Origin of the sequence: Butyrivibrio sp. AE3004, assembly GCF_000703165.1 — a bacterium.
Classification (GTDB): domain Bacteria; phylum Bacillota; class Clostridia; order Lachnospirales; family Lachnospiraceae; genus Butyrivibrio.
This window is the reverse complement of sequence record NZ_JNLQ01000002.1, coordinates 227,450-280,355: the sequence shown is the minus strand read 5'-3', so window position 1 is coordinate 280,355 and position 52,906 is coordinate 227,450. Positions and strand designations below refer to the sequence as shown.

The 52,906-nt window shown below is 40.6% G+C and carries 77 protein-coding genes, 1 tRNA gene and 2 pseudogenes (2 of these 80 cut by a window edge); 8 read left to right on the top strand and 72 right to left on the bottom strand.

Annotation, left to right across the window (positions count from 1 at the left end):
* From BV60_RS0103985 to BV60_RS0103910, 15 genes are all read right to left on the bottom strand, one after another.
* Window positions 1-444 carry the 5' portion of a GNAT family N-acetyltransferase gene (locus BV60_RS0103985; protein ID WP_029319657.1) on the bottom strand. 180 nt of this gene lie to the left of the window's left edge, so only the first 444 of its 624 coding nucleotides appear in the window; its start codon is at window positions 442-444; the stop codon falls past the left edge of the window.
* Between the two features lie 21 nt (window positions 445-465).
* On the bottom strand, window positions 466-1,212 hold the full coding sequence (locus tag BV60_RS0103980; protein ID WP_029319655.1) for an EFR1 family ferrodoxin: 747 nt from the start codon (window positions 1,210-1,212) through the stop codon (window positions 466-468).
* A gap of 125 nt (window positions 1,213-1,337) precedes the next feature.
* A complete protein-coding gene (locus BV60_RS22600) occupies window positions 1,338-1,712 on the bottom strand; it encodes a DUF6796 family protein (RefSeq protein WP_029319653.1) in 375 nt (124 codons plus the stop codon).
* Between the two features lie 14 nt (window positions 1,713-1,726).
* Window positions 1,727-1,933, bottom strand: a complete 207-nt coding sequence (locus BV60_RS0103970; RefSeq protein ID WP_029319651.1) for a hypothetical protein — start codon at window positions 1,931-1,933, stop codon at window positions 1,727-1,729.
* Window positions 1,934-1,944: 11 nt separating this feature from the next.
* Window positions 1,945-2,694: a LytR/AlgR family response regulator transcription factor gene (locus BV60_RS0103965; protein WP_029319649.1), complete on the bottom strand. Its 750-nt coding sequence runs from the start codon at window positions 2,692-2,694 to the stop codon at window positions 1,945-1,947.
* Window positions 2,695-2,756: 62 nt separating this feature from the next.
* Window positions 2,757-3,092 carry a DUF3795 domain-containing protein gene (locus tag BV60_RS0103960; protein ID WP_026659169.1) on the bottom strand — a complete coding sequence of 112 codons (336 nt, stop codon included), beginning with the start codon at window positions 3,090-3,092 and terminating at the stop codon, window positions 2,757-2,759.
* Between the two features lie 50 nt (window positions 3,093-3,142).
* Window positions 3,143-3,301: a hypothetical protein gene (locus BV60_RS23060; protein ID WP_156035959.1), complete on the bottom strand. Its 159-nt coding sequence runs from the start codon at window positions 3,299-3,301 to the stop codon at window positions 3,143-3,145.
* 144 nt (window positions 3,302-3,445) lie between these two features.
* Window positions 3,446-4,069: a DUF998 domain-containing protein gene (locus BV60_RS21665; protein WP_029319647.1), complete on the bottom strand. Its 624-nt coding sequence runs from the start codon at window positions 4,067-4,069 to the stop codon at window positions 3,446-3,448.
* Window positions 4,066-5,382 (bottom strand): erythromycin esterase family protein, encoded by a 1,317-nt coding sequence (locus tag BV60_RS0103945; RefSeq protein WP_051656501.1) that lies wholly within the window; start codon window positions 5,380-5,382, stop codon window positions 4,066-4,068. Before BV60_RS0103945 ends, BV60_RS21665 begins: the two co-directional genes overlap by 4 nt.
* A gap of 16 nt (window positions 5,383-5,398) precedes the next feature.
* Window positions 5,399-5,713, bottom strand: a complete 315-nt coding sequence (locus BV60_RS0103940; RefSeq protein WP_197029524.1) for an alpha/beta fold hydrolase — start codon at window positions 5,711-5,713, stop codon at window positions 5,399-5,401.
* Window positions 5,694-6,086: a hypothetical protein gene (locus tag BV60_RS0103935; protein ID WP_029319643.1), complete on the bottom strand. Its 393-nt coding sequence runs from the start codon at window positions 6,084-6,086 to the stop codon at window positions 5,694-5,696. The genes BV60_RS0103940 and BV60_RS0103935 overlap by 20 nt, the downstream gene beginning before the upstream one ends.
* Before the next feature lie 45 nt (window positions 6,087-6,131).
* Window positions 6,132-6,530 (bottom strand): hypothetical protein, encoded by a 399-nt coding sequence (locus BV60_RS0103930; protein WP_029319641.1) that lies wholly within the window; start codon window positions 6,528-6,530, stop codon window positions 6,132-6,134.
* A 188-nt stretch (window positions 6,531-6,718) separates the two neighbouring features.
* Window positions 6,719-6,955: a hypothetical protein gene (locus BV60_RS24165; protein WP_029319639.1), complete on the bottom strand. Its 237-nt coding sequence runs from the start codon at window positions 6,953-6,955 to the stop codon at window positions 6,719-6,721.
* A gap of 599 nt (window positions 6,956-7,554) precedes the next feature.
* Window positions 7,555-8,277, bottom strand: a complete 723-nt coding sequence (locus BV60_RS0103915; RefSeq protein ID WP_029319637.1) for a DUF3267 domain-containing protein — start codon at window positions 8,275-8,277, stop codon at window positions 7,555-7,557.
* A complete protein-coding gene (locus BV60_RS0103910) occupies window positions 8,274-8,507 on the bottom strand; it encodes a GlsB/YeaQ/YmgE family stress response membrane protein (protein WP_029319635.1) in 234 nt (77 codons plus the stop codon). Before BV60_RS0103910 ends, BV60_RS0103915 begins: the two co-directional genes overlap by 4 nt.
* Window positions 8,508-8,708: 201 nt before the next feature.
* Between BV60_RS0103910 and BV60_RS0103905 the strand changes: the two genes are divergently transcribed.
* On the top strand, window positions 8,709-8,918 hold the full coding sequence (locus BV60_RS0103905) for a metallophosphoesterase (protein ID WP_081846758.1): 210 nt from the start codon (window positions 8,709-8,711) through the stop codon (window positions 8,916-8,918).
* Window positions 8,919-9,017: 99 nt separating this feature from the next.
* On the opposite strand, the gene BV60_RS0103900 is transcribed toward BV60_RS0103905, so the two are convergent.
* The 3 genes from BV60_RS0103900 to BV60_RS0103880 form a co-directional block, all read right to left on the bottom strand.
* Window positions 9,018-9,236, bottom strand: a complete 219-nt coding sequence (locus tag BV60_RS0103900; protein ID WP_029319631.1) for a hypothetical protein — start codon at window positions 9,234-9,236, stop codon at window positions 9,018-9,020.
* Between the two features lie 85 nt (window positions 9,237-9,321).
* Window positions 9,322-9,873, bottom strand: coding sequence for a DUF4298 domain-containing protein (locus tag BV60_RS23680; RefSeq protein ID WP_242840942.1), 552 nt, complete (start codon window positions 9,871-9,873; stop codon window positions 9,322-9,324).
* A gap of 666 nt (window positions 9,874-10,539) precedes the next feature.
* Entirely contained in the window at window positions 10,540-10,824 is a 285-nt protein-coding gene (locus tag BV60_RS0103880; RefSeq protein WP_197029523.1) for an IS1096 element passenger TnpR family protein, read from the bottom strand.
* 32 nt (window positions 10,825-10,856) lie between these two features.
* On the opposite strand from BV60_RS0103880, the gene BV60_RS23450 reads away from it, so the two are divergent.
* Window positions 10,857-11,027 carry a hypothetical protein gene (locus BV60_RS23450; protein WP_197029522.1) on the top strand — a complete coding sequence of 57 codons (171 nt, stop codon included), beginning with the start codon at window positions 10,857-10,859 and terminating at the stop codon, window positions 11,025-11,027.
* A 189-nt stretch (window positions 11,028-11,216) separates the two neighbouring features.
* Here BV60_RS23450 and BV60_RS0103870 read toward each other — a convergent pair whose 3' ends face one another.
* From BV60_RS0103870 to BV60_RS0103860, 3 genes are all read right to left on the bottom strand, one after another.
* Entirely contained in the window at window positions 11,217-12,434 is a 1,218-nt protein-coding gene (locus BV60_RS0103870) for an RNA-splicing ligase RtcB (protein ID WP_029319626.1), read from the bottom strand.
* Between the two features lie 67 nt (window positions 12,435-12,501).
* Window positions 12,502-13,971: a DUF2828 family protein gene (locus tag BV60_RS0103865; protein WP_029319623.1), complete on the bottom strand. Its 1,470-nt coding sequence runs from the start codon at window positions 13,969-13,971 to the stop codon at window positions 12,502-12,504.
* 243 nt (window positions 13,972-14,214) lie between these two features.
* Window positions 14,215-14,279 (bottom strand) — tRNA-His (locus tag BV60_RS0103860).
* A gap of 165 nt (window positions 14,280-14,444) precedes the next feature.
* Here BV60_RS0103860 and BV60_RS0103855 point away from each other — a divergent pair.
* Window positions 14,445-15,431, top strand: coding sequence for a WYL domain-containing protein (locus BV60_RS0103855; protein WP_029319622.1), 987 nt, complete (start codon window positions 14,445-14,447; stop codon window positions 15,429-15,431).
* A 205-nt stretch (window positions 15,432-15,636) separates the two neighbouring features.
* Here BV60_RS0103855 and BV60_RS0103850 read toward each other — a convergent pair whose 3' ends face one another.
* The 4 genes from BV60_RS0103850 to BV60_RS0103835 all read right to left on the bottom strand — a co-directional run bounded on the left by BV60_RS0103850 (window position 15,637) and on the right by BV60_RS0103835 (window position 17,820).
* Complete coding sequence (locus BV60_RS0103850) at window positions 15,637-16,113, bottom strand: hypothetical protein (protein WP_029319619.1); 477 nt, start codon at window positions 16,111-16,113, stop codon at window positions 15,637-15,639.
* A 224-nt stretch (window positions 16,114-16,337) separates the two neighbouring features.
* Window positions 16,338-16,895: an RNA 2'-phosphotransferase gene (locus BV60_RS0103845; RefSeq protein WP_029319617.1), complete on the bottom strand. Its 558-nt coding sequence runs from the start codon at window positions 16,893-16,895 to the stop codon at window positions 16,338-16,340.
* Between the two features lie 9 nt (window positions 16,896-16,904).
* Window positions 16,905-17,048 carry a hypothetical protein gene (locus BV60_RS23050; RefSeq protein WP_156035957.1) on the bottom strand — a complete coding sequence of 48 codons (144 nt, stop codon included), beginning with the start codon at window positions 17,046-17,048 and terminating at the stop codon, window positions 16,905-16,907.
* A gap of 160 nt (window positions 17,049-17,208) precedes the next feature.
* On the bottom strand, window positions 17,209-17,820 hold the full coding sequence (locus BV60_RS0103835) for a DNA-3-methyladenine glycosylase I (protein WP_029319615.1): 612 nt from the start codon (window positions 17,818-17,820) through the stop codon (window positions 17,209-17,211).
* Window positions 17,821-18,328: 508 nt separating this feature from the next.
* Here BV60_RS0103835 and BV60_RS23045 point away from each other — a divergent pair.
* On the top strand, window positions 18,329-18,493 hold the full coding sequence (locus BV60_RS23045; protein WP_022762837.1) for a hypothetical protein: 165 nt from the start codon (window positions 18,329-18,331) through the stop codon (window positions 18,491-18,493).
* 235 nt (window positions 18,494-18,728) lie between these two features.
* On the opposite strand, the gene BV60_RS0103825 is transcribed toward BV60_RS23045, so the two are convergent.
* From BV60_RS0103825 to BV60_RS0103805, 4 genes are all read right to left on the bottom strand, one after another.
* On the bottom strand, window positions 18,729-19,025 hold the full coding sequence (locus BV60_RS0103825; protein ID WP_242840941.1) for a hypothetical protein: 297 nt from the start codon (window positions 19,023-19,025) through the stop codon (window positions 18,729-18,731).
* Window positions 19,026-19,159: 134 nt separating this feature from the next.
* Window positions 19,160-19,816 (bottom strand): MATE family efflux transporter, encoded by a 657-nt coding sequence (locus BV60_RS20850; RefSeq protein ID WP_242840940.1) that lies wholly within the window; start codon window positions 19,814-19,816, stop codon window positions 19,160-19,162.
* Between the two features lie 178 nt (window positions 19,817-19,994).
* The gene (locus tag BV60_RS0103810) at window positions 19,995-20,228 is read right to left on the bottom strand and encodes a hypothetical protein (protein ID WP_029319611.1); all 234 of its coding nucleotides are present in this window, start codon (window positions 20,226-20,228) and stop codon (window positions 19,995-19,997) included.
* 68 nt (window positions 20,229-20,296) lie between these two features.
* Window positions 20,297-20,875, bottom strand: coding sequence for a GNAT family N-acetyltransferase (locus BV60_RS0103805; RefSeq protein WP_029319609.1), 579 nt, complete (start codon window positions 20,873-20,875; stop codon window positions 20,297-20,299).
* A 309-nt stretch (window positions 20,876-21,184) separates the two neighbouring features.
* On the opposite strand from BV60_RS0103805, the gene BV60_RS0103800 reads away from it, so the two are divergent.
* A complete protein-coding gene (locus BV60_RS0103800; RefSeq protein WP_051656500.1) occupies window positions 21,185-22,093 on the top strand; it encodes a tyrosine-type recombinase/integrase in 909 nt (302 codons plus the stop codon).
* A complete protein-coding gene (locus tag BV60_RS0103795; RefSeq protein WP_029319605.1) occupies window positions 22,086-23,237 on the top strand; it encodes an IS91 family transposase in 1,152 nt (383 codons plus the stop codon). The genes BV60_RS0103800 and BV60_RS0103795 overlap by 8 nt, the downstream gene beginning before the upstream one ends.
* A 300-nt stretch (window positions 23,238-23,537) precedes the next feature.
* Here the strand turns inward: BV60_RS0103795 and BV60_RS0103790 are convergent, their stop codons facing one another.
* From BV60_RS0103790 to BV60_RS23025, 22 genes and pseudogenes are all read right to left on the bottom strand, one after another.
* Entirely contained in the window at window positions 23,538-24,011 is a 474-nt protein-coding gene (locus BV60_RS0103790) for a GNAT family N-acetyltransferase (RefSeq protein ID WP_029319603.1), read from the bottom strand.
* Between the two features lie 80 nt (window positions 24,012-24,091).
* A complete protein-coding gene (locus BV60_RS23675; RefSeq protein WP_242840939.1) occupies window positions 24,092-25,045 on the bottom strand; it encodes a GNAT family N-acetyltransferase in 954 nt (317 codons plus the stop codon).
* A gap of 29 nt (window positions 25,046-25,074) precedes the next feature.
* Window positions 25,075-25,524, bottom strand: coding sequence for a GNAT family N-acetyltransferase (locus BV60_RS0103775; RefSeq protein WP_026523156.1), 450 nt, complete (start codon window positions 25,522-25,524; stop codon window positions 25,075-25,077).
* A gap of 4 nt (window positions 25,525-25,528) precedes the next feature.
* Window positions 25,529-25,771 (bottom strand): annotated as a pseudogene (locus BV60_RS0103770) (GNAT family N-acetyltransferase); the annotation flags it as partial.
* A 567-nt stretch (window positions 25,772-26,338) separates the two neighbouring features.
* The gene (locus BV60_RS0103755; RefSeq protein WP_026665624.1) at window positions 26,339-27,664 is read right to left on the bottom strand and encodes an ATP-grasp domain-containing protein; all 1,326 of its coding nucleotides are present in this window, start codon (window positions 27,662-27,664) and stop codon (window positions 26,339-26,341) included.
* A gap of 17 nt (window positions 27,665-27,681) precedes the next feature.
* Window positions 27,682-28,152: pseudogene (locus tag BV60_RS20845) on the bottom strand (sugar O-acetyltransferase); the annotation flags it as partial.
* A 92-nt stretch (window positions 28,153-28,244) separates the two neighbouring features.
* Window positions 28,245-28,955, bottom strand: coding sequence for a hypothetical protein (locus tag BV60_RS0103745; protein ID WP_029319589.1), 711 nt, complete (start codon window positions 28,953-28,955; stop codon window positions 28,245-28,247).
* Window positions 28,956-29,045: 90 nt separating this feature from the next.
* A complete protein-coding gene (locus BV60_RS20840; protein WP_242840937.1) occupies window positions 29,046-29,699 on the bottom strand; it encodes an AAA family ATPase in 654 nt (217 codons plus the stop codon).
* A 63-nt stretch (window positions 29,700-29,762) separates the two neighbouring features.
* Entirely contained in the window at window positions 29,763-31,166 is a 1,404-nt protein-coding gene (locus tag BV60_RS0103735; protein ID WP_051656498.1) for an AAA family ATPase, read from the bottom strand.
* Window positions 31,167-31,320: 154 nt separating this feature from the next.
* Window positions 31,321-31,497 carry a hypothetical protein gene (locus BV60_RS23035; protein ID WP_156035953.1) on the bottom strand — a complete coding sequence of 59 codons (177 nt, stop codon included), beginning with the start codon at window positions 31,495-31,497 and terminating at the stop codon, window positions 31,321-31,323.
* The gene (locus BV60_RS23030) at window positions 31,494-31,649 is read right to left on the bottom strand and encodes a DUF6462 family protein (protein WP_242841008.1); all 156 of its coding nucleotides are present in this window, start codon (window positions 31,647-31,649) and stop codon (window positions 31,494-31,496) included. Before BV60_RS23030 ends, BV60_RS23035 begins: the two co-directional genes overlap by 4 nt.
* A gap of 297 nt (window positions 31,650-31,946) precedes the next feature.
* Window positions 31,947-32,927: a hypothetical protein gene (locus BV60_RS23445; protein ID WP_029319585.1), complete on the bottom strand. Its 981-nt coding sequence runs from the start codon at window positions 32,925-32,927 to the stop codon at window positions 31,947-31,949.
* A 10-nt stretch (window positions 32,928-32,937) separates the two neighbouring features.
* A complete protein-coding gene (locus BV60_RS0103710; protein WP_029319584.1) occupies window positions 32,938-33,387 on the bottom strand; it encodes a DUF4869 domain-containing protein in 450 nt (149 codons plus the stop codon).
* 115 nt (window positions 33,388-33,502) lie between these two features.
* The gene (locus BV60_RS0103705; RefSeq protein WP_029319583.1) at window positions 33,503-33,760 is read right to left on the bottom strand and encodes a DUF6462 family protein; all 258 of its coding nucleotides are present in this window, start codon (window positions 33,758-33,760) and stop codon (window positions 33,503-33,505) included.
* Between the two features lie 35 nt (window positions 33,761-33,795).
* Window positions 33,796-33,987: a hypothetical protein gene (locus BV60_RS0103700; protein WP_029319582.1), complete on the bottom strand. Its 192-nt coding sequence runs from the start codon at window positions 33,985-33,987 to the stop codon at window positions 33,796-33,798.
* A 211-nt stretch (window positions 33,988-34,198) separates the two neighbouring features.
* A complete protein-coding gene (locus BV60_RS0103690) occupies window positions 34,199-34,456 on the bottom strand; it encodes a DUF6462 family protein (protein ID WP_029319581.1) in 258 nt (85 codons plus the stop codon).
* A gap of 51 nt (window positions 34,457-34,507) precedes the next feature.
* On the bottom strand, window positions 34,508-35,056 hold the full coding sequence (locus BV60_RS0103685) for a hypothetical protein (protein ID WP_029319580.1): 549 nt from the start codon (window positions 35,054-35,056) through the stop codon (window positions 34,508-34,510).
* A 134-nt stretch (window positions 35,057-35,190) separates the two neighbouring features.
* Window positions 35,191-35,514 carry a helix-turn-helix domain-containing protein gene (locus BV60_RS0103680; RefSeq protein ID WP_051656497.1) on the bottom strand — a complete coding sequence of 108 codons (324 nt, stop codon included), beginning with the start codon at window positions 35,512-35,514 and terminating at the stop codon, window positions 35,191-35,193.
* 151 nt (window positions 35,515-35,665) lie between these two features.
* Window positions 35,666-35,932 carry a hypothetical protein gene (locus BV60_RS0103675; protein WP_029319576.1) on the bottom strand — a complete coding sequence of 89 codons (267 nt, stop codon included), beginning with the start codon at window positions 35,930-35,932 and terminating at the stop codon, window positions 35,666-35,668.
* Window positions 35,933-36,203: 271 nt separating this feature from the next.
* Entirely contained in the window at window positions 36,204-37,451 is a 1,248-nt protein-coding gene (locus BV60_RS0103670) for a hypothetical protein (RefSeq protein WP_029319575.1), read from the bottom strand.
* A gap of 18 nt (window positions 37,452-37,469) precedes the next feature.
* Window positions 37,470-37,853 carry a DUF5688 family protein gene (locus BV60_RS0103665; RefSeq protein WP_197029521.1) on the bottom strand — a complete coding sequence of 128 codons (384 nt, stop codon included), beginning with the start codon at window positions 37,851-37,853 and terminating at the stop codon, window positions 37,470-37,472.
* A complete protein-coding gene (locus BV60_RS23025; protein WP_197029520.1) occupies window positions 37,819-37,968 on the bottom strand; it encodes a hypothetical protein in 150 nt (49 codons plus the stop codon). Before BV60_RS23025 ends, BV60_RS0103665 begins: the two co-directional genes overlap by 35 nt.
* 135 nt (window positions 37,969-38,103) lie before the next feature.
* On the opposite strand from BV60_RS23025, the gene BV60_RS24480 reads away from it, so the two are divergent.
* The gene (locus tag BV60_RS24480) at window positions 38,104-38,370 is read left to right on the top strand and encodes a tyrosine-type recombinase/integrase (protein ID WP_442856311.1); all 267 of its coding nucleotides are present in this window, start codon (window positions 38,104-38,106) and stop codon (window positions 38,368-38,370) included.
* Here the strand turns inward: BV60_RS24480 and budA are convergent.
* From budA to acgA, 6 genes are all read right to left on the bottom strand, one after another.
* Window positions 38,273-39,010 (bottom strand): acetolactate decarboxylase, encoded by a 738-nt coding sequence (gene budA, locus BV60_RS0103655; protein WP_051656496.1) that lies wholly within the window; start codon window positions 39,008-39,010, stop codon window positions 38,273-38,275. The two genes, BV60_RS24480 and budA, sit on opposite strands and share 98 nt — an antisense overlap.
* A gap of 40 nt (window positions 39,011-39,050) precedes the next feature.
* A complete protein-coding gene (locus BV60_RS0103650; protein ID WP_029319570.1) occupies window positions 39,051-40,184 on the bottom strand; it encodes a M20/M25/M40 family metallo-hydrolase in 1,134 nt (377 codons plus the stop codon).
* Between the two features lie 158 nt (window positions 40,185-40,342).
* Window positions 40,343-40,552 carry a hypothetical protein gene (locus tag BV60_RS0103645; RefSeq protein WP_029319568.1) on the bottom strand — a complete coding sequence of 70 codons (210 nt, stop codon included), beginning with the start codon at window positions 40,550-40,552 and terminating at the stop codon, window positions 40,343-40,345.
* Window positions 40,553-40,780: 228 nt separating this feature from the next.
* Window positions 40,781-41,350, bottom strand: a complete 570-nt coding sequence (locus BV60_RS0103640) for a nitroreductase family protein (protein ID WP_242840936.1) — start codon at window positions 41,348-41,350, stop codon at window positions 40,781-40,783.
* A complete protein-coding gene (gene acgM, locus BV60_RS0103635; RefSeq protein ID WP_029319564.1) occupies window positions 41,350-42,411 on the bottom strand; it encodes a radical SAM/SPASM domain protein, ACGX system in 1,062 nt (353 codons plus the stop codon). The genes BV60_RS0103640 and acgM overlap by 1 nt, the downstream gene beginning before the upstream one ends.
* Window positions 42,412-42,512: 101 nt before the next feature.
* Window positions 42,513-42,728, bottom strand: coding sequence for an ACGX-repeat peptide (acgA, locus tag BV60_RS0103630; protein WP_029319562.1), 216 nt, complete (start codon window positions 42,726-42,728; stop codon window positions 42,513-42,515).
* Between the two features lie 206 nt (window positions 42,729-42,934).
* Between acgA and BV60_RS0103625 the strand changes: the two genes are divergently transcribed.
* Entirely contained in the window at window positions 42,935-43,258 is a 324-nt protein-coding gene (locus BV60_RS0103625; protein WP_029319560.1) for a winged helix-turn-helix transcriptional regulator, read from the top strand.
* A 77-nt stretch (window positions 43,259-43,335) separates the two neighbouring features.
* Here BV60_RS0103625 and BV60_RS0103620 read toward each other — a convergent pair whose 3' ends face one another.
* The 15 genes from BV60_RS0103620 to BV60_RS0103550 all read right to left on the bottom strand — a co-directional run.
* Window positions 43,336-44,259: a radical SAM mobile pair protein B gene (locus BV60_RS0103620; protein WP_029319558.1), complete on the bottom strand. Its 924-nt coding sequence runs from the start codon at window positions 44,257-44,259 to the stop codon at window positions 43,336-43,338.
* Window positions 44,235-44,933 (bottom strand): radical SAM mobile pair protein A, encoded by a 699-nt coding sequence (locus tag BV60_RS0103615; protein ID WP_022762011.1) that lies wholly within the window; start codon window positions 44,931-44,933, stop codon window positions 44,235-44,237. The genes BV60_RS0103620 and BV60_RS0103615 overlap by 25 nt, the downstream gene beginning before the upstream one ends.
* Window positions 44,930-45,367 (bottom strand): radical SAM mobile pair system MarR family transcriptional regulator, encoded by a 438-nt coding sequence (locus tag BV60_RS0103610; RefSeq protein WP_013282512.1) that lies wholly within the window; start codon window positions 45,365-45,367, stop codon window positions 44,930-44,932. The genes BV60_RS0103615 and BV60_RS0103610 overlap by 4 nt, the downstream gene beginning before the upstream one ends.
* Window positions 45,368-45,481: 114 nt before the next feature.
* The gene (locus tag BV60_RS0103605; RefSeq protein ID WP_035777062.1) at window positions 45,482-46,003 is read right to left on the bottom strand and encodes a DUF4256 domain-containing protein; all 522 of its coding nucleotides are present in this window, start codon (window positions 46,001-46,003) and stop codon (window positions 45,482-45,484) included.
* A gap of 46 nt (window positions 46,004-46,049) precedes the next feature.
* Entirely contained in the window at window positions 46,050-46,832 is a 783-nt protein-coding gene (locus tag BV60_RS0103600) for a PhzF family phenazine biosynthesis protein (RefSeq protein ID WP_029319554.1), read from the bottom strand.
* A 32-nt stretch (window positions 46,833-46,864) separates the two neighbouring features.
* Entirely contained in the window at window positions 46,865-47,278 is a 414-nt protein-coding gene (locus BV60_RS0103595) for an EamA family transporter (RefSeq protein ID WP_027871118.1), read from the bottom strand.
* A 138-nt stretch (window positions 47,279-47,416) separates the two neighbouring features.
* Window positions 47,417-47,626: a hypothetical protein gene (locus BV60_RS0103590; protein WP_029319550.1), complete on the bottom strand. Its 210-nt coding sequence runs from the start codon at window positions 47,624-47,626 to the stop codon at window positions 47,417-47,419.
* A 24-nt stretch (window positions 47,627-47,650) separates the two neighbouring features.
* The gene (locus tag BV60_RS0103585) at window positions 47,651-48,076 is read right to left on the bottom strand and encodes a DUF523 domain-containing protein (RefSeq protein WP_026491391.1); all 426 of its coding nucleotides are present in this window, start codon (window positions 48,074-48,076) and stop codon (window positions 47,651-47,653) included.
* Between the two features lie 15 nt (window positions 48,077-48,091).
* Entirely contained in the window at window positions 48,092-48,895 is an 804-nt protein-coding gene (locus BV60_RS0103580) for an alpha/beta fold hydrolase (RefSeq protein ID WP_026496674.1), read from the bottom strand.
* 29 nt (window positions 48,896-48,924) lie between these two features.
* The gene (locus BV60_RS0103575) at window positions 48,925-49,272 is read right to left on the bottom strand and encodes a hypothetical protein (RefSeq protein WP_026491393.1); all 348 of its coding nucleotides are present in this window, start codon (window positions 49,270-49,272) and stop codon (window positions 48,925-48,927) included.
* Between the two features lie 14 nt (window positions 49,273-49,286).
* Window positions 49,287-49,619, bottom strand: a complete 333-nt coding sequence (locus BV60_RS0103570) for a DUF3784 domain-containing protein (RefSeq protein WP_026491394.1) — start codon at window positions 49,617-49,619, stop codon at window positions 49,287-49,289.
* 575 nt (window positions 49,620-50,194) lie between these two features.
* Window positions 50,195-51,682, bottom strand: coding sequence for a hypothetical protein (locus BV60_RS21655; RefSeq protein ID WP_029319546.1), 1,488 nt, complete (start codon window positions 51,680-51,682; stop codon window positions 50,195-50,197).
* A gap of 45 nt (window positions 51,683-51,727) precedes the next feature.
* The gene (locus BV60_RS0103560) at window positions 51,728-52,204 is read right to left on the bottom strand and encodes a hypothetical protein (protein ID WP_029319545.1); all 477 of its coding nucleotides are present in this window, start codon (window positions 52,202-52,204) and stop codon (window positions 51,728-51,730) included.
* Window positions 52,201-52,767 carry an NUDIX hydrolase gene (locus tag BV60_RS0103555; protein WP_029319544.1) on the bottom strand — a complete coding sequence of 189 codons (567 nt, stop codon included), beginning with the start codon at window positions 52,765-52,767 and terminating at the stop codon, window positions 52,201-52,203. The genes BV60_RS0103560 and BV60_RS0103555 overlap by 4 nt, the downstream gene beginning before the upstream one ends.
* Window positions 52,754-52,906 carry the 3' portion of a hypothetical protein gene (locus tag BV60_RS0103550; RefSeq protein ID WP_029319543.1) on the bottom strand. The gene runs 219 nt beyond the window's last position, so only the last 153 of its 372 coding nucleotides appear in the window; its start codon lies beyond the right edge, outside the window; the stop codon is at window positions 52,754-52,756. The genes BV60_RS0103555 and BV60_RS0103550 overlap by 14 nt, the downstream gene beginning before the upstream one ends.

The window sequence follows — 52,906 nt, the reverse complement described above, 5'->3', positions numbered from 1 at the left end:
TGGAAGATCATGGTATCTGATCCCAAACTTGCTTGCATAGTCAAATCCGCAATGGCTGTAGAATCCGATATTCCCTTCAAAAAGAACTGCTCCAAATCCCATCTCTGCAGCTTTTTCCAGAGAATAATCAAGAATTGCCTTTCCATAGCCTTTTCTCTTAAGTTCAGGTGTAATTCCAATGGGGCCCATGGTAAGCACATCAATAGTTCTTCCATCATCAGCCTCAATGACAGTTTTCATGAACATGTTCTGTCCGATCAGTTTCCCATCCTGCTCCATAACAAAGTCAAGTTCAGGAATAAATGCTGGATCATCTCTGAGCACATGAATTACATAGTGCTCACTGCACCCGGGACGATACACGTTCCAAAATGATTCCCTTACTAAATTTTCGACTTCTCTATAATCTTTCTTTTCTTCTAATCTAATTGTGTAATTACTCATATTTTTCTCCATTTTTCATCGTTAAGAAATTAAAAGCTCACCAATTTCTATATGTGGATTCCTATATCTGGCAGAACTTTTCTCTCTATTATGGTGGATAGCATTATTAGGGCAGTTCTGGATACATGCTCCGCAGCTTATACAGCTCTTTGAAAAGAGTGGACGACCATTTTCAATATGTATATTTCCCATTGGACAAAGTCTTGAACATGTGCCACATCCCGTACACGCATCGTTCACGGTAACTTCTTCTGTAATACCAATTCCTATAGGAAACTCATACTTTTTCTTATGACTACTTGAAATAAGTTTGCTTAAAAACGAATTCCTCTTTACATACTTTTTCTTTTCAACTATATCGCCCACAATCTGGTCAATTGCGTCCTGCTGCTTTTTGCTATCGCCTTCCTGTTTTTTCATGTCAGCAAAAGTAATGCAGTTCTCGCCCATTAAAACAGAATTAATATAGTCGAACTTTCTTCCATTTGCCAGAGTAATCTTGTTTACCTCGTTGCAAACAGATCCGGCAAAACATCCGTAAGTTGCTATGGCGAAGAGATAGTTGCATTCCGCCTTCAGTTTCTGCAAAAAATCCTCAATATATGGTGGTATGCAAAGCCCGTAAACCGGAAATACTATACCCACAACATCATCTTTTATCTCATAGATTCCCTGTTTGATCAGCTTGGGAATAGATAAACACTCTCCTCCCAAGCACTTGGCCACATACAAGCAATTTCCAGTTGAGCTTAAATACAAGGTTTTCATTCAATATCCTCCAAATGTGTTAAACAATAGACTGTATAGTTACTATACCCTTTGGAGAAAAGAAAACATGGATTACACTGATTATTTTGCTTTTTACACTGATTTAGGTCTGGTTTTCACTGATTTCATTCCACTGTCCATTCAGTCCATTCGATATGGTTATACTGCATCACATCATCTGATTTTTTCATTCCAAGCTTCTCGTAAAAAGGTACAGCGTTTTCATTTGCAATAAGATAAACAGCTATGTCTTTTTCTCCACCAGCGAGATTATGCGCTGTCTTCATTAGTCTTGAAGCTATCGGTACTGCAAACATCGCCAGAATATCAGACAGTACAAACCTCCAATGTGCCATGTTTTCCCATTCGCTGTCAATCACTCCCATTTTTCCAAGTTTCTTATTTTTCGTCCCTTTTAAATCCAGCAAAAGATCAGCCGTTGCACAAAGCAGTCCTCCTATTATGCCTATAATTCCAAGCACTGGTGTTATAAAAATCATTTTTCATTTCCCTCTTAATCAATAATTTTTTTTGGCCATTTGCAGATGCCTACCTCAAGTGCCCTTTCTTCTTTAAGATGAAAATCTGCATATTTACAATACCAGCAGCCTTTCAAGCTTGGAATTGCATCCTCTCTTGGAGTGTATGCAGGGCAGATATCTTCTGGCCACACACTTCCGTCTCTCTTAGGAATATCATAATTGTTTGCTTTATTATCCATTGCATTGCCTTTCAAAATCTAAAGTCCATATAACTATCCATGACTTCAGAATATCTGCTCTTTGTAACAGGTATCTGTTCCCCACCTCGAAGCGTAATATCTATCTTAGTCAATTTATCAATTGCTGCTATGTTCACAGCTATAGATTCATGGCATCTTACAAAATCTTTTCCAGAATGATTTTCTGAAAGATATTCTGCAAATCCTATTCTCAGGGTTGGGGTTGATATGATCTCACCATTATCCATATGGTATGAAACCACATGATTGCGATATTCTATATAAAGAATGTCGCTAAGCCGCAGTGTCTGCATGCCACCCTTGATCTTTATGCAAACGCTTTTATCACTCTCAATATCCACGCGAGAAATAGCCAGATCAAGAGTTGAAAAGAACTTTTCTTTTTCAATCGGCTTCAAAATATAATTTATAGGATTTACATCAAAAGACTCCAGCGCATATGAGCTCTCAGAAGTTGCAAAAATGATCTGGGCATCCGGCTGATTCCACCTAAGTTCCCTTGCAGCCTGTATTCCTGTAACCATTGGCATAACAATATCCAGAATGTAAATATGCGGTCTATAATGCTCACACTCCTCTATGAGTGTGTCCGGATGATCAAATATCCTGACCTGAGCTTTTATAGAGTTTTTCTTCAAATAATCCTGAAGAAGAATATGTACCTTTTCCCGATCAGACTTGTCATCGTCACATATAGCTATACGTAATTCAGAATTCTCAATAAAGTCCTTGTTTTCCATAAATCCCCCTGGCATAGCGTGAATATCTTTTACTACAACACATTATATCAAAGTCCTGAGCTTTATTTACCCTCAAGTCTGCGCTTGGCATCAGGATTATTACTGATTATTTCAGAAAGCCTGGAACATGATGTCATTTCAGTGCAGTCTCCGCAAGTAACAACCTTTCTGCCCAATGCACATTGCCTAATTTTGCACAAAGACTGGCAAAAAGGCGTCTTCACTCCTGTAAGCCTGCAGCCTACGCAATTTATCATTTCGGGGGTTATCTCTACTCCATTTAGCTCAGACCATTCTTTAGAAACCTTTACTCTAAGCTCGTTGTCATCATTAACCGTTGCTTTACGCGCGTCACACTGTTCACAATCAAGTCCGCAGAATGCGATATAATCCGTCATGGCCAATCTCCTTTTCCTAATATGTTTTTCTCTTCCTGTTTTACGCTGATTCACCCCCAAAATACTACTTTATATGTGGGGATGCAAACCGGCTTAAGAGGCAATACACCTGAATGTCTCTCAACCGTGTATCCCTGCTCTATCAAGGAATCTGCCCGTCTGTCCATTTCTCTTTCGCTATTACATATAATTTCATGTTTTCTATTCATTTTCTTACTCCTTTCAATAACCATACCAAAGCTTTACTTGATGCCACTCCCCTTTCACACCCTAATCTATCACAATAAAAAACAGCCCCTATCAGTTACACTGATAAAGGTCTGTTTTACACTTACTTTATTATATTTTGCAGATCAGTCAAAACTCTTACCGAATTTTCCAAGCAACAAGAATGTTCCCAACACTGCGTTAAATGTTACTGCCGAAAAGGTACTGAATCTCTCAAACAACCCGAATACTGCCTTTGGCATGATTCCTGTTCCGACAGACCCAAGGAGCATCGCAGCAAGGCACACGCAGGCCCATATAAAAAGAGATTTCATCCCCTCTTTTTTAGCTCCGATTATTGAGAGGATAAGCGCTGTCAGAGAAAAGATCACCACTAAAGCAGTTACTATAAGGTGCATTATGTTCTGGGGGTGACTACTGTCAGCATCTGCCACCCATGGAAAAAGCTTGTATCCTACATCCGAAATCCATTCCATAGCAGCAAAGAAATATATTCCCAGCCTCAAAATCTTAGTCTTAAGATTCTGAGATGCCACGCAGACGGCCATGATAGAAACAAGTCCACATGGTCCATACAAGGCACTCAGCTGCCCTGCAATCTCTGCAGATGGAGCTCCAACAGCACTTAGATCACTTACCGCCATGCTAAGCCAGTCATACCCCGGATAAGCAAGGGGCGAAAACATAACCATCGCAGTATATGAAAGCAGACTGATAATTCCACATATACCAAGTTTTGATAATTTCATAGTGTATCTCCTGTTTTGGGCCTCGATTTTGTTGGATGCGCCTTTGATACGAATATCATAGCATCATATGTTTCTGATGGATTTCTCCATTGTCTGTAAGCATATGGGATAGCTCTCATGATTACACCATTTAGTCCGCCTATTGGACGCTCATCCAAGTTCCCCAGTAGTATATAGCCATTTACTAAAGTCGCAATGCTTGAATCATCCGGAACCTTTGAAAAATCAAGTAAACACACGTCATTCCCATTCTTGTATGCTGCTTTTGCCAAAGGATCGTGTGAGTAAGCTGTGAAAGTAGTACGCCGTTTCTCATTTTGAGGCACATTGCAGGTTGTTTTGTAGAAATCCGTTCCAATACTAAAGTAAGCATCACTACCAACCTCATCAGCAAGTATGTTCCCCATGACCTTATCTTTTCCGCCAACGTACGTTCCAAATTGTTCCATATGCCCGTTATGCCCACAGATAAAGATCATATTATTGCCAAGCTGCTCTTCTTGATCCAAGATCCACATTGCGTTCTCTGCCATTAAAATATCACGCATACCAGTTGATCCAGTGGGGTCATTTTCATACGCACCAAAGAGCTTACTGTTTTGTATCAGCACATCAGCATAATGCGCTGCCACCTGATCATTGTTTTCTAACAAAAGATCTCGCTGCTCTGAGAAAATCTTTTCTCTGTCTTCTCTGCCAAACTCATCTGAATAATCTTCTCCATCCATCAGCTTTTCAAGCTTGGTGGTACTGATCCCAGACTTTGTGAGCGCTTCAATGACGTATCTAAACTCATACTCATAATCCTGCATATCGAATCCATAAAACCGCAGGTCCTGACCTTCTTTTGCTTTCTCGTTGTAGGATCTCATCCAGGATATGAGATCTGCCATCTCATCTGTTCTGTAAATTGTGAACCCAAGAGTTTCAGTAGCTTCTTCCAGAGTTCCCTCACCACCGTGGATATAGCGATTAATAGCTTCGCAGCATCCGGTGTCTGCCTCAAGGGCAAATGCTCTTATTCCTTTATTTTCTACCATATCCTGAAATACAAGTTTCTTCAGTTCCTGAAACTCCTTGTTACCATGAGTTGCTTCACCAAGCGCAACAATACGCGTGCTTTCAGGAACATCTATTTCAGGAAATTCATCACCCGTGATCTTCTCAGCATACCTGGCAAATTCATCTACATCAGCACATTTCCCCGTACTAAAACCTCCAAAATGGGCAAATATCAGGCCGGTGATGACTATCGCCAGTAATACGGTGATCACAATGATCTTTCCAATAGGTTTCTTTTTTCTCTTTTCCATTTTTACCAATATCCTCTCAATTATTCTCTTTGTTTATAAGCTTATTCAGGATTTCTCTTGTTTTTTCTTTATCCTCATAAATTGGGCTATGAGCGCACCCTTCAAAGAGAAAGAATTCTTTTTCCGGGGCTAAAATGGCCTCATAGTATTCTTTTTGAAGCGCAGTACAACATGTCATATCATTTTCTCCTGCAAAGAAATAAATTGGTATTTCAATACCTGGAACCGCGGCAAAAGCATTAAACAGTCGTGATTCATTATGTACAGCAAACTTTCCGGAAGCCACTTTCCCTCTCCAGATATTGATACGCTCAAGCGGAGTATATGCCATTATCCGAAGACTTGGAAAAAATATACCTGTCAGTTGTCATGCTGTCGGGGGCAATACTACTGTCAAATGACAATCCAGTACCTCTGTAGTCGAAGTAACATACTGTGAAATAGTCAGGCAATACAGAAGGGTAAAAGCTCTCCATTAGATATTGAGGAATACCCGGGCCACCTCCACAGACAAGAAGAACTGGATTATCTGTATTATTGGACAGTAATATCACTCCCAACTGAGCACCATCAGCTTCCAGAAATGTCTTTTCACTGAGGGCGTAATCTTTCGGGAGCTTTCCAGAACTCGGAGGGAGGATCAAGAATATAGTCAACACTATTAAAACTATAGGAATCATTATCCATATCATTACTTTTTTCACCTATATTCTCCTGTAGTCATATCTTAGATTTCATTCTCCATCAGTTCAACCTCCAACTCTATTTACTATAACATGACCTCTTGCCCTTTTTCCTATAACTGTAAGTGTATATGTTCCTTCTGCCTCAATGCCAACCTGAAACTTCGCAGACTCAATCCTATTTCCCTGATAGATTGGCTTATCATCATCCTTTTGGATAAGCAAAGACAAATCCCCGGATTCAACATCAACCGTCACTTCAAGAGCCTCCCCCTCTTTCATCTCCAGTTCATGAGAATAAGACGTATTAAGAATTTCAAAGGTCATATCAAAATGATCTTTATCTCGGGTCATATTTCCATTAAAAGCCGCTCCTTGTGCACATGCGCAAAGCAGCTTCGAAACAATCAACACTGCAACAGTTGTTAAAACATATCGCTTTATCTCATATTTTTGTTTTCTCATAATATTGTTTTATCACTAAATAAAAACAGCTCCCTCTCATTCACTGAAAAGGAGCTGTTTTACACTGATTTATCAAATATTTAAAGGATCGATCATAAATAAGTCGTCACGATTACAGTAAAAGAGAATTCGTCTGACTCCACGGATCTTAAACCTCGCTTCTGCGCATCCTTCAGGATAGAGCTTAACTATTTGAATATTGCTTTTTGATGACTTACTGAACCATTTCCCTCCAAGAGCTTTTCTCCGCTCATTGTAAGGATATTATCCAGATGCCTTGCCCAATCTTCCATGTCTTCTAGGAGCAGATATGCTGCTTTATACAAGATCTTATGCTCCTGAAATGTTCTTATATTGCCTCTTCTTCTCGCTAACATCACATAGTACATATTGATCCATGTTGGCACTCCATTTTTCCTAGGCATGACACTTGCCCCTCCTCAATTATAAAAACGTTATGTATATGGTTCAAAACAAAATTCATAACGTTATGTATAACCACAATTCTCCGTTGTCACAATATCGTTTATATGCTAAGATTCTTCCATCAAAAAACATTAAGGAGGAAATCCGGGTATGGATACAACAATGATTGCAGTAATTGCTGTTCTTTTGTGTTGTTGCGGGGGACTGACACTCAAAAGAAAAAACGATTCAAAGAAGCAGGATGAAAAAACTGAATAATCATCTGTCTTCGTTTTAACGTATAACAGGAGCCTTACCGGCTCCTGTTTATTTTATGTATCTTCATACTCCTCTTATAATTTAGTAAGCTTTATAGTCCGCTTATTGACTGACTTTTCCGCACTTTTTTGTTACAGCAAGATCAGGATCAACTATACCGGCTGCTATGTCTTCAAGCTCCCTACGCTCGGCATATGTCCATATAACATCGTAATATTAGTGATATATTCTCTCTATCTGCGATAAAATACCTTCTAGATATAGACACAAAAAAAACCGGGACAACTTGGCCCTTGATGGTCCAGTCTCCCGGTTAATTCGTTTCAACTCTACGGAACGATCATTTCTCAAACACCACACATCCTGCCTGTGTAGGGTGATCATATATGTACTTTTCTTTTGCCTCAGATTTATATTTCACAAGTTCATATGTAAGAAGGATATCTCCACCGGCGCTTATGATCATTAGAATTCCCATATTCAAAAGAAACCTTGAGCCAACCATTATTCCAACCACTGACGGAACTATTCCCAATACTATCAGCGGCATCATTGCTCCCCAAATATATGCCTTCTTGGTCAACACAGTTTTGCATGTGCAATACGGCGTCATGTATTCTTTCATGAATCCAAACTCTATATCCTTAATACCACCTTTTGCAAATAATCCCCAGGTAATGCCATGAATGCCTTCATGCACAGCTATCAATATAACAAAGATTCCCCAGAACAACAAATGCACTAAAGGAGTACTTGATTTCATACTCGAAACTATGGTGTTTTGCGGATTCACCAGAGAAAATAGCACGTATCCCAATATAAATGCAGGAACTCCTATAAAACCAGCGATCAGATTTGCCTTTACTATCCCTACTGTACGTTCAACTTTTCTGAATCCTTTCCCCTGCAAATCAGCACTTATATCATCCAAGCGCTCCATCCGGCGTTCTTCAGCAGGAGTCAGCTTTCTCTGTTTCTCCTTTTTGAACTCATTCTTCATATCCATGTGATACAATACCCCACCTATTACTCTATTTTCAAAACTGTCCCTGATTGTTTTCAAAACAGCTTTCTTCCGATCCATATGCAGATACATGCACCGATTGTCGAAATGACCAGGTTGCCAATGAGTCCGCTTGCTGACAATCCTGCAAGGCCGAACACAAAGCCTCCGACACATCCGCCAACGATACCAAGAACAATGTTCTTTACCATTCCGGATTTTTCATTCATGATGTTGCTTGCTACACAGCCTTCAATCGCTCCAAGTATAAGTCCTCTTAATAATCCCATTTTAATTCTCCTCTCAAAAATGCTTTTGACATATTTAACAATGATACCACGCTTTTATCAAAACGCATGACAAACTTTATTATTTTTCTCTATTGATGCTATTATTATATTTGGAGCCGGATACAGAATACACATCCAGCATTGCGACATTATTATATCTATTTTCCGTTTGTTGTAATTTATAAAAAAAGACGTGATTCCATGGCAACATATGCTATCTCAGATCTTCATGGCCAATATGATCTTTTTCAAAAGCTCCTGGATGTTATCCACTTTTCAGATGATGACTTTATGTATGTGCTGGGAGATGCCATAGACAGAGGTCCGGACGGAATAAAGATATTACACACCATGATAATGAGTATGGTGTCATATACATACGGCTTGATGATATGCATGAAACGGATCTGAATTTCGCTTCGCTTTGAAAAAAAGCTGTGGTAACCATAAGTTATCACAGCTTGCCATCCCTGAAAAAAACTACCTTTTCCACACTTATACTCACATCATTTACTCATTTATATATATCTTGAAAAATTTCATCATCAACGGAATATACGTTGCGAGAAAAGTCAGACTTGCAACCGCACATACTCTCTTTCGATTACATGGCTTAACAAGCATCCCCAACATTATTCCAAGGGAGATCAAGCAAAACTTAAGTACTGCAATGATTTTCCAATCACTTGATCTTACATAACGATTTGCTGCATCAAAAAGTTTACTCATAAACCCTCCTCAGTCATTTCCCTCATCAAGTGCCTACATCACCATAATCAGCGTATCCTCACTCCAACTGCTCCATTTTTCGCTTTCAATCCTCACTCCGTGCGTTTATCCATGCCATCATTTCCTTATTGCGCTCAAGCAAGTTATAGATTCCGTCCTCTGATAAAACACCACGCTTCAGCCTCTCAGGGAAACCCCTTTTCTCATCCATGGCGAAATCATCCTTCCACTGCTGGCTTGTATAATACTCCTCAAGTCTTCTGATATCGGACTGAAATTCCCTATACTCTTCTATTTTCGCTTCCAAAGAATCAAGCCTTGCAGTCGCTTTATCCAGTAGAGCTTCCATCTGATATATATGCTGTGGTATGTTCTCACCGGCAAGCCTTCTTTGGAATTTATTCTTGCTCCCGTTGTACTTTTTCTCAACCTCGTAATCAGGCACCCATATCTGAGCCTCATCTATCTTATCCAAAACAAACGCCAGTGCCTCTTCATTACTTATCCCTTCATTGACCTGCTTCTTGTAAGCCTGATACATCCACTCCGCTATCTTTGATTTCTGTTTATTCTTAAGCTGGCCATAGCTTTTGTTCATCTGAAGGAGCTTTCCATTTACCATTTTGCATTTACTCATATGTCTGTTCCCATCTCATCGCATCTTATCTTATGAAATATTATACTCGCATTCCAGCACCACAAGCACCTATTTTAGGCAGATCACGATTTCACCGAATCTTCACACTTTCCCCACAGAATTTTAGTTTGGCTTAAGTAAGATTAGTTATCATAAGAACATCAAGAGGAGCACAAAACCTCTTGGAAGTCTACACTCCGTTCCGGTCGTTGCTAAGCACACGTCCCCCGGACGTGTAGCAACCCTCATAAGAACACTTTTCTTCATAAAACACAAGCTGCCAGAAACATGACAATCTGGCAGCTAACCCTCAAAAAACTCAGCTGCAGAAATGCAGCTTTTATATATTAATCACAGGGGGCTTACAATCACCGTAATGATACTGACAATGATCCCCAAAGCACTTCTGATTTTCATATTCATGGCCGCCTCCTATTCCAGATCCCCATCACGTTTACAGAACTCATAAAACTCACAGGTAACACAAAAATGTCTGCAGTACTTGTTATTCTTATACATGCACTTCTTTATCCAATAGATCAGTCTGCTCATACGCACCACCTCACTTGCCACTCGGTTTACCTTACATTCTTATTATGCCAGCCAAAGAGTCCAATAAAAATGACAGCAAAAAACCGGAGCAGTTATCTACTCCGGTCATCATTGCTATAACATATTTTCAGGCTTGCTCATCCTTCCTGTCCATCCAAGGCTCCTTGCCCAGGACTTAATCTCTGCCTTTTCTTCCGGATTGTCCCCGGCAAGTGTTTCAAGCATTTCATAAAAACCACTTATCCCGCCTACATCATCAAGCACATATGAGCCGTCTGCTGCCACGCATTTCGGGTGCTGCTTCACATCAACATATGCAAGCTCGCTGCGAAGATCTTCCTCCACAGCCTGATCCCCATTAAAAAATCTGTAGCGCTCAAGGCCATCATTTTCATTCATGATATCGATCACGAAAGGATCTCGTGCTTGAAATGCGTGGTGAAAATGGATTTGAAACTGTAGTTCCTGAAACATTAGCGTCTGGCAAATCATTAGCAAACAGCATTATGAGTAATATTGATTTTAAAAATGTCTTTTCAGATTTTCAAAATATGGCTGTAACAACTATAGGCAATGGAAAAATCAAAATATCTAAGCAATAGTTTCTTATGAAGAACCCAATTATACCCCATCGCGCATCTTAGCATAGGCACAATGGGGTATAATAACGTTTCTCTAATCATTATTACGTTTTTATATAATAACCACTCATTCTTCACCGTATGGCAATGCAAGCCACCGCCCTACGATAACTATTTCTACTACATGATAATAATGAATCTCTACATAAATCAATTTGGCGCCTTAAAATTATATATTGGTTTCATCACATCAATTATCTCCACAGACTCCTTTATTACATCTATGATGTCATCCAGCGACTTATAAGCCATAGGTGCCTCATCAATTGTCGCCTCACAGACAGATGATGTGAATACTCCTTTCATAGCCTTTTGATATTCCTCCATAGAAAGGTTGTTCTTGGCTGCAGTTCTTGACATTATCCTTCCTGCACCATGTGGTGCTGAATAATTCCATTCGGGATTTCCCTTTCCGATTGCAAGTACAGATCCGTCTCTCATATTTATGGGAATAAGAACCCTCTCACCCTCGTGAGCGGCAATAGCGCCTTTTCTTAAGATCATCTCATCAGTATCGATATAGTTATGAATTGTATGAAAAGCCTCGCCTCCTGCGAGTCCTGATTTCTCAAGTAAAATCTCCGCCATCTTTTCGCGATTTTTCTTTGCAAATCTCTGACATACCTCCACATCATGAAGGTAATCCTCAAGGTATTTTCCTGATAAGTAGCAAAGATCCTCGGGCATTGTCATAGGCCCCTCGTGGAATTTTTTATTATATAGTTCTTTAAGCGCTGACTGAATCTCTTTTCTTCTACCCTGCTCCTTGTATACTCTTATGAGCTCGTCTCTCGCCTCAAAGTACTCTCCAATACCCTTATCGATATCAACTGCAAGTGTCTGATAGAGCTCAGCAACTTGCTTCCCGAGATTTCTGGATCCTGAGTGAATTACAAGGTACTGCGTACCATCAGCCGCTCTGTCCACCTCGATAAAGTGATTACCTCCGCCAAGAGTTCCCAGTGATCTCTCCAAGCGCTTTGTTTCCTTTAACTGTCTGTAGCAGCGAAGCTCTGTAAGGTCAAATCTCTCAACTCTTCCCTCCCATACATCCCTTCCGGAAGGAATCGTAAAAGCGGCCATATCAAGCTTCTCAAGGTCGATGTTCTGTTTCCCCAGATTAACTGTGTACATGCCACAGCCGATGTCCACACCCACGACGTTAGGCACTGCCTTATCTGTGATAGTCATGGTAGTTCCGATAGTGCAGCCCTTCCCGGCATGAACGTCGGGCATAATTCTGATCTTAGAGCCTTCCGTCATAGGGTAGTCGCACATTCTTCTTATCTGCTCGATTGCCTCGTCCTCTACCACCTTGGCGTAGCAAAGGGCTGTATTTACTTTTCCTTTTATCTCTATTATATTCATGATTTAGTCCTTTTCTCAGAACCGGGAATCTTACTTTCTCCCGGTTAATCACTATTTTTCAGTTATATTATGAGGCAATCCTTTCGTAGCGCGTAGCCATAAGAACACTCATCATAAATTTGTAAGGCTCTAAGTTTCCCTCTTTTATCATTGAAAAAATCTGAGGACTACAGCCTGATACAAGCGCCACACCTTGATCATTCATTTTTACAGGTTGCTGGATATTACGGCTGTTCACGTTCCAGAAAACTATCTGAGGAAGCTTGAAACCATATCTTGCATATTCTGCCTTGGCATGCTCGAAGTTTGTAGCTTCCGCATTACCTGAGCAGTAATCGAACTCCATGTCGGATATTATGTAGAGCTTCTCAGGCATGTCAGCCTGAGTAAGCCTATTAGCCACAGCTGTTCTGAGGATGAGCATGAAGGTCTTTTCAATATTCGTGTTGCTACACTCATTGAATCCCATGCAGTAACGCACTTTCTCCACAATATCTCTACCCTTGATTTCGACGAGTCTGGGCCTCTCTGAGAATGTTATGAAGTGATTCCTGAACGAACCGGTATTTCTCTCTGCAAAGTAGATGCCAAGTGACTGAGCAACTGCTGCAGGAAGTGTACCTCGCCCCCAGTACATTGACCCTGAACCATCAACCACTACAAGAGAATTCTCTGAACCAGCAAAGTTAGGAAGCGCATTCCAGGTTGCGTTCATGGCACGTCTCTCATCCTCTGTGAACTGAGCTCTGCCTATTACAGGAGCTATCACATCGTAAGGAGTAAGAGTACCTGTGTGCATCACTGTTGGATCTGTTTCTGCCTTTTTTATAAAAGACTGATATCTCTCCTGATCTTTTCTAATAAATGCCTGTCTGTATTTGTACAGAGCCTTTGAAGGCTGCTTTTCATAATCAAAAGAATAGTCTTTTTCACGGAGATTATTCTCTATAATCTTGATCTGTGCTCTTAGGGCTGAGAGATTCTTTCGATACCCAGCGTCAGTCATTTTCATAGCTCCGGCAATCTTCTTGGCATTTCTTACAGCATCTTTATTGCTTGTATTTACAGAAGGAAGCCATTTTGCTAAAAGAGATACGTTTGCATTCTCACCGTTCTCTACAAGCTCGTCCATGTCAGTACGCAAAGTTTTCTCTATATATGCCATGACCTCTTTTTCTACAGGTGTGTCAAGTAGGGCCATAAGGTCATCATATCTGCCGTATTCAGCCACATTCTCGATATTCTTCTTAACAGATTCTGTCTCAGCAGTTGCAAGGTACTTAAGGATAACCTTGAATACTCTTCTTTCGCCCAGACCGCCTCTGATGTCTCTTGAAAAAAAGAGCATCTTCATGGCAAGATCTGCATCTTCAGCGTACGCCCTTGTGAATCTGGTTATGATATCTTCCTCAGATGCATTTCTGAGTGCACCTATTGTGGCAAAGAGATCGAGGCAGTCAGACTTTGTTGATACATAAGTTATAGCGCCATTCTCTGTATATGTTTTATTCGCTTCTTTTTTTAAGAACTCTAACATTTATATCCTCTCCTTCAGCAAGGTGCCTCGGGCATCAGCCCGGTTTCATGATTTACAGTCATAATTTTTTCTGTTTTATCGCCCATAGAACTGTAGCTTCCATGAGCCTTACAAGATACATTTTTTTACGCGCCGCGGGCTCTTACCCCGCAATGCCTAAGTCATGCCACAGATAACTTTTCAACACGTCCCAAATAGTTGCTGTTCGTATCTTTTCTTTCAAGACACATACACCCAAACGGGCTGGAGCGGGATTCGAACCCACGATTTCCAGAATCATAATCTGGTGCTTAACCACTTAGCCATCCTGTATTGATTGCTGTCTGTGTCTTCGTTGTAATTTAATCATAGCTCCATGCATTGGAGATATAAAGATGCAGATTGACCTTGAACTACAACCCCAATATAATATGATATATAGCTTTTATACAGCTATCAATATTCTTTTTACAACCCCAAACAAGAGGTGTACTATGACAGAAAAATATAAAATCTATCTTTCTGAAGATACAAAATCAAGACTTATAAATGATGCAGAACTATTTGAATTCACAAAGAAGGATGAAACCGTTAACCTTAATGCGTTCCTAAAGGCACTTATTGTGAATTACTTCGATCAATACAGACATGACAGCGAAGCACTTCTATCTAACATCATGCAGGATCTTACAGATCTCACATCTATAACAGACAAGGATGCAGCAGTTCTGGCAGATAAGATTGTAAGTACATATATTAAAGCTGATCGACTTCATAACAGCAAAAACACTGCTCTTACCCTGACCGTCAGTGGATCTTCCTACGACATCCTGAAGATAATTGAAAATAATATGCTAAAGGATACCTCTCTTTCCCAATACCTTAAAGACATGTTTAATGCTTACCTATCCATTCCAAGAAGCGAAAGAGAAGCAATTATTTTCAAAGACAGTTACGAAGATATAACCAGAGCATTAAAAGAGCATCGTATCCTGTCTTTTACAAACACTACCTCCGGAGATGACAAAGCATATTACGTAGAACCTTATATCATTGCGCCTTCTAAAGAGGAACAGTGCAATTATTTATTATGTGTCGACAGAAGCACCCGCAAACCCAGAACATTCAGAATTTCAAGACTCCGTAGTGTTTTTGTAACCCATGATGCTTTTCCGATAAATCCTGACATACAAAAAGAGCTCCAGGAAAAGGCTATCCGGAGCCCTCATTCTGTATCGCTGACAGTCAAAGCCATTGTACGTCTAAATCAATATGGAGTTCGTAAGTTTAAAGCCATTACAAAAAACAGACCTATTGTCTCAAAAATAGAAGGTTATCTCTATTACTTTGACTGGCCTGAACTACAACTCGAAGAGTATTTCAAACGATTTGGAAGAGACGCAATAGTAATAGAGCCTGAGTCACTTAAAGAAAGCATACGCAAATTCTACTATTATGGATTAAGAGAATATAGTAAATAGTAAAAACTACTTTTCAAAATGTAATTATCCACCATTTATCTGCGCTTAAATAAGTCATGAATCACATATTTTATGGAAAAAGAATACCCTGACCATCTGATCAGGGCATCTTTGGTTATATCATATTAAGGAAAGGCGATGAGCACCAATAAGCTCATCGCATTTCTCTTCTGTCCTATATTACAATGCATCTTTGCTTTCTCTCTTAATCTTCCTTAACCATATCCATCAGCTTATCTACTTCCTCGTGCTCCTCCGACTTCCGTTTTGCTTCCTGAGCCATCTTATCCTTCATAACAGCCTGCATGATAAGCCCCTGATCCTTGGCACTAAACATACCTATGCTCATGAGAAGATCATCAATGTTATCTCTGTTTACAAGCAAGCTCCCACCTTTTGATAACTTTACCCTGATACAGTTGCGTTCATCTGAACAATTTCCCAGCTCCAAAGTATTGTTATTATAATTGCAAACAAAAACCGCTCTCTTGTATGAGATAAATCCATTTTTATCTGCCATATCAAAGTATTCACATGGCCGCTTATCCTGTACATAATCCTGTGCCCTGCTATTAAATATCTCCAAAAATGTAGATCTGGAAGCCTTATTATCCTCAGGTTTCAAACTATGTGTATAAATATGATTCTGATTATCCGTATCCTTTATTCCTTCTATATTCATCCGCTTACCTCCGACACAAAAACAGTAACAAAAAGCCAGACCCTGGTGGATCCGCTCCTTCACCACCAATGTCTGGCAATCCCTTGCTATTTTGTTTATCGGATATAGTTTCATAATAGTTTACAGAAATCAGAGCATATTTTAGTTATTACAATCAATCCTTCACTAATACCGCAGGTTCCTCAGGAAGCCATGTGATCTTGTCAAACCAGGCATCCTCATCTTTATAAACATGTATAAAATCTATGATACATTTTCTCCAGATACTTTGCAGGCACTGCCTTTGTAAGCCATACTCCATTCTCAGACAAAAAGAATTCTATCCCATCCTTATCCATTACTCCGCTCTTCACCATATAGATCACAGGCTTGCCATGCCTTTTCCCGACATTCACAGCTGTGTCATAGTCCTTGGACAAATGAACATAAAGTCTGGACTTGGGGATCAGTCCCTGTTCATCGATTGATTTTTCATATTTCTCAGCACTTCCATGATAAAGGATATCCGGAGGCGTGACCTTTTTCAGCTCCACATCTACAGGTATGGAGTGCCCCTGATTCGCTCTGATAAGAGTATGGTCTTCATTAAAAGAATATCTCTGCTTATTATCAGTAGCTACTATCTCTTCCAGTATTTCCATATTTATCGGCGAAGTCTTTGAAATTCCTGCAATCAATTCATCAACGTTTGCCCATCCATGCTCATCCAAAGATATGCCTATTGTTTCTGGTTTATGCCTCAATATGAGACTGATAAACTTGCTAACTTCTGTATTTTTCATTCTCAATCTTCACTTCTTTCTCTTATCATCAAGCAGAAAACCTGCCAGCAATATCACCGGTACAGCCAGCACAGACAAAAGTGCCATGGCTCCGTACTCAATACCGGACTTGCCATTGTTTTCATTATCATTTCTTTTATCCTTATTATCCATGCTGCCTCCTTTCAAATACAATACTGTATTTTCACTATAACCGAATCGATTGCGTCTGCAAATCTTCCAGCCTTAATAATCCATCAGAACACATTTACATTCCTTGCAGATATATCCAACATTCCGAGGTTTTATCCATACCCAAGTGTAGACTGCTTTCTTAATATACTTCCTTATCCCTGCGCTTTTTAACTGTCGGGTTCTCTTCATTTATCTTTGCAAAACATGGGCATGTCACATCATGGTCATTGATGATCCCGCATGCCTGAAGATGTGAGTAGATCGTAACCTCACCAACATATTTGAAACCACGCTTTTTCAGATCCTTGCTTATAAGTTTTGACAAACCATTGCTCACCGGAATTCTCCCGCCAAGCTTACTGTGTCCGTTATATAGAATGACCTTATTATCTGAAAATCCCCACATATAATTGCAAAAGCTCCCAAACTCTTCCCGGACTTTCTGAAAACACTTTGCATTATTTATGACAGCCGCAATCTTCCTTGGAGATTTTATCATGTCCTCAGTATTAAGGATCCTCTTTATATCTGCATCATCGTATCCGGCTATCTTATCATAATCAAATCCGTCAAAACAGCTTCTGAAGATTTCACGCTTTTTAAGCATCAGGTCCCAGGACAATCCACATTGCATGCACTCCAGCATTAGATGCTCGAACATCTTTTTATCGTCATGTACCGGTATGCCCCATTCATTATCATGGTAGATCTTATTCCGTTCATTAAAATCAGCCCAGCCACAATAGCCCATTTAAAAACCTCTTCATCGTATGCCCACGCTATACCATACGCTCCATTTTCTTCTCCAAACAAATTGTTAGCAATATTATACCTTATAACCCCGATAAAAAGGCAAAAGAATAACCTGGTCAACTCTGTATTGATCAGGCCATTCATGCACATATTGTATATTTAGGAGGAGTTAAATAAAAATCTCTTATTATCGTTTTGTTTTACTACATCCTCTGAAAGCTCGGGCTTTCTCGGGAGGCTCCCATACAGAAACCGGAGGCTTGTCTCGTTCCCTGTATGATTGTCTTTCTAATACATATATCGGCTCCGAAGATTATGCACCTAACCCTTTTTGAAAATGTATTATTTTTTCAAAACTTCCCTTAAAAAAAAATAAAAATAAACATTGTAAAACGCCCTAAAGAAAATCAGGACCCCCATCGATATATTTTCTGTAAGCGAGAAAGAACATTCAAATGGCCAATGAGAATGAAAGAAAATAAGAAGATTAAACGGAGGTTTCTCTTATGTATATGTACGAATTATTTCTTTCAACAGATGTAGAAGGCAAGAAGATCCACTTTATCCAGACCAACCATAAGGTTGATAACCTTGAAAAATGGCTTGGAAAGCTTGTAAAAGATAATACAATTACTGAAGACGTAGCTAACGCAGTTACTTTCGTTTGGTAATAACATATACTGTCACCCCGGAGGATCCTTTAAACAGGATTCTCTTTTATGTAATCCTTAAGGTGAATTTTAGGTGAGCATTATATATTATATCCATCGAGAGGCGAAAGCCTTTTGGAAAATCTTTTATAGAATGCTTTTTTCATTACAAGCTTCACTACCCTACTACCCAGAGGATGGATCATTTCATTCGGATATGCATTATGACAAACAAAAACAACTATTTGTAAATAGCTCAAAAATCAAAATCATCAAAATCGTCAGCATCAAAACCGGCATCTTCGAGGGCTTCGCGTCTCTCATCCGGATCCATCATCTCCAGATCATCCTTGGAAAGGCCAGCCATTTCAAGCTCGTCCTCGAGTTCATCTTCCTCCTCATCAAAATCGGATGATTCATCATCCTCTTTGAAAACAGTATCGTTTATAAAAGCCCATTCACCGGCATCTATATGCCCGTCATTATTCAGATCAAATGGAGTATTTCCAAACATATCATCAAAAGGTCCCTTCATAACAAACTCCTTTCCCATCAGTGATGATCATTTATGAATGTCTTCCGCATAATTACCATCCTGGTACTTGTTTGCCTTCGGTATTCTTCCGCACTCCATAAAGCCAAGGCTCTCATAAAGAAGATAGAAACCATAAGGATTTGCCACAGTGATTATGTAATAGTATTCATCCACTTCTTACTTCTAAACATAAATATAGTAATAACCAGCCTGAACAGCTCTTCCTGTGACAAAATAAAATATGTCCACACAATAGGCAGCTTAAGCACCAGTCCAGCATACAAACCAAGTGGAGCTCCAACAAGCCAGGTTCCCAACATGTCTATTATCATAATATACTTGGTACGTCCTCCGCTTCTAATAATCCCACCGCCAAGGATCATATTCATAACTTTCACCGGAGCAAGGATTGCAAAAGCCAAAAGAAGCTGCCCACCAATTCCCCTGACATCTAAGTCCACCTTAAAAAATCCGATATACAGACTCCTTAAAATAACCAAAAGAGTCGACAATATCACCGCACCAGCAAAGCCATATAGACATAGCTGTTGGGATTCACTATAAGCTTTGTCATATTCCTTCTCACCAAGTCTTTTTCCTATAAGGATTCCTGCCGCCTGTGCAAGTCCGGAAAGCGCCCCGATAAGAAGCCCCTGAATAGGCCCGGTAAGAGACATTCCTGCCAGCTCATTGGTCCCCATATGACCATAGATATATGTGTTTACATTCTGTCCCACAGTCCATAGAAATTCATTTAGAACAATCGGCATGAGCATAACAATATACTGCCATATCTCTTCCTTATTCATTCTAAGACCAAACTTAAACGAACAGTTTTTGCATAGAAAAAGACCATTAAAGCCAGATTCACTACCTGAGAAAATAAGCTCGCTATTGCTGCGCCCTTAACCCCCAATGCCGGCATTCCAATAAATCCAAATATAAGAACAAAATTAAGGACTGTATTTACCACTGACGCTGCGGCACTTACGTATAAAGGATGGAGAATATGTGGAACCATATCATTTTTCCTTTTCTATCCACAATAAGGTGAATGATAGTTGCAGCCATAAAGGAATAATCCATACAGATTACAAATATTCCCACTATGCTATACCATTTCAAAGTCATTCCTTCATAGAACACGCCCGCAATAGCCAGAGTAGTTGCTATAAACACAAATATATCTATGATTTTTGAAACTTTACGTAGTGTTTCCATATCTTTTTATATTGCTCCTCCGTAGCACATTATATGGAAGATAATCAAATCAGCAAACCTGAATTTGTCTAACCATTTATGCCTTGCATGTTCATATAATCTTCTCTAAGCATACCGTAGATATTATAGTCGCAATAAACGGAAACCATTTTTCCTTGACGAACGGTTCCTTCTTTTATAAAACCACATTTTTCCATAACCTTATTTGAAGCAGCATTTCTCACATCCACCCGTCCATTCAATCGGTCAATTTCTGTGTTCTCAAATACAAACCGTAACACTTCCTTCAAAGCTTCTGTAGTAATTCCCATGCTCCAGTACTCAGGATTAATCCTGTATGCTATATCGCCCATTCTGGCATTTTGAATATCAAATACTGCGATCATACCTACCACTTTATTGGTTTCTTTCAATACAATTCCCCAGTCAAGATCAAGAGAAGGTTTTCTTTTTACCCAAGGACGTGGATCAATAAACATGAGTTCAGGATTTTTCTCGCCCTTGCTTGCTTTTCTTCCCCAATATGTATAAATTTCATCTCTTCCCAACCACTCTTTTAAATCATCCACATCGTTTTCGTTAAGCATACGAATAATCAGTCTGTCTGTTTCAAGAATTGGCTTGTCTATTGCATAATCATTTAACATAGTCTCCTCCGTCTACTAATCCCGATTCGTCTTTCTAAGTTATCCTGAAATTGAACTAAGTCGCTGCGCGACGGCCTGCCAAGGCTGTGGCGCAGCGTTTTCTTTTACTTAAAAAGCAGTAGATAGTGAAGCTATGATGATGTATGTTTAAGTTACCACACAAAAACCTATCATTACCAAAAGCCACTACTACTGCTATGAAGAGAATATCACCTACAAACAAGCCTTACAAGTATATTCACAGAATTCGTTACCCTCCGTAACCAGTAGTAACCACATTTTTACTACTACATTTACGGAGGTTTTATTATGGACGAATCATTAAAAAGACAGATTCATGAAGAGTGCAGGATCAGGAATCGGTCTGAGGGCACTTGTAAGCAATACACATATCATATAGGTAAATTTCTGGAATGGACCGGAAACAAACCTTTCAATGAACTTACGCTTTATGATGCGCGGGAATATATCATAAAAAAGCGAAATGATGGTGTCACGCCGGAAAGCTGTAATGGCATTAATTCTGCGCTTGTTTTCTTCTACAGATACATTCTTCACATCACCTGGGACCTTGATATAGTTCCCCGAATGAAGAGAAACTGGACGTTACCACAGGTTGCTTCCAGAGATGATATTGAAAAACTGATTGATACTTCTACAAATATCAGAAACAAAGCAATCATCGCTCTTACCTATTCCTCAGGCCTCAGAGTCGGTGAGGTTTGTAAGCTTGCTCCCTCAGATATTTACATGTCTACCATGCAGGTTCATGTAAGAAATTCAAAGAATCATGGTGATCACTGGACCATTCTGTCTGAAAGAGCTTTGGAACTTCTAAAACAGTATTGGTATTCCTGTCCTGAACCACGGGATACTCTATTTGTTACCCTTAGGAGACCTCATCGTCCCTTAAAGCCCGGCGCTATACAGATAATGCTCAAAAAAGTCGGAGCCGAAGCTGGTATCAAAATCCATCCCCACGTTCTTCGCCATTCCTTCGCAACACATCTTATTGAAGATGACACTAAGCGTGAGTATGTACAGTCCATGCTTGGACATAGGTCTCCCAATTCCACAGCAGTATACATAAATGTTACAAACAAATCTTTGATGGGTATAAAGAGTCCCCTGGACAGAAAAAAGAAATCCCAACGCAAGGGCTCTTCTACCAGCAAAAAGTCTTCAAAAAAGAAGTCTGAGGGCATGAAGGATGAGTAATGTAACTATACAGGATGTTTTTGAACAGTTTCTTCCCACTATTGCTGACAGATCTTTTTCTGATGTGCAGCTAAATGCCATACGATGTATCAGGAATTGCCGGACTGCTGAAATGGGAGCACATGTCAGTGAGTGTGAATCCTGCCATTCAACTTACATCCACTATAATTCATGCAAGAACCGCCATTGTCCGATGTGTCAGGGCATGAACATAGATGAATGGATTGATCTACGCCGTGAGGATGTGCTGGATGCCCCATATTTTCACACAGTCTTTTCCATTCCAAGCCAACTTTATGCACTTGTGTATTCCAATCAGAAACTCCTATACGATGCTCTTTACCATGCAGCTAACAAAACACTCTCAGAATTATCAAAGGATCCCCAGCACTTTGGAGCCAGGATTGGTTACATCTGTGTTCTTCATACCTGGGGTTCCATGCTTAATTACCACCCACATCTGCATGTAATTGTTCTTGGCGGCGGGCTGGATAAAAACAATCACTGGAAAGACAAAGGCCATAAGTTTTTTCTTCCTGTAAAAGTCATGTCCCCTGTATTCAGGCGTTACTACTTAAGCGAGTTGAAGTTGTTACATGACACAGGAAAACTCAAATATACCGGCCAATCATCCTATCTTAAAAACGATTATGAATTCAAGGAACTGATGAATAAGCTGTATGAAACGGACTGGGTTGTCTATTCAAAGAGGACATTTGCCGGCGCACAGGAAGTTTTCCAGTATCTTGGAAAATATACTCATCGCATTGCCATCAGCAATCGTCGAATTGTAGACATGGACGAAGAAACAGTTACTTTCAACGCCAAGGATTATAAAACCGATGGTAAATACCATCCCATGACTATCTCAGGAGAGATCTTCTTATCAAGGTTCCTTCTTCATGTATTACCACCAGGTTTTGTAAAGATCAGATACTATGGGATTCTTGCCTGCCGCTGCAAGAAAGATAACATAACCCTTTGCAGGAACCTTATTGGCTGCCAGCAGTATATATCAAGGGTTAGAAATAAGAGCGTCGCAGAGAAACTTAAAATCCTATATAACCGTGATATCTGCACCTGCGCCAAATGCGGTTCTCCCCTTATTAGTTACACTGTAAGAGGCAGATACATGCTTTGTTAAAAGAATCAACTGAATACTTCTACCAGGCCTTTTCACAAAGGCTTATTTTGCGTGAAAAAAACCAAACTCAAAGCTTTCATTTATGTAGCTATCCATAAGCAGGTCTCATAGATCGTTCAAAAATCGAGTGTAAGGTAATGGATTGAATTTCCACAGCTGACACCCGGACGCGACTTAGTTCAATTTGATAAAAAACGGCGTGAAGCCCGAACAAAAGGGCAGGTTACTAATATAAATGTGATCTGCTTTTTTGTTCGGGCTTACACCGTTTGTTTACGAAAGAAGATAAAGCGATATCACTTACAACTTCAAACGCATATCTAAGTATTTCTGAGTCCGGTCTTCAAAGCCAACTTTTTTATAGACCGGATAACCTTCATCTGTTGCCATTAAGTCTATTCGGCATAATTTGTTTTCTTTCGCGAACTCTATCATGTTCTTCATCAGCTGTGTGCAGATACCCTTTCCACGGTATTCATTCTCTGTATATACACTGAGCACTTCTCCATCAAGTCCATTGGGTAAAAACGGGTTCGCCGGCTTCTCAATGATCAGCAGATATGCCGCTGCCACCAACCGGCCTTCTGCCCTTGCAATAAATGCGATCAGTTCTTTTCCAAGTCTTCTGTCAAAATATCCCGGAAGTTGTTCCTCCATACATTGCCGCTCATATTCACTGATAGTTCCAAAATCGTCTATCATATATGCAATTCTCAAACGAACCAACTCAGATATGTCATCTTTACCGGCCATGTCAAAAATAACATTGCTCATTAGTCATACTCCTCACAGTAGTACATAATATTAAAATATAAAGTGCTAACATCTCAGCCCGGCAAATTGAAATTGTGAAATTACACTCCTGGTTTTTGATTCAGTACGCGTTCAAGCGCCACCCATCCCAGGTATTTCGGATGATCTCCGGTCAGCGCCGTCAGCTTTTCTATTGCCAGATAGTCGTCAATTCGGACCACGTCCCACGCATGGATCACACGACCGTCCCCGAAACTAATGCCGCAATGTCCCCAGTTGACTGGGCCGTTTTCGCTTTGACACAGGCAGTCATAGAATACGAAAGCACCTCGCTCCGGAACTCCGCCTCGCAGCGCGTCCTTGTACATCTCGCAGGATTCCTTTGCAGAATCTCCACCAAATATTTCGATATGATTGCTGATTTCAAGTGCATCCTCGATAAATGCAAGACACCAGCCTGCATATTCCGTGCTGCCAAGTTTGCATTCAGCCCAACGAATCATATTCTCTGTCAGTTTCATCTCCGAGTATCTGTCGCAGTCTATTACAGGACAGATCATCTGAAGGTCATATGGTTCCTTTTCAGCAAGTTCTTTTATAGGAATGCTTGCCAGGCTACTTCCCATTGCTCTGTAAAATGCAATCGTCTCCTCAGAAGAACAGGCAGATATGTACAGAGCCTGTGCACCAGCTTTTCTTGCTTCCGCTTTTCCCAATTCAAATAATCGTCTGCCAACACCTTGGCCTCTGTATTCAGAAGATACCTGCATCATATCAAGAATCATGTAAGGACCGTTTAGTTTCTTTAATAGCCCAACAAAGCCAACAACTTTATCATTTTCTAATGCGATGTATGTAATATAGTCATCACTGCTTATTTGCTTTGCCACAGAACGCTTTTGGCTTAAGTCCCAATCTTCGGTATATTTGCATTCTATTAATACATATTCTCCGTCTATTCTTCGATATACTTTATTTACATTCTGTTTTCTGTTATATGAATCTAATGATTCTAAACAGAAATTTGTCTCTGATAATAATTCGATTTTTATCATTTAGTTACCACCGCCATTTATCTCTTTCATCACTCACATTTCTTAATATAATAAATGAATTCATTATCCCGACTCACTTCCACATATCCCAGCTTGGTATAAAAGGCGTTTGTTCTGACATTCCAAATGGGTGTATCTAATACAAATTCCTTTACATTTGAAAACATTGTCTCAATTTCCTGCATCATGTAGACTCCATAGCCTTTGCGATAATGCTCCGGGCTTACAAAGATCCTTCCGATGTTCAACTTGTCTTTTTCCAAAAATAGAATCGCACCGCCAACAATAAGACCATTGTCCGTGAGCTTATACAAGTGATTTGATCTGGCCATCTTTGTGTGATAAGAAACAGACATATATCCAGGTGGCCCACCAGCTGAAGGTGCTCCAACCTGAACATCGCTATCAAAAGCTCTTTTAGATATTCCATTAAGTGTCAGAGCATCAGAAGTGCTTGCTTTTACAAATTGTAGGCTCATATCTTTACCCTCTTCTTTTCATCATCAGATAGCAGTTAATCCCATTTTTATAAAAATCAGTTAGTTCTCCAACACACTTATATCCCAGATTTTCATATAATTTCTTTGCTCTCGGGTTAAAATCATCTACAGTCAAAAAGTATTTTGCTGAAGGAGAATCAGAAGCATTATCTTCAAAATACTTCATCAGCTGTTTACCGATACCATAACTCCTGTATTCTTCCTTTACTGCAACAATATGAAGATAAGGGCAGCTTCCAAAAACACCATACCTCTGCCTTTTATGACTGTCACAAACTTCGTCATTGGGCTACTCTCTTCTCTGTAGTGAATTCCAAAAAAAAGTTCCTTCTTTGGGCATGCTATAGATTCTTGTCTCCCGAGCATTGAAACAGGCAGTGTTTTCATCAAAAACATATTCCAGAGATCCACGGTTATCAACACGCGAATGGAGCCTATATATTTTTACTTTTCCAAATATTTCTTTTATCATCATATCCGCCTCAATATAAATCTGTATACTTTAACACTTCCATCCATTTCTTCAGACTGGATATCAAAGCCACATCTTTCTGTATAGAATTTTACATTTTGACTTTTGTCCACAGGAGTTACTAGTGTAAATGTCTTCCAAGGAATACAGAGGTACAATTAGCCCAAACGCCGACATGGCCGCAGCCCCCAGGAAGTGTCCGATAATCACCCCATCCACAGCGGTGTTCAGAATGACCGTGAAAAATCCAAAGAAACTGTATCGCACGCTGCGGTGGAACATTTTCGATAATACATGATTGCCATTCAGCTCTGAAGCCATTTATTCCTCCCGGATTTCACCTTTGATTGCGCGCATATCGCTCCTAAGCTTCTTCTGTTCTTCACCTGCCATGACAAATTCGCAGTATTCCGCAGAACCGACAGAAGATACGGCAGTCTGCACCCTCATGACCGATACAATACAGCTATACTTTTCGCACAGTCTGCAGATTTCTTCTCTATCCAGGAGCCTTGTCTTGAAATCAATAGCAAAACTGCGCTGATTGTCCTTAGCGTCGCCAATCTGTCCTGTCGCAAGTTCGCCGTAAAGACTGATTATATCTTTTCCCTCGATGGCGGCAGAAATATCTGACATCAATGTATAGCGTGGATTGATCTCAATGATGTACCATTTTCCCTGAGAAAAGATCAGGTCTGCCTGTGCAAAACCATTCAGTCCGTATAGATCTGACATCCTAATCATTTCTGCTTTTAAATGCGGGATGTGGTACTTCTCATCTGTCACAGGTCCTTCCTTAACAATGTCAAGACCTTCTGCGGTCGCATCTCCATCCACGGAAAAAATCACCGGCTCCGTAACATGATAATGCCCCTCTGCTCCGTATATTTCAATCCCGAAAATCTCCCCATCAATCTGTTCTTCGACAAGTATGTCCGAGTCAAGTTTCCATTCATCAAGCACCTTTACGGCATCATCAAAATTATGTGAGACAGTGAATCCAACCGCCCCCGAGAATACTGTCGGCTTGATAACGACCGGAAAACGGAGTTTCCTTATCTCACGGAAAATAAACTCCCGATACGCATTCTGCGGAATAGACGGGTCAGTAACATGCACATGAAAAAGGCTGTTTTGAACCATAATGCTTCCGGCAACATTAAAACCATTTCTGCGAAGAAAATCTGTACATTTTTCCTTTTGAAAAGATTCAAGAGCAAATCTGGTGCTGTGCGAGATAGTCTTAATCCCCCTCCTGCGGAGCTCTTCGCCGACCATCGCATCTCTCAGCGCCGACCAGTCATACGGCATAATAGGAATCGAAAAAGCAACGGCCACATCAGGATGCGTCTCCGCGATTTTCCCGGCAATCTCTTCTACTGACTCCGTTCCGTCCAGAAACCTGTATGCGACACGTTCCGGGCTTCTGACCGGCTTGTACGCAGATACGGTTTCGTTCGTTTGGATGTTCCCCATATCAACAGCAAACTCTCCCGGCGGTGTAAACCAAACAGAAATGCTTACGTCTGGCAAGCGTTTCGACAGTTCATCCCACATGGATGCTCTTTCAGGAAAGAACTGTATTCCATCGATTCTCGGCGGTGGCAACTCATTTCTTCCGGAACAGTAAAAAACTATTTGCTTCATTTTTATTGCCTTTCTCATACAGTTTTAACATTATCCGGCAGATCCTTCGTAACGACACTTCCAGCTCCGATAACAACATTATTTCCTATTGTTACTCCCGGCATAATGCAGATATTTCCACCAATCCACACGTTATCACCGATAGTTATGTCAATACCATATTCATATCCCGAATTACGAGAATCAGGATGAATCGGATGCCCGGCAGTGTATATGGAAACATTCGGAGCAATCTGGGCATTATCGCCAATCCTGACTTTTCCAACATCAAGAACAACAAAGTTATAATTGGCAAAGAAATTCTCTCCCACCTCTATGTTGTAGCCATAATCACAGTGAAAAGGTGCTTCTATATTTACATACTCTCCTGTTTTTCCAAGTATTTCCTTAAGAAGCTTGTCCTTCTCCGACCTGCTCTCTGGATCCAGGTTGTTGAATCTAAATATTCTCTTTTTGTTTTCCATCCGCTCTTCGCTAAGTCCATCCAATCATGCTTTGTATGGGAGATTAGTAAGCATTCTTTCTTTTTGGTTCATTTTATTCCTCCGACACTTTTTTGATTCTCATAAAATAATTATCCTTAGCCTACTTTCGTATCAATGCGTCTTTCCACGCACTCTCTTATCACCCGCGCTACTTCCAAAGGAATCTCTGTAATCTCATCATCGACATTCTCTTTTACCGGAATCCAGTCACTGTCAGGCAGTGTGAAATCGTATGCCTTTAAAGAATCATCACTCGGCAGTTTCCCTGTAATCACTTTAGTCAGAACCATTGAAATAAGATAATCTCCGATGGCTGAAGCATGCGCACCATCTTTATAGTACAGATCTGCATCTGCTCTGTTCTGTAATTTCTCACAAGCCTCGCTCCATACTTCTCCAATAGGCGCAAGCAGTACTCCGCATTTTTCTGAGAGTTTCTGATAGCGACGATTCATCTCTTTCTGATTCTCAGGCCTTGCCTTTTCAGCCCAGGTCTCAAAAATAACCGGCTTAGTATTAGCTTTTTGACAGAGTTCAATTATTCTTCCTGCATAAGTAATTGTGTCAGATTCTTCCGTCATGGGATGAGCTTGTTCCTGGATAATGCAGTAGTCATATCTGCCATGAAGTATATTAAACCGTTCTGAAAAGTATTCCTCTCCCATATGCCATTTTAGTGATCTGGCCGAATATGCCAGCATGAATACTTCGCAATTCTCACCCGTTGCATTCTCTATCATTTCCCTGGTAAGCTCAGGCATATCATTCATATAAGTATGGCTATTGCCAATAAAAAGAATTTTCATTGTTTTCCCTCTCCAACAAACTATTTCTAATATATCAAAAGTCTTTTTCTTGATCTCATACTTGTTGGAGCCCAGCTTACCCTCTCTTTTCTACTCAAAAGCTGTACCTCCCAATATGCCCTTCATGTAAAACTCATAGACTTTGGCGGTCTCGTATCTTACCTCGGGAAAATCTGCAAGTGAATACAGCTCAGAAGTAAGACTATCCTTACTCTTTGTCACAAAATAGATCTGTTCCTTCATGTAGGTCTTCAGGTTCAGATGAAGCACGTTATGCGTTGAGAAGATAAACTGTCCCTTATGTTCCGCGCCGTTAACAAACGCCACAACTCTGTCTGATAGAATTGGATTAAGTACTCTGTCCATCTCATCTGCAAATACAACCCTGTTCTCATATACTACCCTGAATATCTGGACAGCCCATGCAAAGAACTCTCTTACGCCGGTTGAATCCTGCTGAAGTTCTCTTCGGATTTCATTGCCCTCAGCGTCTCTTCTAATTATCAATGACTTCCCATAAGGCTTGTCATTATCCGCTTCTATTCTGCATATACTGTAGTCAACCATTCGGAAAATATCCACAAATCGGGGATCCCTCATGATCTTGATGTCCTCATCCCTGCCAGCAGGATTTCCGTCCTGGTCTTCCGGAACCGTACCCGGGAGAAGAATATTTTTGAACCAGCATGCAGTCTCTATAGCATCCGCATTCGCAGATAAAAAAATACTTTCTGAATGGTTCAATCTGCTCTTCCCGATCTGATGGACGCTGGTTCCAGTTCGTATATGTATGTACAGGCATACTTATTATCTCCTCTCCGTTTCGATCCGCGCTGGGCGAACGTCCCCCGGACGTTCAGCGCCCTTCCGGAAAGGAAACTGCCTGAACACAGGAATAGCACCATATCTTCCTTCAAGATAGGCTTTACTCAGCTTCTTGTCATATCTTTCCTTAAATCTATCAAGAGAATAAATCTTGCTGGCATTATCAGCATCTCTTTCCACAAACCATATCTCATCCCTGCGGAAAAGACTCTGATCCATTATTGTATCTTCATGTGTTGTAAACACAAGCTGCATTCTCACACCATCATGAGCCTCCATGAAAAGCTTCAGAAAATGCTCTGTAAGCTTTGGATGCAAACTGCGCTCCAACTCGTCAACAACAAATACTGTATCCGGGCGCTCTGTAAGAAGCATATCTATCAGATCAAATAATCTCTTTGTACCATCTGACTCCTCAGAGAAATTAAAATCAAAAACTGATTTACCATGCCTCAGAACAAGAGTTGAAATCTCTGGCTCTTCTCCCTCTATAATACGAATATTGAAGAAACCGCCTTCAACTCTCCAAGTCATCTGAATACTCGGAAGATTACTCATCTGCAGCTGAGCTTTTAACTGTGAAAAGATTCCCTGAACGACTTCTGCAGGAATCATCTTGCCCATCTCATCTATTGTAATCTGCCTGGTCCTTATCTCTGTAACACCAGTATCAAAAGTCTGGATCAGTTTACTGATATTATCCAAAGATTCATCATTATAATATGCTTCAGTATTTGAAATACCCATGTTAGGATTGATAACTATTATATTATTCATGATCCAGCTGAAAGCTTCCACAAAGAATGTAAGCCTGGAATTTTCAGGGTATTTCTTTCCGCGGTTCATCTCAGTCAAAAACAGCTGCGCATCCTGACCTGCAAAGTCCTCTGAATAAACGCTGAATCTGCGCTTCTCAGAAGCAGACATCTTAACAGTTTCCCCAAGAACCGGTGCATTGCTGCCTTCCCTTATAAACAGTTGATGCGCACTTCCATCCTGCATAAGTTCATTCAACCATTCCTCAGTAATCCTTCTTTGACTGAGTATTGCAGAAAAACCATAGGCATAAAAAGTATCACCCACAGTAAACTGGATTTCAAATACACTTTCGCGATTTTTATTTTCCTGTCGGTTCCTGCAAAAATCATTTGCTGATCCAACCGGTAGCCCCTCCATTAAAGCGGCTTTAATAAAAGCAAATGCCACAACAAGATTAGATTTGCCAGAAGCATTAGCTCCATAAACAATTGCATTCTTCAACAATTGTGTCTGCTTGATCTTCACACGATGGCTCTTATTTCCCTGCATTTTACTGGAAGAAATCATTGATAATTCTTCCTTTTGATCAAACGATTTAAAGTTTTCTACAGACAATTTGACCAGCATAATAAGTGCCTCCTTTCCAGGGTGTTCTTTAATTATAAGCTTTCAATTTAAGAAATTCAATATCCCATTTACTTATTTAGAGATTTTATCTCTGTTTAGCTATCTCAAATGAGCAAATCTATCATTTCACACTCCCATTTACCTCTCCAGATGATTAAAATCTGGCAACAGCCCTCATCTGAACCAGCATAATCTGCCTGGTCCTCTCATCCATAGCTCCAAACAACTTAAGAAGCTCAACTGAATCCGCATCCAGCTCAGGTGACTTGATGACTCCACAGATAAGGTATTCAACAGTCGTTCCAAGGATATCTGCAAACTCTGCAATCATTCATCAAAGATGTCTCTGTTGATCAGAACGGTTCCTTCTCTTCTGTAAATCGCTCCTGCCTGGTCTGCCATCTCAAGAATTTTCTTATGCTCAAGGCTGTAAACAATTTCTGCATCCCTATATCTGAGCCACTTTTTCCTCAAGGTACGCATCACTACTTTTTCCTGGACTATAACTTCCCGGTTAAATGGACTGTTTTCTCATTCTCATTTTCAAGTTCGCCAACGTAATCACGGTTATCATCAAAATACGGTCTGTCTTCTTTTTTTCTTTTCATGAATGATGTCCTCCTTATTCTTTTATGTGCTGAAGAACCATCCATGAATTAGCCAACAAAAAAGAGCTACTTCTTAGAATTTTGTTTTCTAAAAAGTAGCTCTTATAACCTTTTGTAATCTTTCATCGAAACTTTATCTTCAAGATATTCACTTGAAGCATTTCCCGGCATGTTATTCACTCCGTTCCTCCACAGATATTATCTGATCTGGCATTACACTTTTAATCTTTTCGATTATCCTATGGGACTTATAGCTCTCATTCAGTCTGGTCTTTCCATATCTGAACGGAGTATTCTTAGTGTTCTGGACAAGGTAATCGGTATAGTATTCCTCCCAGCTGAAAAACTTTTGACTGTCCGCATAGTTATATGTCTCATCCAGGATTGCCTGCGGGACATCGATTATATTTGCTTTCAGCAAAAGATATTCAAAAGACTCCGGTGCGTACAGTACACATTTTTTGCCGGACACTGCAAGATATCCCATCACCTTACCTATATCAGAGCCAAATGCTGCACCGTCAATTATTGCAAGAATGCTCTTCTTATCACTTGTCCTGATGCATTCATACACCTTTGTCTTACCACCCGCAGCGCTGCACATATCTCCATAGATCTCAACGTAGCATTCATGTCCTGCGTTTGTATCTTCAGTAATGACTTGATCCGGATTCACAATTTCATTTATGTCCGAAAGATTATACAGCTTGTACATCTCATTATAGACTTTTTTATAGGACTTATATTTTGAGGAATCTGAAACATTTTTCAATCCGTATATCTCCTCAACGCTATAGGGGAGCATATCCAAATCGTCCCTGGTGATAATTACAAAATAGTTATCTGATCCCTTGACATGTTCAGCAAAACTCTTTGTTCTCAGAAAGCTTGCTGTTTCATCTATAAATATTATTGTCTGGCTCAGTGATACAAGTCGCATTTCCCAGTCAACATTTGTCAGGACAGTACACCTCTTGTCACATTTTAAAGTTATACCTGATGAACTGCCATTTGCTTCATATTCACCGACAAGCCTTACAAGCTCTGTCTTACCACTGGCACTATCTCCACGTACTAAGGTCAGATTACGTTTTACAGTCAGATAATAATGTATTTTGTTATTGTATACCTCAATATCGTAAATCCCTATCATATAATTCTTCCTATATTAAATGATTGTCCAGCACTGCTTCAGTAAGCTCCAGTGCATTGTGGACTTCTTTCCCAAGATTGACTATTTCTATTGAAAAATCATCCTTGCCGAAATCCATCAGATAACCTAATCTGATAGTAAGATCCTTCTTTTTTGCAATCTCAAGTATCCATTTGGCACAGTTATCCCCACAAGCCGAGGCATTGAAAATGTGCTCTGAATCATTATTCATTAGTATCAGTGTCTTTACGCCACCTGAAAGTCTTTCTACAGGAATGGATCCCAAAAAAGGACTATCTATCACTTTAGCCCCCAGGACATCTGACTGATCTATATCCTTTATCATCTCTACAGAAAAGGGATCCGTAATCCATTCATCCTCATAACTGTTGTTAAAAAACACGTCTGGATTGAAAATATAATTATCCGCTTTGAGATCACCGTAATATATCTTTAGCATGTTTTGCATCTCCTGATTCTATCAGTAAATCTTCACATAAAATTATATAGGCACTGAATCCCGCATTCAACAAAATGCTGATTCTATCTGCCATCCTTTATTTTTTATCAAATAATCACATTGCCTCAAGTCTGAAACTATCAAGATATTTATTGATACGCTCAGTATCATACAGGACACACCCTCTTACAGGTATCACTGCCCCAGCCTTCTGCTCTATATCATCAATCGCATGTCTGCCTAATGGATAGACCATGGATGCATCTGTTTTTCTGATATATTTTTCCCTTCCAGGATTAAAGCATTGCGGCAACTTTTTATAATCACCTTTGCTTAAGATTTCTACTCCTTCAAATTTGATATTTGTATTCATAACATGTCCCTCCAAATGAATGGTCTGTCAAGCAGTCAGTCCAAACGTTCCAGATCTTCTCCTTCGTCCTGGAGCTGAAGCTGGAGTCCATACCTGATCATGTGGGATAAGGTCATGTTATGCTTTTTACAATATTCAATTACGAGGTCATAGTCATGATTATTGAGTTTTACTCCCACGAAATGTGTTATAGAATCTTCGCTCTTTGGTCTGCCTGTCTTTGCCATAATTGATACCCCCGTTAGTTACTATCAATTATACATCTGGTTTAACCATATTATCAATATTTTTTGGTTTGACCAAATATAGCTCATTCATCCTAAAGAAAAGTATGACAAGCAGTCTGATGAACATATAACACATAGCTGTACTCTTCTCCTATATCATCATACGTCCATATGCCTATATAATGAAGCCCTATTCATATTGTTAGTGCTATCATTCCGCAGGCAGCCTCATATCATCCAGGTACTTATTTATCCTGTCCGTATCATATGCAATGCATCCCCTGATGGGGATGATTGCACCTGCCTTGGATGCTATATCATCTATCACGTGTCGCCCGAATGGATATACAAGTGATGCATCTGTTTTCCTTATATACCGCTCCCTTGCAGGATTCATGCACTGTGGCAGTTTCTTAAACTTCCCTTCACATAAAGCTTCAAGTCCTTCAATATTCATATTTGCTATCATTATAATTCCTCCAATTTTCTACAGCAATTTATTTCCAGGACAATGCCTCTGTCAGGCACACGCTCTCTCCATAAATTCAAGAGCACGCTCTTTTACTTTGAGTCTTGTCCTGTAAATATGCATTTTTGCCGATTCATACTGTATTCCCTTTTCCTCGGCAACAGCATCGATAGTCTTTTCATGAGATAATAATTGTCCAAGCTCCCTGCTGTCACGGCCTGGAAGCATCCTTATGGCACGATTAACAAATCCCAGATCCCTCTTCATGGTCCTTAAGGTAACGGCCTCTTTGTTAAGGACAGGATCTTCAGAAATATGCCTGGTCAAAGCTTTCTCTGACATCTTTTCCAGGATAGTAGACCTTTCTACTGCTGTCATGGCAGTAGAATCTCCTGTATAAGATGTCTGCACTCTAACTCCAATATCACCATAGCCATCCCTGCGATCGACGAGTCTGTCCACCATGATGCTGTCACAAAGAATCTCTTCATAACCTTTGATGTACTCCTCAATGCCGCAATAATTTTTCAGGATAAAATCAATCCTTTTCTTATAACTGTACTCCTGATACTCACTGATAACTGCTGCTCCAGTATTCATCTGACCTCCAAAGTAATCTGATATACCAGAGCGATACCGGTATGCGCTCTCTTTTATAAAAACAATTCTACAGGAGACATAGCCCGTATACCTTACCAGGTTATTTAAAAACCGCTTATATATTCCGGTAAAACTTAAATCCCATTTAAGATTCTCATCTGCTCCAGGGCAACTTTCCGGACATTTGGTTTTCCAAGAGTTATGTAAATCCTTATTAGGTTCATGATATCAGGGTCAATCTCCGGAGCCCCATCCATAAGATAAGCTACAGATGTGCCCAGGATACCGGCGAGTTCACGCATGACACTGGTCTTGATATCCACTTTGTCATTTTCGTAATTGGATATGAGTGCAGCCGTCACATTCATGCGCTCTGCCAGCTCTTCCTGTGATAGCCCAAGTTCCTTTCTCTTTTGCCTTATTCTTTTTCCGGCTGTATTTTCTGTTCCCCCAGACATCAAAAACATCCCCTCTTCCTGAACTGATCAGGAGAGCGGATGTCTATATTATCCAGATACCCGGCATGAGTAATGCCAGTTTCCCTGCTGATCATACTCATGCGTCCGTAGGCCTATAGCCAATATCATGATGCCTTCATTAAATTTGTTTTCAGATATAAACTGCATTCCATACAGTGACATTTCTGAGAAGTGCGCCTTCTGTAATGGCCTTTATGCGCTTCTGTCTCTTACACCTGCCGCAGGTGAATCCCACGTTCCTGAAAGCAACTATCCTGGGATCACCAATTTCAGTATAGGTCAGTCTAAAACTCTTCTTACATTTCATGCAGCAAATATTCACTTCACGAAATGATGTTTTACTTTCCTGCACATCCGGATGATCATGCCTTCCGGAAATATGAACCACTTTCTCCAATAATCTCCTCCAATCAATAAGCATTATTCTTCGAAGAAATTATGTGAATAAAATAACACACTCTGAGAGAAAGTCTGTCCCGAATTTGTCCCATCGAATCTGACAATTCATATACAACTTCATATTATTACGACAATTGTATTTGCTGCACATCAAATGATAGCACAAAAGAGTTTCCATCAAAAGCCATATTTTCTAATCTTCAGGATTTTTGATTCAGTTCCGTGTTTCAAACCAATTGTGCTTCAGTAGTTTCGGATTCATCCATGGCTTATTTCCTGTATTCTTCCATCCCACACAGGTGAAAAGGTTCTGTACCTGTAACTTCATAATCGATCCCTACCCTTGACAGCTCATCCAGGAATACCTTCATAAACTTTTCAGAAGGAAAGGTCCGTGCGATGCATAAAAAGAAATAGTGATTGATGCAGGCAACTTCACATACAACGTCCGTTACACCTGGTTCTGACAACAAATACAGTTCATCAATATATGGATCAAGCGGGCCAAAAGATCTGCTGTCAGCATAGGATATTGCAATACTCCACCGCAGACTCCCTGCTGATTTGGCAATCATACCAAGTTTCGTATCCAGCGGCACCTGACTCAGTTTGACATATGTTGCCTTCCTCTGCTTCATCGCCCAAAGGGAATTCTCTGGAGACGCCTGCAGCATTACCTGGCCCCGGGCCATAGTGCAGTTCCTGGCAATATCCTCCAAAGACCTGTCTTTAGTAAACTCCAGTTCAAGAGCATTAGCAAACATGCGGTAATTGTCGTGATTACCAATCATGGCCTTGTGATCTATGGCTATGGAAACGCTGACTGTCTTATCACTATCAGGATCATAGTGTCGAACTGCCCTTGCAAACATCACCGCCAAAAAAGTATTGGGGCTACCGTCATAATCCCTGCAATACTGCATCATCTGCGACTCCGGTATCTTAACAAATGTCGCAAACGGATCATTGTGCGTCCCTTCACTGAATCTGTAGAAATCTGTTATTGCCTCCCTGGTATACATAGGTTCTTCTGCCCCATCTATATCAAGTCCCTCAAAGGGATTTCCTGTCTCCGAAATCGGTATCGTATCCCCTGGAAGTCGAAATCCTTCTGTTTCAAAAGACATGCCATACCTGCGTGACAAATATAAAAACAGTGTACTCTTCATATATGGTAAAACACCTGCTCCATCCGTCAGGGAATGCGAAATCTCAAAAGCCAGTTTCCTTCCTTCAAACTTCCAAGCTGCCAGGTGAAAATTCGATTCCTTTGAATTCAGTTTTATTGGCTCCCAGGTGTTTCGCACCGTCATAGGAAGCGAATTATCCTCTACGATCAGATCATTTTCAAAAGAAACTACCTTGACATAAAAGTATGGAAATCTTGCCCTTAGATCTTCCACTGCGTTTCGAAGTATATCTCCATCAATAGGCTCCTTCACCACGATGTACGCTCCCATGGTATTAGGATGTTCTGGTGTAGACATATAGAGCATTGGCTCATAGAATTCAGCCATCTTAAGTTCCTCCTCACCCTATTTCACTATTCTTATTGTATCAAAAAAGGAAAGCACATGTCGCTTTCCTTTAAGATCAAAGTTCCCGTTGTCAGGAATGATCAGCAGCTCATGAATAGAACTTGGCAAAATAAAGAAAGACTGATCACCTACGCGCTCAGATGCCTTATCCTTGAAATCCTCATAAGCAATGACTCCGGCGCCATGAACATTTCCCGGAACTGATGCAACAAACATCTGCTCCTGCTCTGGTAGAATATTGAGCCCCATCATTTCAAGATCCTCAACTCCCATTGATTTAGCAAGTACTTCCGCCATCCCCTGAATAACGATAGGTCTGATCTCCGGAGCATTCTTTACAGCATCCTCATGCATAAGCTGTATCCCAGAGATTAAGTCCATTTTTCATAGCAGTATCAAAAATTGGTTTAAGATTCTCTGTTGTCAGATTGCTTCCGAAAGTTCCATCGTTGCCCCATGCCCATGCGCCAAGGGCGATCTTAGGTAAATTTGCCATTTTGCTTTGTCCTCCTTATATTTGTTGTTTTGTGTCAGTCTGCTATACTTTATAAAAGCTTTAGCAGACAGTTATTTGTTATCTCAAAAATGGACTGATATACATATCCCGTGGGATCTTGATATCGTTCCCAGAATGAAGATTGATTGGACATTACCACAAACTCTTTCTTTGGAAGAAATTGAAAAACTAATAGACACTGCTGAAAATATCAGGAACAAAGCCATAATAGCTCTTGTCTATTCTTCAGGACTACGTGCAGGTGAAGTTGTCAGGCTTGCACCTGGCGATATTTACATGAGCACTATGCAGGTTCACGTACGCAACAGCAAAAATCGAGGAGATCATTATCAATATTCAGGCCAAGTACATGGCCTCCTTTTTCCCTGTCTTTTGAAATAAAGTGCAGATGCCATCCTGCCGCATTTAACTTATCCATATATGGCGGACAGTATAATCCCACCACAGTTCCTTCTATATCGGAATAATCAAAAAATGTCTGGTCTGTCTCAAGAACCTTTGCAAGTGGCTTATAAGGTTCGTTTTGCTTATATTCGCTGCGAACATTCATCTCCTTAAATTTACCATCGATTCGTATAACGCAGAACCCATTCGGGAGTTTCCCTTCAAGTTTTTCATTCAGCAGCTCCTTTAATGCGTCAATATCAGTGATTCCTTCGAGCGTTACATTTTCACCCTCGTCAAAGAAAGTCACATTTGAAAAAGGGATTGTCTCATCATCACTTATCTTTTCGACTAAGCCATCACTCTTTGCTTTATAAACAACACCGTCAAGTACTATCATTTCGCCATCAAGTCCGTCAAAAGTACCAAGCCCGGTATCTCCGTTCTGTTTAAGTTCTCCGGCAGTAATACTGCCATGATAATCACCGAAGGTTAAACCCTGAAGCAATGAAACCTGAAAAAGAACCTCACGGTCTGCCCCTTCTCCACTCCCTCCGGTGCTTCCGGACGAAGCAGATGCCGTAAACAATAAGACAGCTGCCATCATAATCGGTGCTAAAACCAGTTTCTTTCTCATTTTTGCCCCCTTATATTCGCAAAAGCCTTTAAATTGTTCCTCATGGTTGTGTCATAAGTATCTTTATCAGTTCTGTGAAGTCTGCTATTTCCTGGACAGTTGTGTATTCTTCAGTTGTATGTATGTTATGCATGGGACCGTATATATTTAGTCCGTCCATTCCGTGTTTTATCAAAGAATTTATATCACTTCCTCCAAAGGATTTCTTTGCCACGGCTCTCCTTCCCTGTTTCTCTAATGTTCTCTTATATCTATCCAAAGCACTTCCTTCTGCGGCTTCGGGATTTATCCTGTAAACGGTGATTCTTTCTTTTTTATCTATGCAAAGCTCTGCACCTGCTCTATTCGCTTCTTCTGAAAAAATGCTTTCTACTAAGTCTATTGTCCGATGTGCATCTTCATGGACACCGCTTCTTATCTCACCTTTTATAAAACAGTTTTCCGGAACAGCGTTGGTAACACTTCCACCTTCTATTATTCCGATATTCAGCGTGGTGTGATCATCAGCCCACCCCTGCTTTATTCTGCTGATTGCAGCAGCTGCTACTGCTATTGCATTTATTCCCTTTTCAGGCTCATAACCAGCGTGGGAAGCCTTACCCTTTATATGTACTTCGAATGAAATGAGTGTCGGCTCGCAGGATGAATAGACTCCATATTCTCCGCTGCAGTCGGGAGCAAAGGCTATCCTGGAGCGAATCCTTGAATAATCAAGAGCCGCGCTTCCAAGGCCGTAAACCTCTTCTGCCACCGTAAACAGAAACTCTATTGGCGGATGATCCAGATTTTCCTCGATTACTCTGGTGTACGCCTCGATAATCCCTGCTATGCCAACCCTGTCATCTGCTCCCAGGACAGTCGTATGATCGCTTGTGATTGTTTCGCCGTCATTTAATATGATCTTCTTATTGTTCCCCGGAGATACGGTGTCCATATGTGCACAGAACAGAATAGGCTCAGAGTCTGCATACTTTCCCCGCCCCTCTGCAAAGCCATACAGATTCCCACAGTTACCACCGATCTTACCGGCAATATCATCCTCGATAAGCTTTATTCCCAGCTTTTGGAACTCTGCTATAAGATAATCAGCGACAAGCCTCTCATTAAAGGATTCACCGTCTACCAGCGCAAGCTCTGTAAATCTGTCTACTACTCTCTTGTCATTTTCTCTCATAGAAAATTGCTCCTGCTTCTTCACAGTCATCTATCAAAATAATAGCCAATGATTGGACGGTCTAAAACACCATGTTTTTTAGTCATATCCGTTTTTTCCTTTCATACCTCTTTCACTGTTCTATCAAATCGTAATGGTTATAAAATTAACATCATAGATTATTTTGTTACATTGTTTTCGCTGGAGAACTCTTTTTTCATAAACACCTTATAGTCCAAGTAACACATAGCCATACCAATTACTCCCATTAAGACAGCAATTATGTATGGATTTACACCTGGATTTTTCGAAAGAGCCGCTGTCATAATTCCGCCAAACAGTGGCACCCACATTACATTAACTAAAAATGCTCTCTCGTTCTTTTTCATACCCTCTTTTCCTCGTTTGATTTTACGTCGTAATATACCTACAAAACAGTTTTATCACATCATCAATAGTTTATCCAGTTCACTAAGAAGCTTATTTACCACATTAAACAGCTGTAAGAAATCTAAATATTGCTTCTTGTATAATATGTAATGGCACGCTTACTTCGTAATCCTGCCCAGTCGGTCGGTGCGATGCATAATTATGACTTCGTCATAATCGCACCTCCCTCACTCTATGATCTGTACTCTGCCGGGTTTTCTCGGTTTGCTTACCGGTTGCTCTCCGTCGATATATCCGAGAACCACAAAGCCCTGACATATATAATTATCGGGAACGGCCCATTCTTTCATAAGTGTCCGGCCTTCTTCACTGTCAAAAGTCTCCTCGCCTCTGGAAATGATGCACGATGCAATACCAAGTTCCGTTGCCTGAAGGACTATATTTTCTGCCATGCAGAAAGCATCTGCCGTCTTAAGCAGGAAATTCCCCTGTGAAAAGATAGCTATAACCGTCGGTGCTCCGTAGAAGCCATCCTTCATTGTCGGATCATCAATGACACTGGGCTGCTCCTTCGACACATAAGAACCAACAAGGTTTCCCCTGTTAAACTTCGCAAGGTTCATGATACCAAGCTTTCTAGTCAGCTCCTTATTGTGAAGAGCCACCATCATGCTGCGCTGCCCTCCGCCTGCATTCGGCGCATAGTTTCCTGCTTCGAGAATCTTCTCAAGATCCTCACGACTGATCTGTTCATCCGTATACTTCCTGATCGAATGTCTGCTTTTAATGATATCCATCAACATGATAACACCTCCCCTGTGATCTCGTTCTTTATTTTCCAGCACTGCGGATCCGCAGCATAAAAATCTCCGTTTGTTCCTTTTGCGACTGCAGGACATCCCCTGCACCAGGGCTTTAATTCACATTTAGAACATTTACTGAACTTCTCATACTCTCTGTAACTCTCCATCTGACAAACCCACACATCCGCAAGTCTGTCTTCAAATACGTTTCCTACTTTACTCTCTGCTACTCTTCGGCATGCATAAATATCGCCATTAGGAAGGATCGTGATATGGCAGTTTCCGCAGTTACATCCGCCATATATCATTCCCTCTTTTGCGCTCTCGGGAATCTTAAACTCACCGGTCTCATATTCATAAAGCGTCCAAAGGTGATCCTTCTTGTTAAAGTATGTCTCACATCCTTCTGCTTCGTATTCTTTGAACTTCTTGTCACAGACAGCCAGAAGCTCTCTGTATTCCTGTGCGGTCATGCTGGCATCCAGATCTCCGCCGCTCGGTACATACCGTGAAAAAGCGAATACGTTAGCACCTGCCTTTACCACTTCATCAATGATCCCCGGAACTTCCATGCGGTTTGTTTTTGAAACCGTAGTCATGATAACGCTTCGGATCCCTGCCTTATTGATGCATGCAATCTTTTCAAGCGTACAGTCAAAGGAGCCCGGCTTTCTGAACCAGTCATGAGTCTCTCTGAGGCCATCAAGAGAAAGCTGATATTTCTCACATCCATAGCCCTTTAGTTCCATGCATACCTGATTGTTTAGGTGGAAGGGGTTTCCAAGAACCGTAAACTTGATCTCATGTTCTTTCAGGAGTCCAAGCAGCCTCCAGAAATCCGGATGCAAGATTGGATCTCCGCCCGTGATGTAGAAATACGGTGTACGGCCATACATTTCACAAAAATCAAGGCAGTTATAAAAGGTGTCTTCCATCTGCTTCCTGTTCATGGATTGTAGGCAGGTGTGATTACCTGCTGAATAGATGTAGCAATGCTTACATCTCTGATCGCATTCATCTGTTATATGCCATTGAAAAGAAAAGTATGGCTTCATATCTGTATCCCTCCGTATCGTAAACAGCACGTAAGCTGATGGTCTTCTAAAATGATCCCCCGGCTTTTGACTGCCTGGGGGATCCACATGGTATGTCTTTCTTATTTGTCCCCTGCGCCACAAGCACTTCCGCAAGCTGCAGGTTTCTCTTCCGGCTTATCTGCCGCCCCACATGCTGCAGGTGTTTCAGCGGGCTTATCTCCTGCACCACAAGCAGCGGGCTTCTCAGATGCACCACATGCTGCCGGTTTGTCGGATGCGCCGCAAGCACTCCCTGCCGTGTTTTCGTTCCATCCTGCAATGTTTGATAATGCCATGATATTTACCTCCGTTAAGTTGATTTCAGTAGGCCCTATTGCCTTCCTGTTATCATGATTATCGCAGAGGCCGGAAATCATTGTAAGTACGCACTTTTTTATTAGATAGTTACCTTTTTGTAACCTATTGACTGTCAAACGCCATAACAGTAAAATTTATATGTAACATTCAAATTTGAAGTTTTGATAAAAATGAGGTGTTATCAATGAAAACAAAAGATGAATTACCTGATTGCCCGGTAGCTACAACGGTCAGCCTGATCGGCAGCAAATGGAAACTGCTTATCATGAGAAATCTCCTTGTCCGCCCCTGGCGTTTTAACGAATTACAGAAATCTCTGGATGGAATCAGTCAGAAGGTGCTTACAGACAGTTTGCGCTCCATGGAAGCAGACGGCATCATTACCCGTACCGTATATCCCGAGGTTCCGCCCCGCGTCGAATACGCATTAAGTGAGCTTGGTGAGTCCATGCGTCCGATTATAAAGTCCATGGAAGCTTGGGGAAATAACTACAAACAGGGACTTTAAGAATAAACGCAAAATGGCGGTCATGAGTTTCTCATTTCCGCCATTTGTTATTTTATATCTTCCGGTTTATTCTTCCATCAAGGATTATGTATTACATTTCTCTTTCCACTATTGGCAGTTCCTCTTACTTCTTCGTGGTAAAAGTAATCTACGATTGTTGGATGTCCTTTCTCTACTCTCTCATACGGAGTTTCATTATCAACAAACCTGCAATCATACTTTTTAGCCAGCTCTTCTGCTTTCTTTTCCAGCGCTTCAAAATAGCTGCGGTTCTTTTTGTTATAGATTTCGTCATACAGCGGCAGCAGATCCGGATGTTTATCGGAAATGTATTTCATGATATCTGCCTTAAAACCTCCGCGAAGATTCAGATTCTCAAGCCATACAAGGTCACACTGATCTTTTGTCCTGTCTATGATTGCTTCTATATCAGTAATCCCCGGGAACACGGGTGAAATGAAGCAAATTGTACGAATGCCTGCCGCATATACCTCTTTCATTGCAGCAAGCCTTCTTTCTATGCTTACTGCCGCATCCATATCATCTTTAAACTCTTCATCGAGAGTATTGATTGACCATGATACTGTAAGTCTGCTATTTTCATTGATATCTTTTAGCAGATCCAGATCTCTTAGTACAAGGTCTGACTTTGTGCAGATAAGTATGTCCGCCCCACTTTCCTTTAGTTCTTCCAGAAGTCTTCTTGTATTTTTATATGTTTCCTCTAGCGGATTATAACCATCCGTAACTGTTCCAATGATCACCTTCTGGCCGGCATACTTCTTTGGATTCTTTATTTCAGGCCAGTCTTTCACATCCATGAAAGTTCCCCATTCCTCCGTATGCCCTGTAAAGCGTTTCATAAAAGATGCGTAGCAGTATTTACAGGCATGGGGACACCCCACATAGGGATTCACCGAATATCCTCCAATAGGAGTATTCGATTTTGTCATTACACTTTTTGTTTCTATATGATTTACTTTGATTTCTGGTTGTTCCATATCCTCTGTTCCTCCAGCACTTTGTTAAAAGCATCCGGCATTTCCTGTATCATTTCTTCTCCCATAATCGGAACAAGATCTTCTTTCCAGAATACAGGAATGTTCAGTTCATGAGCCTGTTCTGTCAATGAATACGCCCACCCGGGATCTGTTTTAACAGTCCTGCTCTTTGCACCTGTCATGGTTCCCACCACAATCCAGTCAATGCCTGTAAGATCAACCTTACCCGGATCATCGAACAAAGGCTCAAAGGTAACATGATATTTTTTTGCCTTCACATTGCTCCGCAGTGCATCAATACGCCATAACTCAGACTTTCTCGTAACTGTAACGCCAAACCATGCATTATCAAGATCTGTTTCAAAAGACAGAAGATCCGGTCGTTTGGTAAGAAAAAGAAACTGGTGCTGAGGATTCTCTGCTATCTTTTTAAAGACTTCCTCTCTCCATTCCTCATGCCAGCCCGAGAGATCGCTCATGCCGGTCAGCAGAAAATTCTGCGGCTTTTTCTTTTCCATCATACGAAGCTTTCCTTGAAAAAACTGTGGTTTTTCAAAATCATCTATGATGTGATAACGCCTCGTATTGTTTCTGGCATAGCAGTACGGACATCCAACAGTGCACCCTATAACAAGATTCATGTTCTGAATCTGATCTTTAATACAGATACTCATTTGTCACTCCATTCCTCAAGGTTTACCCTGATGCGGTTAAGATACTCTTCAAACTGAAGAATCTCTTTATCCGTAAAATCACGATAATAAATATTCCCCATCTCATTTGATACGGAGTCATAAGCTTCTTTAAGTTCTTTGGCTTTATCTGTGAGGAACAGAAGCGTTTTTCTCTTATCAGCTTCATCAGTTTTGCGGCTTATCAGTCCGTTTTTTTCCATCCGCTCAAGCATGGTCGTAAGTGAAGTAATTGCAAGTCCGCTTTTCTCGGAAATAATTTTAATAGGAACACCATCTTCCTGCCATAAGACATAAAGAATCCTTCCCTGAGCTCCGTTAAATGCATCAATGTTTTTTTCTGCCAGTATCCTTTCAAATATACGATCACCCAGCTGTTTTATTTTTGTAACAAGAAATCCACCATTTGTCTTCATAATTTAATACTCCTATATCGTAGTTTTATACTACGATATAGGAGTATTTTTGTCAAGCACACATATCATAACTTCCGAGATAACGTTCCACCGTTCATCTCGATAAATTTGAATTTATATAAGCGTATAGCCTCTGAACCCGCGCACGGAATAGTACGAATCCGCCCCGTTATGGAATGTGAAAACCCTTCCGTAGCGTCGTTCGCAGAACAATGCACCGCCCTTGTCGCGAATATCATCCGGCGTAGTGATCCAACTTGACGTTTTCAAATCAAATTCCCCAAGACTTTGCAGTCGGCGATAGAGTTCTTCCGTCATGATCAAAACGCCGATTTCTTTTGCTTTCCATTCGGCGCTGCCTGACGGCGGGTTTTTAGCACGCCCCTGTAATGCCTTTTCGTCATAGCACAGGCTTCTGCGCCCAGAAGGGGACTCCTTTGCGCAGTCGCAGAAAATTAGCTTTCCCGTCTTTTCGTCATAGCCGATGGTATCCGGTTCTCCTCCGCTCTCCTCCATCCTTCTCAAAACATCCATGGAGCTCGGATGCTCAAGCAAACGTTTCTCCACGTCAAGCCAACTCAGATCCATATGAAGATTCTTATTATCCTGAAACCTCGCTTTTAATATTTCTAACATGTTTTCCCCTCCAATCCGCGATTTGTCTTAGTCTATTATCCTGAAATTAAAAATCAACGAGAATATCTGAGATGGCAACCAATGTAGCTTCTCCGCTAATTCTTATCCTTCCATGCTCAAGGAGTTCGCAATATAGATGCCCACCTCTCTTCGACGCCTGGTACGCATGAATCTCTGATTTCCCTAATTCTTTTGACCAATAATCAGCTATCTGGCAATGCGCAGAACCGCAAACGGGATCTTCGGGAACCAGAAGTTTAGGAAAGAAACTCCTCGATACGCAGTCTGTATCTTTTCCTTTTGCCGTAACATTTTGTCCACGTCCGGGAAGCCCTGCAAGTTTAGCCTGATCCGGCTTCATGTTCCGGATCTGCTCCTCAGATTCAAAAATACATACAAGATCTGGCCCCAGTATCGCCTTAACGGGTCTCACACCAAAAGCACTTTCCATCTCATCTGTCACCGTTATCTCCTGCTGTTCATAAGTAGGAAAATCCATCTCATAAAGCTTACCCTTTCTGACAATCGTCAGTTTTCCGCTGAGAGTATTAAATTCTATTACATCCTCATTCTGCTCAAAGTAATTGAATATCACAAAAGAAGATGCCAGAGTAGCATGACCACATAGTTCAACTTCGGATCCGGGAGTAAACCATCTGAGATGATACCCCTGTTCCTCCTTGACAATAAACGCTGTCTCGCTCAGATTATTCTCCATAGCCAACTTCATCATGAAGTCTTCTTTCGGCCATTTATCCATTACACAAACCGCCGCCGGATTTCCGGAAAACGGCTTATCTGTAAAAGCATCAACAATATATTGCTTCATTACTTGCCTCCTTGATTGATAATGCCTGAATATTATATTACCATCAGCAGCGTCCCCGCTCCAATCAGGATGCATCCCATAATTGACTTTGCAGTAAACTGCTCATGCAGGAACACAAATGCCAGAACCAGAGTGATCACCACGCTGAGTTTGTCTATAGGTACTACTTTAGAAGCTTCTCCCAACTGTAATGCTTTGTAATAACATAACCACGAAGCACCCGTAGCCAGACCTGAGAGAATAAGAAATATCCAGCTTCTTTTGCCGATCGTCGATAACCCGCTCTGTGCATGAGTTATGAATACCATAATCCAGGCCATTCCAACCACTACCACGGTTCGGATGGCCGTAGCCAGATTAGAATCCACTCCTTCGATTCCTATCTTAGCCAATATTGAGGTTAATGCGGCAAATACTGCAGATAACAGTGCAAATATGATCCACATATATCTAAAACCTCCCCATCTATATTTCATTCCGACAATTAAAGTTTCAAAATAATAAATTCTGATTGAACTTACTATCGCATCATCCCGACATACTTGGATTCAAGTGTTTCATTTTTGGTGGTGTTTTCTTTTTGCTCATTCTGCTCCATTCACTACTTGTTCTCTGATTTTTATAACATCAGTCTCAGAAAGATCTTTTAAATAAATGCAGTATTCATCAGGATATCCACCGACAAATTTCATGTGTTCCATGGAAATTTGAGAAGGTTTGGTAATCCAGAGTACCGGCTCTCCATAATAATCTTCAACATATCTTAATTTTTCACCATTATATGTAATGATCATGTGAAAATCTCCTATTAATATAGATTATCCCTCCAAAAGGTCACTTAAATCCATAGTCTTAATCCCATTCTCAGACAGTAGTTCCGCAAAAACTCCTTTTCCTTCAATGAGTTTGCCTGTAAAGCTGCCATCATATATCTGCTTAACTCCGCAGGATGGACTCCTTGACTGAAGTATTACCAGATCAACTTTTTCATCGATGGCTTTTTGAAGGCACTTCTTGGCACCTGATCTGAATTCTTTGTCTTTGCTTTCACCCTGCTTGTTTGTAACTATACCATCTACTATTTCACAAGGGATCCTTGGTACCGGAAGGCCACCTTCCACTTCAGGACATACAGGGATTACTTCATGCCCCTCAAGAAACGAAGCCACTTTATCACAATAATTGTTGCCGCCATTATACTTGCAGTTCTGTCCAAGCAAACAGGCACTGACCATAATCTTCATAAACGGACTCCTGTCTCAGTTTTTTAAATAATCCATAACCCTGCCATTAAAATCCTTGGCCTGTTCATATACTCCATGACTGTAACCTTCATACATATACAGCGTACTGTCATTTATCCTGTCATACATTTCAACTGATGCTTCACCTCCAAGAACAAGATCACTATCTGCCCCTATAATCAAAGTTGGGCAGCTTATCTCTGAAAGTCTGTCATAAACATCATGTTCCATACACGATCTGCATAGAATCTTAAACCTCGAATAGTCCTTTGGCTTCATTCTTGCCAAAAGAGCATTCATTCTAATCCCACGTTCAAGATACTTCCCGGTATATGAACGCTTTGCTGTATCAAGCATTATTCCGGCATAATCATCATTATCTGCCATATTTATCCAGGATTCGAGTGCCTCCTTCATCAGTTCATTTGGCCTTGATGCAGTAACTGCAAGGACAAGCTTTTTTACCTTGTCAGGATGTCTTATAGCAAGCTGCTGGGATATCATACCGCCCTGCGACACTCCGAAAACACTGGCAGTTTTAATGCCAATCATGTCCATGATCTTATCTATATCATCAGCCATATCAGCAGTTGAAAATTCATCCGGAAGGTTATTCCTTCTGCTAAACACATAGACCTTAAACTCCTTGGCAAATCCTGAATACACAAAAGCAAATGGCACTGCGATTCCTCTTGCTGTTTTGAATCCGTCTCCTACCCCTGGGAGCATGATAAGGTTCTTATCACCGGTTCCAAAGCTTATATAATCACAGTCTGTTCCATCAAATTTTATATTTTCATTCTTTGCATTGTAGAACATGGCCTTCTTCCTCGTTTGAATCCATATTATTATGCTTCTTCATGTCTAAATTTACCCGGGCTACTATGCTCGACTATTTTGTCTTTTACTATTTTCCACAACTCTAGCTGGATGTGGGATAATTGTTCGTTTAATGCTTTTCTTTGTTCCGGATCCTCACTATTTATGAAAAAATCAGTAAGTCCTCCCCTTCCAGGATATAGCCTTTCATACAAAGTCAGAATACAGTCCTCTTTATCCTCATCCGAATAATCAGCTTCAAGAACAGCTATTCCATCCACCAGACTACTGTAATGAAAGACGATGGATTGATCTCCATATTTTTTCAGATATGCCTCAAGTTCTTTATATAGTGCTAAAGCGTAATTTATATCCATTATTCCAACCTTCCTTATGAACTATGCCTCTTACCTTCGCGTTTATGTCTTTCAAATAGCAGTAAAATAAACATTACTAACCAGATTGCCCATGCAATTCCTGTTCCGATTCCAGCAAACTTATAATCAATAGCACTTCCTACAATAAAAGGAACTGCCATAAACATTATTCTTTTACCATAATCTTTACACATACCTGCTTCATCATATTTCTCACGTTCTTTATCGGACTTCATGTTATATCCTGAAAGATAGTTCGCTGCTTTGCCATTCGATTTATAAAAATAGAAACCCATGAACAGAAATAGCAAAACCATCATCGCATCAATACAAAGAAAAATTCTCATACCATTCCTTCCGCCTCTATCCTTAATTTATAAAAATCCCGAAGCAATTACGGTTACTCATACAGAAGCTGTCTCGCTCTACGCTTATTACCGTCTTTTTGTCAAAAATGTTTTCTCCCTTTAGTGCCCTAAGTTTTCATGGTCAAGGAGCAACTGAAGTATCATCTATCCGATATATCATATCGCCTCTATTCCATATGCTCATAATCCCAAAAAGCGGATCATTTTCTCCTTGCCATATCCACCCCTGATATGTTGTATCATAACCACAATAGCCCTCTGTAACAATCTCAAAGAAGCAAAATGCTGGGTGTCATATAGAATCTCCTCCTGTTCTCCTGTGACCTAGATAATTTGTTGATGAAATAATCTTAATATGATACGGCATGTGAATATATATTCAGCTCTGCAAATAAGCTATATCTATTTTCCCAATCAATATTTTTCCAGCCCCATAAGAACAAAAGTCGTGCCAAAAACGCAACCCTTTCTGCAAATGTCATATGACTTCTGCAATAAAGACTACGAAATAGACACGACTTATTACTAATTCTATTGGATTATTTAAAAGTAAATCAAAATTCTAACAGATGATGCTTTGTTAAATAATCAGACATTTTCAACCATTCTATTCCAACCTGTCTTGCATCCCATTCGTCAAAAAGTGTTCTCCACTCATCATCTGATATTTCACTTTCTGGACGCCTTGCTGCTTCATCTATATCAGAATAGGGTCCAATAATATGCACAGGTCTTTCCCAGTATCCCAGGAACTCCTCTTCTATAAAGCCCTGACTGCCCCAATCTGTATCTTCATCAACCTGCAACTTCTTACTGTCAAACCGAAGTCTGGATGTCCCACTATAAGCAGCTCCGCTACTTCCTGTTTCATATATATATCCATCTGATCCAAGCCAGTGAGTATCTCTGCTTCCACCTTCACAAATCTTTACTGTTCTTCCATCCACCAGGGCATAAGCCCTTTCAAAAACATTATCCGGTACCCATTCATCGTATTTTAAAATGCCAAATATAAGCTCAAAGGTTCCATCACAATCCAGATCGACATAAGTATAACCAACATTATCGAGATTGAATCCAAAATCCATTTCATAATATGAGCCTGTTTTGACAACACTGTTTTCTTCATTATTCTTTAGCACAAGACTATTTGCAGTATACTTCTCTTTTGATCTATAGCTCTGGTTCTGCCATTTCATCACTTCATTATAAGAGTCAATGAAATTGGAAAACGCAGTTGTATACAACTCATCATATTTTTCAATGATGGAGGCATCTGACAGCCTGTATGTATAGACACCGTCTTTTTCTTCAAGGTACGTGCGATCATATCCCTCTTCCTGTGATTTGCCTGCTCCCGCAGTACTATCCTCAGCAGAAGCCTTATCAGAACTGTTGTCTAAACCATTCTGTTTAAGCCCATCAGCTTTTTCATAAACATCGTAAATTGTGCCATCATCAGGCATTGAATCATTTATATACTCGCTTAGATCCTTAGCATATTCAAATGCATCTCCCTTATCCTCGAATATTCTTACCTCTGTACGTGGTAACATTCCCTGCGGTCCGGCACCGGTAACGTATAGTTCTCCTACAATTACCTCATCCTTTTGATCTTCATTTATATCCTTGAATGCAACAAAAGAAATGTCCTCAAAAAGCCCCCATTCTCTGATGTCGTTTTCGTAAACAGAAGGCATTTTGTAAATCACCTTCTCATCATCCATAAGGTAAAACGTAGCATCTGCCAGAGGATCTTTATCTTTATCAGGCAGACAGGATACAAATCTTACGTCTCCCCATCCATTTAGCTTGATATCAAATGACTGTTCCTCTATGATTTTGGATGTGTCTAATCCTAAAGCACTATTATCATCCTCAGCAGGTTCTTCAACGCCTACATCATCGTTATTATCATCCTGAACCACTTTATCAGCGCTTGCCATGCTACTATCCTCATTGTCTGTAACAGTTTCATTTCTATTACCGCATCCAGCCACAAGACATAATGCAAACACAAATAATACTACTCGTCTTTTCATGTTTCCCTCATTACTCACTGTTCAAAACAAACTATAGACTAAAGTTTAATCACATCTGCTAAGAGAAGCGCCGCCACTGTACTTCTCTGAAAAATCATCCTCGTTCCATGTCTCATAATATTCCAGGATATTCGCATCTTCTTCAGAAGACTGATACGTGTACTGAACTCCGTTATCAGACTCTGCCTTAATCTTGTATCCTCCAGTCTCCAGTTCCTCGAATAGCGAAATACTATCAAAATGATCCGGAACAAAATCATTATTTTCCATATGACCATAAATTATCTCTGCATCACCAAACTGTACATAGTATTCAGGCTGCATATCCCCATCAGTCTCATAGCCTATGGATGCTGTCTGCCAGGTTCCTGATACCACAGGATCACTCACTTTTGATGCCAGAAAAATAGATGTTGGACCGTCAGCTCCACCGATTATCGCTGCATCTTCTTTTTTCGCACCACATCCTACTGTTCCTATTACCATTATCAGCACAAGCGCTGTCACTACTATTTTCTTCATCTTAGTCTCTCTTCTTTTTCCTTAAGATACTTCATTACTGTCTCAAGCCCTTCCATCGGAACACAAAACGTGCCATCCCTGTGTATGCATCCCTCATGGACTTTATCGATATCAAACCACTTGACTTCTTCCACTTCCTCTGTCTGAAGCTTCAGCTTAGATGTATCCACCGGCTTTTCATACACATAAACAAAAGCAACTTCATTGTCCTTGAACATTTTTCCATGGAATTCCATCTCATACTTAATATGAAACTTCCCGGCAAAAGTAAGATCTCCGGCCAGCGTTTTTATTCCAAGCTCCTCAAACAGTTCTCTCTGTGCAGACTCCAGTGGTTCGTCGCCAGCCTGGATATGTCCCGCTGATGAAGTATCGTACATCCCGGGAAAAGACTCTTTTTCAGCACTTCTCTTCTGAAGAAGGACCTGATACTTATCTCCCTCTTTTCTCACGATCCATATATGAGCAGTCCTGTGAGGAATACCATTGTCATGTGCATCACTTCTGCTTACAGTCTCCCCGGTCGGAAAGCCGTTATCGTCAGTTATATCAAATATCTCCATTTTTCACTGCCTCTTTTCTGTTCCTGATGGCAAAGACAGCTGTACCGACTCCCGCCAGCACAAGCACAAATATTCCATAGACCATCGCAATGAAAGCACCTACAATAGGCGTTTCAAAATCAGAACTAATAAAATAGTA

What these genes read in the sequence shown, in the direction of transcription:
- BV60_RS0103595 (WP_027871118.1), bottom strand. Translation starts at nt 47,278, where the DNA reads ATGTGGATCATATTTGCACTGTTATCTGCAGTATTTGCCGCATTAACC.
- BV60_RS23030 (WP_242841008.1), bottom strand. Translation starts at nt 31,649, where the DNA reads ATGCGTACCTTGAGGAAAAAGTGGCTCAGATATAGGGATGCAGAAATT.
- BV60_RS0103640 (WP_242840936.1), bottom strand. Translation starts at nt 41,350, where the DNA reads ATGGATATCATTAAAAGCAGACATTCGATCAGGAAGTATACGGATGAA.
- BV60_RS0103570 (WP_026491394.1), bottom strand. Translation starts at nt 49,619, where the DNA reads ATGAGAATTTTTCTTTGTATTGATGCGATGATGGTTTTGCTATTTCTG.
- BV60_RS0103835 (WP_029319615.1), bottom strand. Translation starts at nt 17,820, where the DNA reads ATGGGCTATTGTGGCTGGGCTGATTTTAATGAACGGAATAAGATCTAC.
- BV60_RS0103670 (WP_029319575.1), bottom strand. Translation starts at nt 37,451, where the DNA reads ATGGCTGAATTCTATGAGCCAATGCTCTATATGTCTACACCAGAACAT.
- BV60_RS0103980 (WP_029319655.1), bottom strand. Translation starts at nt 1,212, where the DNA reads ATGAAAACCTTGTATTTAAGCTCAACTGGAAATTGCTTGTATGTGGCC.
- budA (WP_051656496.1), bottom strand. Translation starts at nt 39,010, where the DNA reads ATGAGAAAGAAACTGGTTTTAGCACCGATTATGATGGCAGCTGTCTTA.
- BV60_RS0103805 (WP_029319609.1), bottom strand. Translation starts at nt 20,875, where the DNA reads ATGTTAAATGATTATGCAATAGACAAGCCAATTCTTGAAACAGACAGA.
- BV60_RS0103705 (WP_029319583.1), bottom strand. Translation starts at nt 33,760, where the DNA reads ATGAATACAAATATCAAATTTGAAGGAGTAGAAATCTTAAGCAAAGGT.
- BV60_RS24480 (WP_442856311.1), top strand. Translation starts at nt 38,104, where the DNA reads ATGAAGATTGATTGGACATTACCACAAACTCTTTCTTTGGAAGAAATT.
- BV60_RS23050 (WP_156035957.1), bottom strand. Translation starts at nt 17,048, where the DNA reads ATGGATAATAAGGATAAAAGAAATGATAATGAAAACAATGGCAAGTCC.
- BV60_RS0103690 (WP_029319581.1), bottom strand. Translation starts at nt 34,456, where the DNA reads ATGATAGCAAATATGAATATTGAAGGACTTGAAGCTTTATGTGAAGGG.
- BV60_RS0103710 (WP_029319584.1), bottom strand. Translation starts at nt 33,387, where the DNA reads ATGCTAAAGATATATTACGGTGATCTCAAAGCGGATAATTATATTTTC.
- BV60_RS0103790 (WP_029319603.1), bottom strand. Translation starts at nt 24,011, where the DNA reads ATGAGCAATGTTATTTTTGACATGGCCGGTAAAGATGACATATCTGAG.
- BV60_RS23680 (WP_242840942.1), bottom strand. Translation starts at nt 9,873, where the DNA reads ATGAGTAAATGCAAAATGGTAAATGGAAAGCTCCTTCAGATGAACAAA.
- acgA (WP_029319562.1), bottom strand. Translation starts at nt 42,728, where the DNA reads ATGGCATTATCAAACATTGCAGGATGGAACGAAAACACGGCAGGGAGT.
- BV60_RS0103825 (WP_242840941.1), bottom strand. Translation starts at nt 19,025, where the DNA reads ATGGGAAAGGAGTTTGTTATGAAGGGACCTTTTGATGATATGTTTGGA.
- BV60_RS0103930 (WP_029319641.1), bottom strand. Translation starts at nt 6,530, where the DNA reads ATGAGAAAACAAAAATATGAGATAAAGCGATATGTTTTAACAACTGTT.
- BV60_RS23675 (WP_242840939.1), bottom strand. Translation starts at nt 25,045, where the DNA reads ATGATAAAAATCGAATTATTATCAGAGACAAATTTCTGTTTAGAATCA.
- BV60_RS0103645 (WP_029319568.1), bottom strand. Translation starts at nt 40,552, where the DNA reads ATGAAAAAGAACGAGAGAGCATTTTTAGTTAATGTAATGTGGGTGCCA.
- BV60_RS0103850 (WP_029319619.1), bottom strand. Translation starts at nt 16,113, where the DNA reads ATGAATATAGAAGGAATAAAGGATACGGATAATCAGAATCATATTTAT.
- BV60_RS0103855 (WP_029319622.1), top strand. Translation starts at nt 14,445, where the DNA reads ATGACAGAAAAATATAAAATCTATCTTTCTGAAGATACAAAATCAAGA.
- acgM (WP_029319564.1), bottom strand. Translation starts at nt 42,411, where the DNA reads ATGAAGCCATACTTTTCTTTTCAATGGCATATAACAGATGAATGCGAT.
- BV60_RS0103605 (WP_035777062.1), bottom strand. Translation starts at nt 46,003, where the DNA reads ATGTTAGAAATATTAAAAGCGAGGTTTCAGGATAATAAGAATCTTCAT.
- BV60_RS23445 (WP_029319585.1), bottom strand. Translation starts at nt 32,927, where the DNA reads ATGATAGGGATTTACGATATTGAGGTATACAATAACAAAATACATTAT.
- BV60_RS0103665 (WP_197029521.1), bottom strand. Translation starts at nt 37,853, where the DNA reads ATGGACTTAATCTCTGGGATACAGCTTATGCATGAGGATGCTGTAAAG.
- BV60_RS0103775 (WP_026523156.1), bottom strand. Translation starts at nt 25,524, where the DNA reads ATGAGCCTACAATTTGTAAAAGCAAGCACTTCTGATGCTCTGACACTT.
- BV60_RS0103870 (WP_029319626.1), bottom strand. Translation starts at nt 12,434, where the DNA reads ATGAATATAATAGAGATAAAAGGAAAAGTAAATACAGCCCTTTGCTAC.
- BV60_RS0103555 (WP_029319544.1), bottom strand. Translation starts at nt 52,767, where the DNA reads ATGGAGATATTTGATATAACTGACGATAACGGCTTTCCGACCGGGGAG.
- BV60_RS0103615 (WP_022762011.1), bottom strand. Translation starts at nt 44,933, where the DNA reads ATGAGTATCTGTATTAAAGATCAGATTCAGAACATGAATCTTGTTATA.
- BV60_RS21655 (WP_029319546.1), bottom strand. Translation starts at nt 51,682, where the DNA reads ATGAAAAGACGAGTAGTATTATTTGTGTTTGCATTATGTCTTGTGGCT.
- BV60_RS0103810 (WP_029319611.1), bottom strand. Translation starts at nt 20,228, where the DNA reads ATGGAAACACTACGTAAAGTTTCAAAAATCATAGATATATTTGTGTTT.
- BV60_RS0103905 (WP_081846758.1), top strand. Translation starts at nt 8,709, where the DNA reads ATGGCAACATATGCTATCTCAGATCTTCATGGCCAATATGATCTTTTT.
- BV60_RS0103845 (WP_029319617.1), bottom strand. Translation starts at nt 16,895, where the DNA reads ATGAAAAATACAGAAGTTAGCAAGTTTATCAGTCTCATATTGAGGCAT.
- BV60_RS0103745 (WP_029319589.1), bottom strand. Translation starts at nt 28,955, where the DNA reads ATGAAAATTCTTTTTATTGGCAATAGCCATACTTATATGAATGATATG.
- BV60_RS23450 (WP_197029522.1), top strand. Translation starts at nt 10,857, where the DNA reads ATGCGTGGTGAAAATGGATTTGAAACTGTAGTTCCTGAAACATTAGCG.
- BV60_RS0103680 (WP_051656497.1), bottom strand. Translation starts at nt 35,514, where the DNA reads ATGTCTGGGGGAACAGAAAATACAGCCGGAAAAAGAATAAGGCAAAAG.
- BV60_RS0103865 (WP_029319623.1), bottom strand. Translation starts at nt 13,971, where the DNA reads ATGTTAGAGTTCTTAAAAAAAGAAGCGAATAAAACATATACAGAGAAT.
- BV60_RS0103880 (WP_197029523.1), bottom strand. Translation starts at nt 10,824, where the DNA reads ATGAATGAAAATGATGGCCTTGAGCGCTACAGATTTTTTAATGGGGAT.
- BV60_RS0103900 (WP_029319631.1), bottom strand. Translation starts at nt 9,236, where the DNA reads ATGAGTAAACTTTTTGATGCAGCAAATCGTTATGTAAGATCAAGTGAT.
- BV60_RS0103755 (WP_026665624.1), bottom strand. Translation starts at nt 27,664, where the DNA reads ATGAAGCAAATAGTTTTTTACTGTTCCGGAAGAAATGAGTTGCCACCG.
- BV60_RS0103590 (WP_029319550.1), bottom strand. Translation starts at nt 47,626, where the DNA reads ATGATCATTACATATAATGGTGAAAAATTAAGATATGTTGAAGATTAT.
- BV60_RS0103610 (WP_013282512.1), bottom strand. Translation starts at nt 45,367, where the DNA reads ATGAAGACAAATGGTGGATTTCTTGTTACAAAAATAAAACAGCTGGGT.
- BV60_RS0103965 (WP_029319649.1), bottom strand. Translation starts at nt 2,694, where the DNA reads ATGGAAAACAAGGACTTTATTGAGAATTCTGAATTACGTATAGCTATA.
- BV60_RS0103800 (WP_051656500.1), top strand. Translation starts at nt 21,185, where the DNA reads ATGGACGAATCATTAAAAAGACAGATTCATGAAGAGTGCAGGATCAGG.
- BV60_RS23045 (WP_022762837.1), top strand. Translation starts at nt 18,329, where the DNA reads ATGTATATGTACGAATTATTTCTTTCAACAGATGTAGAAGGCAAGAAG.
- BV60_RS0103795 (WP_029319605.1), top strand. Translation starts at nt 22,086, where the DNA reads ATGAGTAATGTAACTATACAGGATGTTTTTGAACAGTTTCTTCCCACT.
- BV60_RS20850 (WP_242840940.1), bottom strand. Translation starts at nt 19,816, where the DNA reads ATGAATAAGGAAGAGATATGGCAGTATATTGTTATGCTCATGCCGATT.
- BV60_RS0103970 (WP_029319651.1), bottom strand. Translation starts at nt 1,933, where the DNA reads ATGGATAATAAAGCAAACAATTATGATATTCCTAAGAGAGACGGAAGT.
- BV60_RS0103575 (WP_026491393.1), bottom strand. Translation starts at nt 49,272, where the DNA reads ATGGATATAAATTACGCTTTAGCACTATATAAAGAACTTGAGGCATAT.
- BV60_RS0103650 (WP_029319570.1), bottom strand. Translation starts at nt 40,184, where the DNA reads ATGAGAGAAAATGACAAGAGAGTAGTAGACAGATTTACAGAGCTTGCG.
- BV60_RS0103560 (WP_029319545.1), bottom strand. Translation starts at nt 52,204, where the DNA reads ATGAAGAAAATAGTAGTGACAGCGCTTGTGCTGATAATGGTAATAGGA.
- BV60_RS24165 (WP_029319639.1), bottom strand. Translation starts at nt 6,955, where the DNA reads ATGCCTAGGAAAAATGGAGTGCCAACATGGATCAATATGTACTATGTG.
- BV60_RS0103585 (WP_026491391.1), bottom strand. Translation starts at nt 48,076, where the DNA reads ATGAAGATTATGGTCAGTGCCTGTTTGCTTGGACAGAACTGCAAGTAT.
- BV60_RS0103910 (WP_029319635.1), bottom strand. Translation starts at nt 8,507, where the DNA reads ATGGGATTATTAAGAGGACTTATACTTGGAGCGATTGAAGGCTGTGTA.
- BV60_RS0103685 (WP_029319580.1), bottom strand. Translation starts at nt 35,056, where the DNA reads ATGAATACTGGAGCAGCAGTTATCAGTGAGTATCAGGAGTACAGTTAT.
- BV60_RS0103960 (WP_026659169.1), bottom strand. Translation starts at nt 3,092, where the DNA reads ATGACGGATTATATCGCATTCTGCGGACTTGATTGTGAACAGTGTGAC.
- BV60_RS0103620 (WP_029319558.1), bottom strand. Translation starts at nt 44,259, where the DNA reads ATGGAACAACCAGAAATCAAAGTAAATCATATAGAAACAAAAAGTGTA.
- BV60_RS0103940 (WP_197029524.1), bottom strand. Translation starts at nt 5,713, where the DNA reads ATGGCATATACTCCGCTTGAGCGTATCAATATCTGGAGAGGGAAAGTG.
- BV60_RS0103600 (WP_029319554.1), bottom strand. Translation starts at nt 46,832, where the DNA reads ATGAAGCAATATATTGTTGATGCTTTTACAGATAAGCCGTTTTCCGGA.
- BV60_RS0103625 (WP_029319560.1), top strand. Translation starts at nt 42,935, where the DNA reads ATGAAAACAAAAGATGAATTACCTGATTGCCCGGTAGCTACAACGGTC.
- BV60_RS0103700 (WP_029319582.1), bottom strand. Translation starts at nt 33,987, where the DNA reads ATGGCAAAGACAGGCAGACCAAAGAGCGAAGATTCTATAACACATTTC.
- BV60_RS23025 (WP_197029520.1), bottom strand. Translation starts at nt 37,968, where the DNA reads ATGGCAAATTTACCTAAGATCGCCCTTGGCGCATGGGCATGGGGCAAC.
- BV60_RS21665 (WP_029319647.1), bottom strand. Translation starts at nt 4,069, where the DNA reads ATGAAATTATCAAAACTTGGTATATGTGGAATTATCAGTCTGCTTTCA.
- BV60_RS0103945 (WP_051656501.1), bottom strand. Translation starts at nt 5,382, where the DNA reads ATGGAAAAGAGAAAAAAGAAACCTATTGGAAAGATCATTGTGATCACC.
- BV60_RS23035 (WP_156035953.1), bottom strand. Translation starts at nt 31,497, where the DNA reads ATGATTGCAGAGTTTGCAGATATCCTTGGAACGACTGTTGAATACCTT.
- BV60_RS0103735 (WP_051656498.1), bottom strand. Translation starts at nt 31,166, where the DNA reads ATGCTGGTCAAATTGTCTGTAGAAAACTTTAAATCGTTTGATCAAAAG.
- BV60_RS0103580 (WP_026496674.1), bottom strand. Translation starts at nt 48,895, where the DNA reads ATGTTCTACAATGCAAAGAATGAAAATATAAAATTTGATGGAACAGAC.
- BV60_RS22600 (WP_029319653.1), bottom strand. Translation starts at nt 1,712, where the DNA reads ATGATTTTTATAACACCAGTGCTTGGAATTATAGGCATAATAGGAGGA.
- BV60_RS23060 (WP_156035959.1), bottom strand. Translation starts at nt 3,301, where the DNA reads ATGAATAGAAAACATGAAATTATATGTAATAGCGAAAGAGAAATGGAC.